The organism is Peribacillus sp. NPDC097197 (assembly GCF_050278025.1).
Classification (GTDB): domain Bacteria; phylum Bacillota; class Bacilli; order Bacillales; family DSM-1321; genus Peribacillus.
Window position 1 is genome coordinate 1 of record NZ_JBNNST010000002.1, and the last position, 57,671, is coordinate 57,671.

53 protein-coding genes and 2 pseudogenes (1 of these 55 running past the window's edge) are annotated in these 57,671 nt (G+C 38.7%); 12 read left to right on the plus strand and 43 right to left on the minus strand.

Translation table 11 applies throughout. The features are described 5' to 3' along the window. Positions 1 to 107 precede the first annotated feature (107 nt). The 3 genes from ssuE to pdxS form a co-directional block, all read right to left on the minus strand. The gene (gene ssuE / locus ACQKL6_RS02415) at positions 108 to 644 is read right to left on the minus strand and encodes an NADPH-dependent FMN reductase (RefSeq protein ID WP_427650504.1); all 537 of its coding nucleotides are present in this window, start codon (positions 642 to 644) and stop codon (positions 108 to 110) included. A 189-nt stretch (positions 645 to 833) separates the two neighbouring features. Continuing rightward, the gene (pdxT, locus tag ACQKL6_RS02420; protein ID WP_427650506.1) at positions 834 to 1,427 is read right to left on the minus strand and encodes a pyridoxal 5'-phosphate synthase glutaminase subunit PdxT; all 594 of its coding nucleotides are present in this window, start codon (positions 1,425 to 1,427) and stop codon (positions 834 to 836) included. 2 nt (positions 1,428 to 1,429) lie between these two features. After that, entirely contained in the window at positions 1,430 to 2,317 is an 888-nt protein-coding gene (gene pdxS, locus ACQKL6_RS02425; protein ID WP_402958802.1) for a pyridoxal 5'-phosphate synthase lyase subunit PdxS, read from the minus strand. A gap of 131 nt (positions 2,318 to 2,448) precedes the next feature. Between pdxS and ACQKL6_RS02430 the strand changes: the two genes are divergently transcribed. After that, positions 2,449 to 3,876 carry a PLP-dependent aminotransferase family protein gene (locus ACQKL6_RS02430; RefSeq protein WP_427650668.1) on the plus strand — a complete coding sequence of 476 codons (1,428 nt, stop codon included), beginning with the start codon at positions 2,449 to 2,451 and terminating at the stop codon, positions 3,874 to 3,876. A 13-nt stretch (positions 3,877 to 3,889) separates the two neighbouring features. On the opposite strand, the gene ACQKL6_RS02435 is transcribed toward ACQKL6_RS02430, so the two are convergent. The 7 genes from ACQKL6_RS02435 to ACQKL6_RS02465 all read right to left on the minus strand — a co-directional run bounded on the left by ACQKL6_RS02435 (position 3,890) and on the right by ACQKL6_RS02465 (position 14,642). Next, positions 3,890 to 5,224 (minus strand): D-serine ammonia-lyase, encoded by a 1,335-nt coding sequence (locus ACQKL6_RS02435; RefSeq protein ID WP_427650508.1) that lies wholly within the window; start codon positions 5,222 to 5,224, stop codon positions 3,890 to 3,892. A gap of 34 nt (positions 5,225 to 5,258) precedes the next feature. After that, positions 5,259 to 7,007, minus strand: coding sequence for an aminodeoxychorismate synthase component I (gene pabB / locus ACQKL6_RS02440; protein ID WP_402958791.1), 1,749 nt, complete (start codon positions 7,005 to 7,007; stop codon positions 5,259 to 5,261). A gap of 89 nt (positions 7,008 to 7,096) precedes the next feature. After that, on the minus strand, positions 7,097 to 8,119 hold the full coding sequence (locus ACQKL6_RS02445) for an LLM class flavin-dependent oxidoreductase (RefSeq protein ID WP_402958789.1): 1,023 nt from the start codon (positions 8,117 to 8,119) through the stop codon (positions 7,097 to 7,099). An 88-nt stretch (positions 8,120 to 8,207) separates the two neighbouring features. Further along, positions 8,208 to 9,206 carry an LLM class flavin-dependent oxidoreductase gene (locus tag ACQKL6_RS02450; RefSeq protein ID WP_402988565.1) on the minus strand — a complete coding sequence of 333 codons (999 nt, stop codon included), beginning with the start codon at positions 9,204 to 9,206 and terminating at the stop codon, positions 8,208 to 8,210. 271 nt (positions 9,207 to 9,477) lie between these two features. After that, positions 9,478 to 11,724 (minus strand): AAA domain-containing protein, encoded by a 2,247-nt coding sequence (locus ACQKL6_RS02455; protein ID WP_402868610.1) that lies wholly within the window; start codon positions 11,722 to 11,724, stop codon positions 9,478 to 9,480. A gap of 216 nt (positions 11,725 to 11,940) precedes the next feature. Then, the gene (pepF, locus tag ACQKL6_RS02460; protein ID WP_427650511.1) at positions 11,941 to 13,737 is read right to left on the minus strand and encodes an oligoendopeptidase F; all 1,797 of its coding nucleotides are present in this window, start codon (positions 13,735 to 13,737) and stop codon (positions 11,941 to 11,943) included. A 170-nt stretch (positions 13,738 to 13,907) separates the two neighbouring features. Next, positions 13,908 to 14,642 carry a YqcI/YcgG family protein gene (locus ACQKL6_RS02465; RefSeq protein WP_402868614.1) on the minus strand — a complete coding sequence of 245 codons (735 nt, stop codon included), beginning with the start codon at positions 14,640 to 14,642 and terminating at the stop codon, positions 13,908 to 13,910. A gap of 240 nt (positions 14,643 to 14,882) precedes the next feature. On the opposite strand from ACQKL6_RS02465, the gene ACQKL6_RS02470 reads away from it, so the two are divergent. Then, complete coding sequence (locus tag ACQKL6_RS02470) at positions 14,883 to 15,137, plus strand: small, acid-soluble spore protein, alpha/beta type (RefSeq protein ID WP_402868617.1); 255 nt, start codon at positions 14,883 to 14,885, stop codon at positions 15,135 to 15,137. A 196-nt stretch (positions 15,138 to 15,333) separates the two neighbouring features. Here the strand turns inward: ACQKL6_RS02470 and ACQKL6_RS02475 are convergent, their stop codons facing one another. Next, the gene (locus ACQKL6_RS02475) at positions 15,334 to 16,422 is read right to left on the minus strand and encodes a branched-chain amino acid aminotransferase (RefSeq protein WP_427650512.1); all 1,089 of its coding nucleotides are present in this window, start codon (positions 16,420 to 16,422) and stop codon (positions 15,334 to 15,336) included. 551 nt (positions 16,423 to 16,973) lie between these two features. Between ACQKL6_RS02475 and ACQKL6_RS02480 the strand changes: the two genes are divergently transcribed. Both ACQKL6_RS02480 and ACQKL6_RS02485 read left to right on the plus strand, forming a co-directional pair. Beyond that, on the plus strand, positions 16,974 to 18,245 hold the full coding sequence (locus tag ACQKL6_RS02480) for an L-lactate MFS transporter (RefSeq protein ID WP_402958780.1): 1,272 nt from the start codon (positions 16,974 to 16,976) through the stop codon (positions 18,243 to 18,245). Positions 18,246 to 18,618: 373 nt separating this feature from the next. Continuing rightward, positions 18,619 to 19,431: a formate/nitrite transporter family protein gene (locus tag ACQKL6_RS02485; RefSeq protein WP_427650513.1), complete on the plus strand. Its 813-nt coding sequence runs from the start codon at positions 18,619 to 18,621 to the stop codon at positions 19,429 to 19,431. 119 nt (positions 19,432 to 19,550) lie between these two features. Here the strand turns inward: ACQKL6_RS02485 and ACQKL6_RS02490 are convergent. After that, positions 19,551 to 19,865: pseudogene (locus ACQKL6_RS02490) on the minus strand (hypothetical protein). Between the two features lie 68 nt (positions 19,866 to 19,933). After that, positions 19,934 to 20,143, minus strand: a pseudogene (locus ACQKL6_RS02495) (IS1595 family transposase); the annotation flags it as partial. Positions 20,144 to 20,426: 283 nt separating this feature from the next. Between ACQKL6_RS02495 and ACQKL6_RS02500 the strand changes: the two are divergent. Then, a complete protein-coding gene (locus ACQKL6_RS02500; RefSeq protein ID WP_402988541.1) occupies positions 20,427 to 21,503 on the plus strand; it encodes an AI-2E family transporter in 1,077 nt (358 codons plus the stop codon). Positions 21,504 to 21,596: 93 nt separating this feature from the next. Here ACQKL6_RS02500 and ACQKL6_RS02505 read toward each other — a convergent pair whose 3' ends face one another. From ACQKL6_RS02505 to ACQKL6_RS02570, 14 genes are all read right to left on the minus strand, one after another. Beyond that, entirely contained in the window at positions 21,597 to 22,055 is a 459-nt protein-coding gene (locus ACQKL6_RS02505) for a YueI family protein (protein ID WP_402988534.1), read from the minus strand. Between the two features lie 563 nt (positions 22,056 to 22,618). Continuing rightward, complete coding sequence (locus ACQKL6_RS02510; RefSeq protein WP_402868629.1) at positions 22,619 to 22,741, minus strand: hypothetical protein; 123 nt, start codon at positions 22,739 to 22,741, stop codon at positions 22,619 to 22,621. A 114-nt stretch (positions 22,742 to 22,855) separates the two neighbouring features. Then, positions 22,856 to 23,278, minus strand: coding sequence for a nucleoside 2-deoxyribosyltransferase (locus ACQKL6_RS02515; protein ID WP_402988525.1), 423 nt, complete (start codon positions 23,276 to 23,278; stop codon positions 22,856 to 22,858). Between the two features lie 472 nt (positions 23,279 to 23,750). Beyond that, positions 23,751 to 24,101: a hypothetical protein gene (locus ACQKL6_RS02520; RefSeq protein ID WP_402988520.1), complete on the minus strand. Its 351-nt coding sequence runs from the start codon at positions 24,099 to 24,101 to the stop codon at positions 23,751 to 23,753. A 123-nt stretch (positions 24,102 to 24,224) separates the two neighbouring features. Continuing rightward, on the minus strand, positions 24,225 to 24,491 hold the full coding sequence (locus ACQKL6_RS02525) for a DUF4190 domain-containing protein (protein WP_427591245.1): 267 nt from the start codon (positions 24,489 to 24,491) through the stop codon (positions 24,225 to 24,227). Between the two features lie 141 nt (positions 24,492 to 24,632). Further along, the gene (locus tag ACQKL6_RS02530) at positions 24,633 to 25,283 is read right to left on the minus strand and encodes an amino acid ABC transporter permease (protein WP_402868637.1); all 651 of its coding nucleotides are present in this window, start codon (positions 25,281 to 25,283) and stop codon (positions 24,633 to 24,635) included. A 14-nt stretch (positions 25,284 to 25,297) separates the two neighbouring features. Beyond that, entirely contained in the window at positions 25,298 to 25,936 is a 639-nt protein-coding gene (locus tag ACQKL6_RS02535; RefSeq protein ID WP_402958753.1) for an amino acid ABC transporter permease, read from the minus strand. A gap of 122 nt (positions 25,937 to 26,058) precedes the next feature. Beyond that, entirely contained in the window at positions 26,059 to 26,886 is an 828-nt protein-coding gene (locus ACQKL6_RS02540; RefSeq protein WP_402868641.1) for a transporter substrate-binding domain-containing protein, read from the minus strand. Positions 26,887 to 26,908: 22 nt separating this feature from the next. After that, positions 26,909 to 27,637 carry an amino acid ABC transporter ATP-binding protein gene (locus ACQKL6_RS02545; RefSeq protein ID WP_402868643.1) on the minus strand — a complete coding sequence of 243 codons (729 nt, stop codon included), beginning with the start codon at positions 27,635 to 27,637 and terminating at the stop codon, positions 26,909 to 26,911. Positions 27,638 to 28,094: 457 nt separating this feature from the next. Then, on the minus strand, positions 28,095 to 28,505 hold the full coding sequence (locus tag ACQKL6_RS02550; protein ID WP_402869851.1) for a hypothetical protein: 411 nt from the start codon (positions 28,503 to 28,505) through the stop codon (positions 28,095 to 28,097). Between the two features lie 240 nt (positions 28,506 to 28,745). Next, complete coding sequence (locus ACQKL6_RS02555) at positions 28,746 to 29,939, minus strand: ABC transporter permease (RefSeq protein ID WP_402868645.1); 1,194 nt, start codon at positions 29,937 to 29,939, stop codon at positions 28,746 to 28,748. After that, positions 29,939 to 30,628 carry an ABC transporter ATP-binding protein gene (locus tag ACQKL6_RS02560; RefSeq protein WP_427591244.1) on the minus strand — a complete coding sequence of 230 codons (690 nt, stop codon included), beginning with the start codon at positions 30,626 to 30,628 and terminating at the stop codon, positions 29,939 to 29,941. Before ACQKL6_RS02560 ends, ACQKL6_RS02555 begins: the two co-directional genes overlap by 1 nt. Then, positions 30,625 to 31,746: an efflux RND transporter periplasmic adaptor subunit gene (locus ACQKL6_RS02565; RefSeq protein ID WP_427591242.1), complete on the minus strand. Its 1,122-nt coding sequence runs from the start codon at positions 31,744 to 31,746 to the stop codon at positions 30,625 to 30,627. Before ACQKL6_RS02565 ends, ACQKL6_RS02560 begins: the two co-directional genes overlap by 4 nt. Next, a complete protein-coding gene (locus tag ACQKL6_RS02570; RefSeq protein WP_427650515.1) occupies positions 31,746 to 32,420 on the minus strand; it encodes a Yip1 family protein in 675 nt (224 codons plus the stop codon). Before ACQKL6_RS02570 ends, ACQKL6_RS02565 begins: the two co-directional genes overlap by 1 nt. A gap of 361 nt (positions 32,421 to 32,781) precedes the next feature. On the opposite strand from ACQKL6_RS02570, the gene ACQKL6_RS02575 reads away from it, so the two are divergent. The 3 genes from ACQKL6_RS02575 (at position 32,782) to ACQKL6_RS02585 (ending at position 36,225) form a co-directional block, all read left to right on the plus strand. Beyond that, positions 32,782 to 33,228: a nucleoside deaminase gene (locus tag ACQKL6_RS02575; protein ID WP_402868651.1), complete on the plus strand. Its 447-nt coding sequence runs from the start codon at positions 32,782 to 32,784 to the stop codon at positions 33,226 to 33,228. A gap of 35 nt (positions 33,229 to 33,263) precedes the next feature. Next, positions 33,264 to 35,027 (plus strand): adenine deaminase, encoded by a 1,764-nt coding sequence (ade, locus tag ACQKL6_RS02580; protein WP_427650516.1) that lies wholly within the window; start codon positions 33,264 to 33,266, stop codon positions 35,025 to 35,027. 136 nt (positions 35,028 to 35,163) lie between these two features. Then, positions 35,164 to 36,225, plus strand: coding sequence for a lactonase family protein (locus ACQKL6_RS02585; protein WP_402988815.1), 1,062 nt, complete (start codon positions 35,164 to 35,166; stop codon positions 36,223 to 36,225). Positions 36,226 to 36,384: 159 nt separating this feature from the next. Here the strand turns inward: ACQKL6_RS02585 and ACQKL6_RS02590 are convergent, their stop codons facing one another. From ACQKL6_RS02590 to ACQKL6_RS02600, 3 genes are all read right to left on the minus strand, one after another. After that, positions 36,385 to 37,182 carry an endonuclease I family protein gene (locus ACQKL6_RS02590; RefSeq protein ID WP_402988500.1) on the minus strand — a complete coding sequence of 266 codons (798 nt, stop codon included), beginning with the start codon at positions 37,180 to 37,182 and terminating at the stop codon, positions 36,385 to 36,387. Between the two features lie 90 nt (positions 37,183 to 37,272). After that, a complete protein-coding gene (locus ACQKL6_RS02595; RefSeq protein WP_402868655.1) occupies positions 37,273 to 37,887 on the minus strand; it encodes an NUDIX hydrolase in 615 nt (204 codons plus the stop codon). Positions 37,888 to 38,199: 312 nt separating this feature from the next. Further along, on the minus strand, positions 38,200 to 39,540 hold the full coding sequence (locus tag ACQKL6_RS02600) for an aspartate aminotransferase family protein (RefSeq protein ID WP_402868657.1): 1,341 nt from the start codon (positions 39,538 to 39,540) through the stop codon (positions 38,200 to 38,202). A gap of 393 nt (positions 39,541 to 39,933) precedes the next feature. On the opposite strand from ACQKL6_RS02600, the gene ACQKL6_RS02605 reads away from it, so the two are divergent. Then, complete coding sequence (locus ACQKL6_RS02605) at positions 39,934 to 40,899, plus strand: D-2-hydroxyacid dehydrogenase (protein ID WP_427650518.1); 966 nt, start codon at positions 39,934 to 39,936, stop codon at positions 40,897 to 40,899. Between the two features lie 180 nt (positions 40,900 to 41,079). After that, entirely contained in the window at positions 41,080 to 41,280 is a 201-nt protein-coding gene (locus tag ACQKL6_RS02610; RefSeq protein WP_071349777.1) for a cold-shock protein, read from the plus strand. Positions 41,281 to 41,498: 218 nt separating this feature from the next. On the opposite strand, the gene ACQKL6_RS02615 is transcribed toward ACQKL6_RS02610, so the two are convergent. The 9 genes from ACQKL6_RS02615 to ACQKL6_RS02655 all read right to left on the minus strand — a co-directional run bounded on the left by ACQKL6_RS02615 (position 41,499) and on the right by ACQKL6_RS02655 (position 50,864). Next, entirely contained in the window at positions 41,499 to 42,329 is an 831-nt protein-coding gene (locus ACQKL6_RS02615) for an enoyl-CoA hydratase-related protein (protein WP_427591238.1), read from the minus strand. A gap of 199 nt (positions 42,330 to 42,528) precedes the next feature. After that, complete coding sequence (locus ACQKL6_RS02620; RefSeq protein ID WP_402868663.1) at positions 42,529 to 43,521, minus strand: ABC transporter ATP-binding protein; 993 nt, start codon at positions 43,519 to 43,521, stop codon at positions 42,529 to 42,531. A gap of 12 nt (positions 43,522 to 43,533) precedes the next feature. Continuing rightward, positions 43,534 to 44,544, minus strand: a complete 1,011-nt coding sequence (locus ACQKL6_RS02625) for an ABC transporter ATP-binding protein (protein WP_402868665.1) — start codon at positions 44,542 to 44,544, stop codon at positions 43,534 to 43,536. 48 nt (positions 44,545 to 44,592) lie between these two features. Then, positions 44,593 to 45,522 carry an ABC transporter permease gene (locus tag ACQKL6_RS02630; protein ID WP_402868667.1) on the minus strand — a complete coding sequence of 310 codons (930 nt, stop codon included), beginning with the start codon at positions 45,520 to 45,522 and terminating at the stop codon, positions 44,593 to 44,595. Continuing rightward, positions 45,522 to 46,451, minus strand: a complete 930-nt coding sequence (locus ACQKL6_RS02635) for an ABC transporter permease (protein WP_402869855.1) — start codon at positions 46,449 to 46,451, stop codon at positions 45,522 to 45,524. Before ACQKL6_RS02635 ends, ACQKL6_RS02630 begins: the two co-directional genes overlap by 1 nt. Before the next feature lie 119 nt (positions 46,452 to 46,570). After that, positions 46,571 to 48,205, minus strand: coding sequence for a peptide ABC transporter substrate-binding protein (locus ACQKL6_RS02640; protein ID WP_427650520.1), 1,635 nt, complete (start codon positions 48,203 to 48,205; stop codon positions 46,571 to 46,573). Positions 48,206 to 48,743: 538 nt separating this feature from the next. Next, positions 48,744 to 49,319, minus strand: coding sequence for a GNAT family N-acetyltransferase (locus ACQKL6_RS02645; RefSeq protein WP_427591235.1), 576 nt, complete (start codon positions 49,317 to 49,319; stop codon positions 48,744 to 48,746). Positions 49,320 to 49,382: 63 nt separating this feature from the next. After that, positions 49,383 to 50,618 (minus strand): NAD(P)/FAD-dependent oxidoreductase, encoded by a 1,236-nt coding sequence (locus ACQKL6_RS02650; protein WP_427591233.1) that lies wholly within the window; start codon positions 50,616 to 50,618, stop codon positions 49,383 to 49,385. A 96-nt stretch (positions 50,619 to 50,714) separates the two neighbouring features. After that, entirely contained in the window at positions 50,715 to 50,864 is a 150-nt protein-coding gene (locus ACQKL6_RS02655; protein WP_427650522.1) for a hypothetical protein, read from the minus strand. 102 nt (positions 50,865 to 50,966) lie between these two features. Here ACQKL6_RS02655 and ACQKL6_RS02660 point away from each other — a divergent pair, with 102 nt between their 5' ends. Continuing rightward, the gene (locus tag ACQKL6_RS02660) at positions 50,967 to 51,593 is read left to right on the plus strand and encodes a CAP domain-containing protein (protein WP_427650524.1); all 627 of its coding nucleotides are present in this window, start codon (positions 50,967 to 50,969) and stop codon (positions 51,591 to 51,593) included. Positions 51,594 to 51,794: 201 nt separating this feature from the next. Continuing rightward, positions 51,795 to 52,394 (plus strand): exonuclease domain-containing protein, encoded by a 600-nt coding sequence (locus ACQKL6_RS02665; RefSeq protein WP_427650526.1) that lies wholly within the window; start codon positions 51,795 to 51,797, stop codon positions 52,392 to 52,394. A gap of 286 nt (positions 52,395 to 52,680) precedes the next feature. On the opposite strand, the gene ACQKL6_RS02670 is transcribed toward ACQKL6_RS02665, so the two are convergent. The 4 genes from ACQKL6_RS02670 to ACQKL6_RS02685 form a co-directional block, all read right to left on the minus strand. Then, positions 52,681 to 55,071, minus strand: a complete 2,391-nt coding sequence (locus ACQKL6_RS02670) for a YhgE/Pip family protein (protein WP_427650527.1) — start codon at positions 55,069 to 55,071, stop codon at positions 52,681 to 52,683. Between the two features lie 320 nt (positions 55,072 to 55,391). After that, a complete protein-coding gene (locus ACQKL6_RS02675; RefSeq protein WP_427650529.1) occupies positions 55,392 to 56,390 on the minus strand; it encodes an NAD(P)H-dependent flavin oxidoreductase in 999 nt (332 codons plus the stop codon). 158 nt (positions 56,391 to 56,548) lie between these two features. Next, complete coding sequence (locus tag ACQKL6_RS02680) at positions 56,549 to 57,289, minus strand: Cof-type HAD-IIB family hydrolase (RefSeq protein WP_427650531.1); 741 nt, start codon at positions 57,287 to 57,289, stop codon at positions 56,549 to 56,551. A 119-nt stretch (positions 57,290 to 57,408) separates the two neighbouring features. Beyond that, positions 57,409 to 57,671, minus strand: the 3' end of a protein-coding gene (locus ACQKL6_RS02685) for a cation diffusion facilitator family transporter (RefSeq protein ID WP_427650533.1). Its footprint extends 733 nt past the window's final position; 263 of the gene's 996 nt are visible here — the last part of the coding sequence; the start codon falls outside the window, past its right edge — the gene reads right to left on this strand; it ends in the stop codon at positions 57,409 to 57,411.

The following is a 57,671-nucleotide window of genomic DNA, read 5'->3' on the forward strand; positions in this document are numbered from 1 at the left end:
AGACCTATATTCTAAATTTTGAGCGAAATTTCAAGAAAATATCAAAAAGGGGTCCGGAATGAAATCATTCCGGACCCCTTTTGTCGACAAACTGAAAGAAGAAATCATCAATTTCTTCTTTTTTGTATGGCTTCTACAAATTCCTTTACTTGACTCTTTGTACGATCAAGTAATTCCACTTCCTTAATCGGATGTTTTGGATTCTGCTTATCGATTTCTTTATCCACAAAGTATAACCCCTGCATCGGTTCCCCTTTTAATATTGATATAAGAGGTTTCAGCGCATAATCTATAGCCAATAAATGCCTGTTGCTTCCCCCAACCATTATGGGCAAAACTGGCTTATCCTTAAACGCGCCCTCGGGTAATAAATCAATTAGAGCTTTCAACACTCCTGTATAAGATGCCTTATAGACAGGTGAACCAATAATGATACCAGTAGCTTGCTTAATCTTTTCTGAAAGTCTTAGAATATCCTCGCTATCATAACGACCTTGGAATAAGTCGTTTGCAGAAAACTCGGTAATAGAATGATAGTCCGTTGTAAATCCTTCTTTTTCCACCAACGTTTGGATATATTTTAATGAAATATCTGTTCTTGATGGTATAGCAGGGCTGCCTGATAAAATTATAATTTCGCTCATATATATTCCTCCTGTATGTAAAATCTGCAAAGGATCTGGGTCCTTTCCAGTTAAGCAACTTCAATTAATTATCTTAATTATCAGAAAAATAAAAGTCAAGTAACTTGATTGGAATTTATATTTTTGAAACACTAATAAGAATTGTATTATGCCATTGACTAAAAATCCTGCCCCGTTAGGGCAGGATTTTTAAAGCTTTTCAACTCTATTGATTGAGTCTTTCACCATTTTTAAAAAAAGTTGTATAAATCGTTGATCACCGGTCAGTTCTGGATGAAACGAACTGACAAGAACCTGTTCTTGTCTAGCCGCCACTACTTTCCCGTCATAACTTGCTAATATCTCCACATCTTCACCTACGCCAACGGCAAAAGGTGCTCTGATAAAGACACCCATGAAAGGTTCTTCCATTCCTTTAACTATAAGGGGTGCTTGAAAACTTTCCCTCTGACGACCAAAACCATTTCTATTCACTGTAATATTGATAAAACCAAGATGGGGATGTTCCAAACAAACCATTTCCTTTGCCACTAATACCATTCCTGCGCAAGTACCGAAAATCGGTTTTTTTTGTTCGAAAAATGCCGTAATCGGCTCCATGAAACCATAATGGTCCATTAGTTTTCTCATAGTGGTGCTTTCTCCACCCGGAATGATTAGGCCATCGATATCCTTTAACTGTTCTGGGTTCTTAACTAATATCGCATGCTCACCGGCTTCCTTGATTTGGTTCATATGTTCATCTACAGCACCCTGCAAACCTAAAACACCTATGGTTACCATGTTTACCATCCACGCTCCTGCATTCTCTCAGCTGGGGCCAACTTAGAAATATCAATTCCTTTCATCGCGCTTCCCAATTCTTTAGACAACTTGCCTATTAAATCATAATCGGTGAAGTATGTAGTTGCTTGTACGATGGCAGCAGCGAATTTATCGGGATTTTCCGATTTGAAGATTCCTGAGCCCACAAATACACCGTCTGCCCCAAGTTCCATCATCAGGGCGGCATCTGCAGGAGTCGCAATTCCACCTGCTGCAAAGTTTACTACAGGTAATTTCCCTGTGCGCCGGATTTCCTTCAGAACTTCATAAGAAGCACCAATATTTTTTGCTTCAGTCATTAATTCATCCTCGCTCAGCATGCATACTTTACGAATTTGAGATTGAACTTTTCTCATATGCCGTACAGCTTCCACAATGTTCCCTGTCCCAGGTTCTCCCTTCGTCCGAAGCATCGAGGCCCCTTCGCCGATACGTCGGGAGGCTTCCCCTAAATCCCGGCAACCACATACAAAAGGTACTATATAATCGCTTTTCAAAATATGATATTCTTCATCGGCCGGAGTCAGTACTTCACTTTCATCAATGTAATCCACTCCCATGGATTCCAAGATTCTCGCTTCCACAATATGACCGATCCTTGCTTTAGCCATCACTGGGATTGAAACAGCTTTCATCACTTCCTCCACGATCCTTGGGTCGGCCATCCTTGCCACACCGCCTGCAGCACGAATATCTGATGGTACCCTCTCAAGGGCCATGACAGCCACCGCCCCCGCCGCTTCAGCAATTCTTGCTTGCTCTGCATTTATGACATCCATGATTACGCCACCCTTTTGCATCTGCGCCATTCCTCTTTTAACTGTATCGGTTCCTACAAGCTTTTCCATTCTTCTTCCCCCTAATATTTGCATAATTAAGATTTGTTCATTAGTATAAGAAATAGTTGACCACATTGAAAGTGTCAGTTTTAATGAAAATGATAGGGTCAGATAGAAACCACGAAAAGGGCGGTAAAAAAATGGATATGCTAGCATGTAATTTAAACCGTATGGATGAAGTGCCATTATATGAACAGTTATATTCACACATAAAAACGGAAATTGTAAATGGGCGGCTCCCTTTTGGTACAAAGTTGCCTTCAAAACGGAAACTAGCGGAATTTCTCCACATCAGTCAAAATACTGTCGAGACAGCATATGAGCAATTATGTGCTGAAGGCTATGTTGAAGTCATCCCAAGAAAAGGGTATTACATTCAAACTTCCGAGGATTTGGAATACACACAACCTGTGAATGCTCCAGTCGAAAAGACGGTCAATAAAAAGAATGATTTCCTGTTTCATTTTCACCCCAGCCAGATAGATACAGAAAACTTTCCTTTTGAAAAATGGCGTAAATATACAAAAAACACTATAGACATATCAAATCAAGAACTCCTTTTACTAGGAGACCCTCAAGGCGAATATGAGTTACGTTGTGAAATTGCCCATTACCTGTACCATTCTCGCGGAGTCCAGTGTGTGCCCGAGCAAATCATTATCGGTGCAGGGCTGGAGATTATACTGCAACAGCTGATACTACTGTTTGATAAAAAAACAGTATATGGTGTCGAAGACCCCGGATACCATTTAATTTTACGGCTTCTGAAAGGCTATCCAAATGATGTGTATCCACTAGAAGTGGATGAAGAAGGCGTGAAGGTGGATAGAATCGATCAATCCAATATTGACGTCCTTTATATAACCCCTTCTCATCACTTTCCCTATGGAACGGTTTTGTCCGTTAACCGACGTACTCGCTTGTTGAACTGGGCTCAAGAGACGGAAAACCGCTATATCATTGAAGACGATTATGATAGTGAATTTCGTTATAGTGGAAAAACGATTCCCTCTCTACAAAGTTTGGATGCTGGTGATAAAGTGATTTATTTAGGATCATTTTCTAAATCATTGATTCCTTCTATTAGGGTCAGCTATATGGTTTTGCCTCTCGCTTTACTAGAAAAACATAAAGAGGAATTATCTTTTTACCATTCAACTGTCTCCCGAATCGATCAACATATTTTGACACAGTTTATGAGAGAAGGAGATTTCGAGAAACATTTAAACCGAATGAGAAAAGTTTATCGTAGAAAGTTGGAAAAGGTTTTGGAACTATTTAAACCCCTTCATCAGCAGATAACGATAATTGGCGAGCGATCAGGACTTCACGTCGTCCTCATCGTTAAAAATGGTATGAATGAAGAGGATCTTATCCTAAGAGCTTCAAATGCCCATATTAAGATTTACGGACTATCTACCTATAGCATTCAACATAAGAAAGAAAGTCCACCCAAAATCATTCTTGGTTTTGCAGGAATTCCTGAGAAGGAACTGGAAAAAGCCATTCAACTATTGCTGGTTTCATGGGGATTCGACACAAAAAAAGAAGTTCAGAATGGTTACTGAACCTCTTTTTTTGTTACATTCTTGTTAAGTATCTTTCCATCATTTCTTTCGGGACCATGCTTCCCCCTGTAGCCCATATGATGTGCGTGGACTGATTTAACCTTCCTGTCAATCCTTCCTTCATGATATACTTTTCTCCTTCTTCCCTACTGAATATTTGAACCGGTCCATATGCTCCTGCCAGGGCTGATGGCTCTAAATAATAAGCTTCCGTTTTAGCCATCATTCGAAGGAAGTCAAATAATCTTTCGTCCCCAATCGTGAAACTTCCACTCAACATAGAGTCCATCATATTCGAAACCAACTTGGAGGGTCTACCGACTGCCAGGCCATCTGCTTCCGTTTTATTATCCACCCCAAAGTCCTGCACGGAAACTTTTTCATGAAGTCCTGTTGCCAACCCGAGCGTCATACATGGTGAATGGGTTGGCTCTGCGAAAAAACAATGAACATTTTTTTGAAAGGCCAGTTTAAGCCCATACGTTATCCCTCCTGGCCCTCCACCCACACCACAAGGTAAGTACACGAACAGAGGATGTTCTTCGTCAACTATAATCGACTTTTCATTCAATTGCTCTTTTAGCCGTGTTGCGGCCGTTGCATAACCAAAAAGTAGATCGACTGAATTTTCATCATCTATAAAATGACAACTGAGATTGAGAGATGCCTGTCTGCGCCCCTCCTCAACGGCTTTACTGTAGTCCTCTTCATATTCCTTTACGATGACACCGAGCGACCTGAGTTTATCCTTTTTCCACCGCTTGGCATCAGCTGACATATGAACGGTTACCTTAAACCCAAGGTGGGCACTTATTATCCCAATGCTTAAACCTAGATTCCCTGTCGACCCGACAGCAATGGAATAGTGTGAAAATAACTCTTTATATTCATCACTGGCCAATAATTCATAGTTATCGGTTTCTTTAAACCCCCGATCTTTCATCGCTATTTCTTCCGCCCGTTTTAATACCTCATATATGCCACCTCGAGCCTTGATGGAACCCGAGATCGGTAAATGACTGTCACACTTAAGCAGTAGTTTACCTGGGATGGCAATTTCATAGATTTTTTCCATTCGACTCTTCATGGAAGCTATTTCGACTAATGGAGATTCAATGATTCCATTCATGGGTTTTGTTTCCGGAAAGGCTATGGCAATATACGGAGCAAACCTATTCAATCTTTCTTCTGCCTCTTTCACCTTTGCTGCTTGAACAATTGGATGATCAAACATGCTTGTGTAGTTCGGATTTAACCAGAAAGTTTCTTCAGTGTCAATTAGTTGTTTAAGTAATGGATTTTCCATCCATTCTTTTTTTGTCAGTCCCGCAACTGTATGTTCTTTCATGACACCCCTCCAAATAATGAATGTTATAGAGTTTTTATTGATTGGTAAGCTGAACCTTAATCCTTCCTCTTACACTATTAATAAACCAAATTTCCTCAGCAGTAACCAATTCTTCTTTTTTTATGACCCTTTCCTGGATTTCTTTCCTCTTTAATAGTTCTCGACGAAAAGTTCCTGCAAGCAAGCCTGATTCCAAAGGGGGAGTGATGAGTTCCCCATTGATTTTCACGACAATGTTTCCGTTCGTGAACTCCGTGACATCCCCTTTTTCATTCCAGAGCAATACGTCATGAAAGTCAGGATACCTTCTTTTAAATTCATCATAAACGCCTCGATTCGTAGTTTTATGATGAAGAAAAGGATTTTCACTATGAATCGGACTTTCGGCTACGATAACTGATATTTCCGGATTTACCCCATCAATTATTTGCCCAGAGACACTAATTTCCCCATTTTCCGAAACTAGCACACGAATCTTTTCTAACGTGTCGGTATGTATGGAGGAGTATTCTATTAGTTGATTTCTAAGCGTCTTTTCAGGAAGCCTGAAGCCAAAATAATCTGCAGATTGCATCACTCTTTCAATATGTTCCTCCAATAAAGAATATTCGCCATTCTCAAGCCTGATTGACTCTAAAAGCTGGTAAGCCGGGTGCTCTTCCGTCAATAGTTTTGCTTTCAAGAAGGCTTCCTCGTATTCTTCCAAAGAAGCCGAGTCCCAAGTGATTCCCCCTCCGACTCCATATGCAGCCTGACCAGTTTCCTTATCAATTACTACTGTCCGTATCGGTACATTGAAAACTGCTTCCCGATTAGGAGTGATGTAGCCAATGGCGCCACAATATATTTCACGCGGTGAATTCTCAAGTTCAGCGATGATTTCCATTGTTTTAATTTTCGGTGCACCCGTTATCGATCCACATGGGAAAAGTGCCTTGAATAAATCAATAATAGTCGTTTCCGGCTTCGTACTTGCAGTGATTGTCGATGTCATTTGCCAAACTGTCGGATATTTTTCGATTTCCTTAAGCTTAGATACCTTAACAGTCCCTTTTTCCGATACCATCCCCATGTCATTTCTAAGCAAATCGACAATCATTAAATTTTCGGCTTGATTTTTTTCGGAATTGGCTAACCATTTGGCATTCTCCAAATCTCTCTCTCTATTTCCAGCCCGCTTTACTGTCCCCTTCATGGGACGGGTGATTAATTGTCCATCTTCCCATCGAAAGAATAGCTCTGGAGAAGCGGAAAGAATCCGATATGTTCCCAGATTTAAATAAGCACTATAGTTGGAACGTTGAGCTCTTACAAGGCGATTATAAAATGCATAGTCATCCCCTTCAAACTTCGATCGTAAACGCATTGTGTAATTCACCTGATAGCTGTTACCTCTCTCTATCTCTTCTTTAATCCTTTGAAATCCAGCATGATAGGATTTAGAATCGGTTTCGGAATCCCAATCGGCCATATGAAAGGCACCCAACGTTTCTTCTATGAATTCTCCCGGACTTTCAAAAATCCCAAACCATAATAAAGGCATGTTTCCACCCTCTTTTACTTTCAAACAGTTATTAAAGGCTGGGGCGGCTTCATAAGAAACATAACCTGCTACATAATATCCTTCATCAATCGCTTTCTGTACTTCATCGAATTTGATTACCACTTCTTCAATCGAATGGGCAATCAGAATCTTTTTCGGCTTATTAAAATACATGGGCTTTTTATGTCCATATTTATCTGTAAAATGAAACAATAATGATATTGGAACTTCCTGGGTCATGTTTTGCTCCTTCAGTTTTAGTGAATAAAGATATCCCGTTTCCAGTTTTAAAAAAGAGCTTGCAGTGTTTCTGCAAGCTCTTTTAACCCTCATTTCATTCCAGTGATCTCGGCAACGATTTCATAAGAACGAAGTCGGGCTCCGTGATCATAAATCGCCGAGTTTATAATCATTTCATCCGCCTGTGTTTCATCAAGGAAAGCCTGTAATTGTTCCTTGACTTGTTCCGGATTCCCGATGATTGATGCGTTCAATTGCTTCATGACGATCGCTTTTTCGTATTCGGTCCAGAGCCCCTCCATCGAATCGACCGGCGGCGCCATTTGGCCAGGGGTATTCCGAATTAAATTTAAGAATTGTTGTTGATAAGAGGTCGCAATTTTGTGTGCCTCTTCAGTAGTGTCTGCCGCAAATACATTGATGCCTACCATCGCATGTGGTTTATCAAGTACATCGGAAGGGTGGAAATTATTCCGATATCGCGCTAATGCCGGTTTAGTGTTTTCGGGTGAAAAGTGACTGGCAAATGAGAAAGGCAGACCAAGTTTTGCCGATAGCGCTGCACTGAATCCGCTTGAACCGAGTAACCAAATAGGGATATCCTGTCCTTCCCCAGGTATAGCCCGGACCCGATTATGTTTGGAATCGGCACTTAGATAGCTGCGAAGCTGTTCCAACTGTTCCGGAAAATCCTGTCCATTATTACGGACATCACCGCGAAGAGCCATAGCAGTATACTGATCGCTTCCTGGAGCTCTTCCTAGACCCAAATCTATTCTGCCCGGATACATCGCCTCAAGTGTACCAAACTGTTCCGCAATAACAAGAGGAGCATGGTTCGGAAGCATGATCCCCCCTGAACCGACCCGGATTCTCTCCGTCTTGCCAGCGACATGGCCGATTAGCACGGAAGTCGCAGAGCTTGCGATGCCGGGCATGCTATGATGCTCAGCCACCCAGAAGCGGCGATATCCCCATTCTTCTGCGTGCTGGGCTAAGTTTACGGTATTATGAAATGCTGCAGATACTGTACCGCCTTCAATAATGGAGGCTAAGTCCAATACGGAAAAAGAAATATCACTCAGTTTTTTTGTTGATGTGTCATAATTCATATATTCAACTTCTTTCTCTTTTTAAAATGAATGGTCGCAAAGCCATCATATAGAAAATGCAGGGAAATTGCACATGAATTGCTTATACTTACTTTCCAAAAAGCTCCTTGGCAATCAAACGGAACGAGTTCAAGCGGTCTTCCAATAGATGTGTGATCGTGATAATCATGATTTCATCCGCTTGATATTGCTCCTTTAGGTCCAAAAGGCGACGCTTGACTTGTGATGGAGAACCAACAATCATCTTTTCATCTATTTTCCTCTTCCATTCTTTTTCCCTATCCGTCCATACATATTCGCTAGCCTCTTCTATACTAGGAACCATACTACTTTCCCCTTTATCGCTTTGAATTCTCCATAAAGTATTGCTCAATGCAATTTCTTTTGCTTTTTGTTCATCTTCTGCACAAATTACAGATACCGTTAAGATCGTTTTCGGGGACAAAAGGTTCCCTTTTGGTTGAAAGTGGCTGCGATAATGCTGTAAACTTTTCACACCATCATTTTGGCTCATGAACTCGCCGAATGCGTACGCAACACCATTCTCCGCAGCAAGCTTCGCACTTTTTTCACTTGTGCCAAGAATCCATGGTTCCGGTAAAGTCTCTGGGACAGGTGCAGCCGCAACATTAGAAAACTGGTGATTCTCCGGAAAATCCCCTCTCAGAAAATGTAGCAATTCCTGTACTAGCTCTGGCATTTTGTAGACATTTTGCAAATAATTATCTGACAGTGCCATCGTTGCTTCTGCAGAACCACCTGGGGCACGTCCAATCCCAAGATCGACCCTCCCTGGAAAAAGTGTGGCCAGCATGTTGAATGTTTCAGCCACTCGATATGGCTTATAATGTGGCAGTAAAACAGCACCTGCCCCAATTCTAATGTTCTTCGTTTGAGTACCAATGTAACTAAGCATCACCTCGGGTGTAGCACAGGCCAAACCTGGTAAATCGTGATGTTCCGTCAACCAAATTCTGTTGTATCCCAGTCTATCACCTTCTTGCGCTAGAAGTAGTGAATCATGTAAAGCTTGTTGTGCCGTTTGGCCAGATGAAATGGGCGATTGATCTAAAATACTAAGCTTCATTTCTTCCTTCCTTTCATGTTCTCTTTATACTTCATCGTAAATCATTGGTAGAAAATTGTCGCCTAATTGGCTTATACGTTGAATTCCTTAACTAAGACGATAAGGATTGGAACAAATTTCAGGATGAAAGGGTGATAATGATATTCTAGCGAGGTTATCTATTGGATAATGAATGATTTTTGGTCAAAAATAATTACTTATTCATATATTTTAACGAGTTGAACTATAAAATATTCACAAAAAAAGACCCAATCAGGGTCTTTTCGTCAAATTATTCATTTCTTTTAAATTGAGAGGAAAGTTCCATGGCGATGATTGACGAATCCAGTCGAGCGGATATGAACGGTGGCTGAATTCGATTATTTGTCTCAATAGGGACTCCCAGCCAGACAAAGCGTTTATCGAAGATGATAAACGAGAAGGAAACCGGCAAACTTATAAAGGAATGTAAAGGGATATCCGAATTTCTCTTTCCGGATATGATTGTCAACTTCACCTTGGGGTTTCTTTTCAACAAAATCTGCTTCCAATCATCTGACAGCAAGTTTGCATCAGGGATTGCCATAATCATCTCATGGTTGGTATTACCCAAATCCTCCAAGACTTTTTCCAGTTTTCGTGCATGCATCCACTGCAATCTGGAATGTTGGTGTTTCACCCATTTCCCAATGTCTTTCCTTGGAATCACCTGACCGTTATGCGTTTGATGGTCCACAAGTTGTCGAAGCGTTTTACTACGATATACATGTTTATTTATAAAAGAAGTATCGCACACATGCAGAAATTTACCTTTTGTCCGCGTTATTGCCACATTAATGAGCCGTTCACTTTCTCTTCCTGTCAATAACATCCCAGCTCGATCCTGTGGATAGCTATCTACCGTATCAAAAACCATTACATCACGTTCACTGCCCTGAAAACGATGGACAGTTGCGGCAATAATATCAGTGGTTTGCCGTTCGTTCCGGTACAGATCATCCAATAGCTTTTCCATCCATTCAGCCTGTGCCCGATATGGTGCCACATAACCAATCGATTTAGCACCATCAACATATGCTTCATGAATCAGCTGAAATGATAATAATAATTGCCAAAGATTCATCCTTGAGTGGGAAGTACGCTCCGTCATGCAATATTCACCAGAACAGCTCGTATCAAGAAGAACAGAAGCCTTGTTGGCAAACGGTTCCGCAGCCCTGATACTTTCTCTGCTTATCGAAACACTTTCATGATCTCCCACAAAATTGTTGTAGACAACACGGTTTGTAAAGGCCGAAATCTCTGGATGCATACGGCGCTGTTCTTTTAAAAGGAATAAATGTGGATGAAGCGTCCCTTCTTCAACTGATTGCGCAACTCCAGCCCTATGGAATATATCCTCTTTCAACCAAAGTTTCACTAAGGAATCACGGGCTGCTGCGATAGGTGGAAGCTGTTTGAAATCACCTGAAACTAAAATGTGTTTAGATAAAGCCGCAGCAAATGCTACTTGCGGTACGTATGCCATGCTGGCTTCATCCAAAATGATCAAGTCATATTCCCTTGTGTATAACGTTTCATCTTTAGCGGCTTTTGCCAGGGTCGTCCCGATTATTTTGGCTTCTTTTAGGAATTCTATCTCTTTTTGACGGATTTTCTCCAAAACCCGCGCCAATTTCTTTTCTAATTCAAGCAATTCGTCGGTGTCCCTTTTACTGAATGAACCTGCTAAATCCTGTTTCAATAAACGTTTTTCTCCTACAAGTTTCTCTTTATCCGCTAATAAGTCCGGTTCATGCTTCCCTAGTAATTGCCCCGTTACAATATCTTCATGAATTGCTAAGGATTCACCGATTTGTGACCCATATCGAAGGACGTCCCCTTCGTGAAAACGTTCTTTCCTTTTTATGAATGAAGAAATTTCGGCCATCAAAACATCAACAGCTTGATTACTATGAGACAGGACGAGTATCTTTTTACCTTGAAAATAATGGTTGGCAGCCGTACGAGCCAATGTGTAGGTCTTTCCAGTCCCGGGTGGACCCCAGACAAATGTGACTGGATTGAACTTTGAGCGTGCATACAATTCCCTCACACTACTTTGTTTCTCGCTGGAAGGATGTTTTTGTGGCATGGAAGGATCCATAAGACGCTTAATCCTCAGCCTCTTTTTCTTACTTCTCTTAACTTCATCTAACCTTGTGATTAGTTGCTCTAAAAGTTCCCAAGGATCGTGGTATAGAAATGCTTCCCCTATTAAATCACCCAATGACCGTTCAAAGGAAAGGATGATGCTTTTTCCTTCTGACGATAAAACTCTCCCATCCTGTTTAATTCCTCCCCATTCCAGCCGTACAATTGACCCGACCGGAATTTTCACTGAAGAGCCCGTTTCGAAGAAATAGGTGAAAGAGCCATCACTTGAAAGGAGATGGCCATTTGAAACTAAATATTTTGTACTTCCGTATTTCTTTAGATGCAGAATTTCAAGCTGAAGGGCCTGTTGCCATTCTTTTATATAATTTACCGTTGAATTCATTGTTCACGTTCCCTCACAATTTATGCTAATGAATGAAAAAGAAAGCTATACTAAAATACTTTTTTAAGTGAAATTTGACCACGAAAAAGTGTATACTCTCTCAACATACGGAATAAGACCCAATCAATGAAGATTGGGCCTCTCTTTTGCCAATAATCTTACTATAGCATCTTTTCATTCATCGTACCATGGGCTGTTTTGGAAGAAATGGGTACATTAGCCCTCGTTCAGCTCGGCAAATTGGTCAACCAAATCACTGAAAATTTTCATCGCATTTTCAATCGGTTCCGGTTTGGTTAAATCCACTCCGGTTTTCTTAAGCAATTCTAAAGGAAAATCCGAGCTGCCGCTTTTCAAGAACGTTAAATAGCTTTCAAGGGTCTCTTTGTCTCCAGAAAGGATTTTATCCGCTATGATGATGGCAGATACATAGCCCGTAGCATACTTGTAGACGTAAAATGGACGATAGAAATGAGGGATGCGTGACCAACCATATTTCACTTCCTCATTAAAGATGATCTCCGGACCATTATACGTGCGAAAAATCTCTTCATAAGCTGTATTCAAAACCTCTACATTAAGAGGTTCATCATTTTCCGCCTTTTCATGGACGATCTTTTCAAATTCAGCAAACATGACTTGCGTGAAGAAGGTTCCTTTAAAGCTATCAATAAAATGATTGAGCAAATGCTTCTTCTTTTGAAGGTCCTCGGTCGTTTTAAGTAAATGACGTATCAGTAAAATCTCATTTACGGTTGAAGCTACCTCCGCAACAAAAATGGAATAACCAGCTGTGATTTTTGGTTGATATTTTGAGCTGAAGTACGAATGCATGCCATGACCGGACTCATGAGCTAGTGTAAACACACTGTCAAGATCGTCACGGTGATTCAGCAATATGAATGGATGCACACCGTAAAGTCCCAAGTTATAGGCTCCAGACCGTTTTCCCGGTGTTTCCCTTACATCATAATAGCGGTTTTCCTTAAAGCTTTTTAGGATTTCCACATATTCCTCACCTAATGGCTTCAACGCATCGATCATTAATGCAAATCCATCATCATAGGTAATGTCTTCTTTAGCGCCTTCAACAAGTGGCACGCTTAAGTCATATGCACGCAATTCATCCACACCCAATACCTTTTTGCGCAAAGCGATATATTTATGCATGGGTTCGATATTTTCTTTTGTGGACGTGATCAGATTATCGTACACTTCTTTTGGCACTTTGTCCCCGAATAGGGATTTCTCTAAAGCGGATGGATAGTTCCGAAGCTTCGATAAGTTGACATTATTTCTTATTGCCGTTGAAAGAGTGGAAGCTATTGTATTTTTTAATTGTAGATAAGGTTGGTAATAAGCCAAATAGGCCTCTTTCCGCTTTTCTCTGTCATCATCTTCTATTAATTTTGAATACATTCCGCGGGTCAACTCTACTTTTTGACCTTTTTCATCTGTCACTTCACCGAATTTAATATCCGCATTGTTAATCATCCCGAAAGTTTTTTGCGGAGCTGAAAATGCATCACCTATTTGGGAAAGTACTTCTTCCTGTTCCTTCGATAACACATGGGCTTTATAACGGTATGAATCAAGTAAATCTTCCTCAAAGTATTTTAATCCCTCTACTTCTGCTATGTATCTTTTAAGTGTTTTTTCATCTAAGCCTAGTAAGAACGGCATAAAGAAGGCAGATGCACTGCTAATCTTTCTACCTAACTGACCTGCTCGGTCAAGTAGTGCCTGAGATGAGGTGACACGGGTATCCAAATCCGCTTGGAGCATGGCAAATACATAGAGTTTATTATAGGTATATCCGATTTCTTCACTTAAATGTAAGTAATCAAACAACTCTTGAGCTGTATGAATATGACCGTCAAAAGCCTTTAATGTATCAGTTACAGTAAGGACTTCTTGAAAATCCTTCTCCCAATCATCTTGGTTTTTATAAATATCAGTAAGATTCCACGTTTCTTCCTGTTTTACTTCTTCACGTGTCTTGAATGTTTTCATGATAACACTCCCTTTCATATCCCTTATCCTCTTATTATAAGCGACTTTCCGGAAAACCTGCACAGAAATGCATGGTTGAGGATTTTTATTTTTTTATTGTTAATTGGATTAAATCTTACTATCTATTTCAAGAAGCAGATAATGAAAAAACGAGAGCATCTTGCCCTCGTTTACTTGGAATCTTTATGATGAAACGGACATTTCCCAAGGATTGGTTCGCTATCATCACCTATGAAGAATTGTTTCCATTCATTGTGGTTGACATCTCCATAATGACTGATGTCTGGATGCGTGGGCAGGTTATCCCACTTTTCGACTCGTTCCCTTACCTTTTCACGTGACATGATTCCTCCCTTTTCCGTTCCTTCTAACCCTTCAAATATCATTCGAGGTTGAAATCCTAGGACGAGGCTATTACCTAAATCACGCGTTTTACGCTGTTTATATGCCGGTGCATTTCCAAAAATAAAGATGGGTTCCCCTGCAAAATGAAAGTCCCACAGATAATGTTCAGGATCCTTTGGCTTCTCTATCGGCCAAGGTGTATGATCATGGGCATGTAAATATTGAAGGATATCCCAAAATCGCTTACGATATAATTCCAAGTCACCTTCTTCTTTTTCCGGCTCCATGAAAACAAAAAGACCATGCCTAATATATGGAGGCTCCTGAAATAATTGCAGAAATTTTTCTACAGCCTTTGGGAGATTGGACCAATCTTCCTGAGTGATATATGCATAACGCAGTTCACCTTTATTTTCTGCCTTCATGCCAAAATAACAAGGAAAAGTCTTGTCTGTTACCGTATCATGGAAAGTTTGATATTCTTTAATCACCCATTGTGGTACTCTTTTTGGGTTCGTCATGTCTTCTTTCGTTAATAAACAAGAATTCGCAGTCAGCATTTCACTACTCCTCACAAATATTATTTATATTTATGTACCCGTTGCCTAAAAAGTAAAACGTCCGAGGTGACTGCAATTATTGACATTCCACGTTAAAATTTCCCTTTACCTTTCCTTTTGTTCGTTATTTGAAATGACAAATAGAAGAGTTCATATGAAAATTTTTCAATCGATCATTAGCATGAGCATATGATGTTTTTTTTACCTTTTGGACAGCCTAAAATAAAGGGGTGATAATCGGTGTCAAGAAGAAATAAAATCCTAGTAGAAGAAGCCCGAGCAGACCTTAATCAACTAAAAGCCAAAGTTGCTGGATCAAGAACCCATGAGGAGGCGAAATTTGAAGCTGCCAATGAAGTCGGCATTCCTTTAAAAAAAGGGTATAATGGCCAAATGACAGCAAAGCAAGCTGGTAAAATTGGCGGTCATTTGGGAGGTAATATGGTTAAGTCACTTGTTGAAATGGCCAAAGAAAACCTAAAAGTCCAAAAGTAATGTTATATAAAGTGTGGCTCCTCATTCCAGAATAAACATATCTTCCCCATTCTTAACTAAACTATATTGAACATGGTATCCTGTTATTCCAAAATTTTAAAAAGGGGTCTGGAAATAAATCATTCCAAACCCCTTTTGATGAAGGCAAAATGTTTTTTCCTAACATTCCGACTCATTTCTGTATAACTTCAAAATCTTAGAAAGTAACTTTTTCTTCAACTTTCGTAGTCCAACCCAATTCATCTTGAATTTTACCTGTTTGAATTCCAGTTAGCGTTTCATATAGTTTTTTGGATAGTTCACCCGTTTCACCATTTTGAACGACCATTTCTTCACCATTCCATAGGAATTCACCTATAGGAGAAATGACGGCTGCAGTTCCAGTACCGAATGCTTCTTCTAATTGACCTGATTTATAGGAATCATAGACATCCTGCATGGAAATTCGCTTTTCACTCACTGGAAGGTTCCAATGTTTTAACAATTCAATGATGGAATCGCGAGTGATGCCCGGAAGAATGCTACCATTTAAAGCTGGAGTAATAATTTCTCCATTGATTTTAAAGAAAACATTCATGCTTCCCACTTCTTCGATATATTTCTTCTCCACTCCATCAAGCCATAGAACTTGCGAATAACCAAGCTTTTCGGAAACCTCCTGAGCTTTAAGGCTTGAAGCATAGTTTCCTCCGGTTTTAGCTTCTCCAGTACCTCCATTCACTGCACGCGTAAAGGATGACTCAACCGCTATTTTCACTGGGTGAATACCTTCTTTATAATAAGAACCTACCGGCGACATAATGATGATGAATTTGTAACGGTCTGATGGAGAAACTCCTAAATAAGGTTCCGTCGCAATAATGAAAGGACGTATATATAATGATGTACCCTCTGCTCTAGGAATCCAGTCGTTATCAATACTAATTAACGTTTTTAACGCCTTCAATGCATAGTCGACATCTACATGAGGGATACATAAACGATCATTTGAACTATTTAAGCGTTGGAAATTCTTTTCCGGACGGAATAAGATAACTTCGTCTTCATCTGTTACATATGCTTTTAATCCTTCGAATACAGATTGTCCATAATGAAATATCATTGATGAAGGCTCTAATTCGAGCGGTTGATAAGGAACAATTCTTGGATCATGCCACCCTTGCCCTTGTGTATAGTCCATAATAAACATATGATCGGTAAATGTTTTACCGAACTCCAGCTGTTCAGCCTTTGGCTTTTCTTTCTTCGTTGTACTAAGCGTGATTTGCATGTCTTGTTCCTTCATTACCAAAACCCCTTGTTGAATATTTTTACAAGATTTCACTTCCATAAAACCTATCTTAATTAGTTTACTCCTATAAGGTTTCATAGTTCAAGCCCTTATAACTAAATTTTCCGAATTTTTTAAATAAAATTTCGTTTTCATCTAATTTTTTCGTCATTTAGAGGAAAATCCATTCTATTATGTAAGTTATTTGGTCATATCATTCCCTCCCATGCTATCGTTTATTGAATATTTATATGTTTTCAGCTAGCAAATTATCCAGTTTAATTGATTATTATCTCCTATCCCTACATATTAATTTAAAAAATTCTTTTCTCTCAAAATTTAATGGTGTGTATGTTTCTTCTATAAACTCTTTTACAAAAACACTCCCTTAATTAAGGCTTACTGTCATTTAATCTCATTTTTATTAAAAAAATTTAATTTAGTAGTTTACTAGTAAATAATAATCTTATATACTAAGGCAACGAGATAGATAAAATGCATATAACTTAACGAACCATAGATAAAACGCATGAATCTTTCTCATAACTGTGAAAAGGGGTACCAACATGACAAAAAACAGATGGTTAATCGCTTTATCAGCTATCGCTATCCACCTTTCTATAGGAGGGGCATATGCTTATAGTGTTTACAAAAAGCCCATAGTAGAAGCAATGGGCTGGTCAGAGACTGAAGTTACTTTAGCGTTTACTATAATGATGGCACTTGCAGGGACCTCTGCAGCTTTCTTTGGAAAGTTCGTAGAAAAAAATGGGCCAAGGAAGTCAGCCATGGTTGCCGCGGTACTATTTGGTTTAGGTCAAGCCGGATCTGGCGTGGCGATTATGATTGATTCGCTTCCACTTTACCTCCTTACCTATGGGTTTTTAAGCGGATTAGGAATGGGTATCGGTTACATATCACCAGTTTCGACCCTTGTTAAATGGTTCCCTGACAGAAGAGGACTTGCAACTGGGATGGCAGTGCTCGGTTTCGGTGCAGGTGCACTTATTACGGCGCCTGTTGCAGCTAGCCTTATGCAGTCTGTAGGAATATCTACTACCTATTATATTTTAGGCGCTGGATACTTCATCCTAATGTTTTTAGGTGCTTCTTATATTGCACCGCCCAAAGCAGGTTGGATTCCAGAAGGCATGAAACAAGACATCGAATCAGGAAAAAAGGAATTGAAAAAAGATTTAAGACAATCTACCGCGAAGGAAGCGGTTAGAACAAAACACTTTTGGATGTTATGGTTCATGAAATTGATCAACACTAGTGCAGGAATCATGATGATATCAGTAGCTTCTCCCATGGCTCAGGATGTAGTCGGGCTTTCAGTTGCTGGGGCGGCTACCCTAGTTGGTATCATGGGGATTTTCAATGGTGGTGGAAGACTTGGCTGGGCAGCCGCTTCCGATTATATCGGTCGTCCTAATGTTTTCGTCATTTTCTTCATCATCCAAATTGCGGCATTCCTATTACTTCCGACCACTACCAACTCCTTATTATTCCAAGGTCTGATTTTACTCGTTGTTAGTTGTTATGGAGGAGGGTTCTCTAACCTCCCTGCATTTGCCGGTGATTTATTCGGAACTAAAGAAATCGGTGCAATCCATGGTTACCTATTAACAACTTGGTCTCTTGGTGGAGTTTGTGGACCTATGTTGGTAACTTATATCAGAGAAAGTACAAATAGCTACATTCCTGTGTTTTACGTTTTCGCAGTCTTGATCACGATTGCATTCGTCATCTCAATAATGCTTCGTTTAGATATCAAGAAAATGAGAAACGCACAGGAACAACAAGGATTCAAGGCTCCAGTGGAAAAAATCTCCTGACATGAGCCTTGATTCATCAACTGAATAAGCTAAAAAAGGCATTATCGAAGCAGGCCCTTTGGGCAACATGCTTTTGATAATGCCTTTTTAGCTGCCTGAGGATTACATCCTTTACCAAGGCACACTATGCATCTGGTTATTTTTTCATTATTTTATTTTTTCAATATATTTATTAATTTTTCTCAAAACCCCCAAAACCCCATTAAAATCTATCTTTTTTTAAAAAAAAAATAAAAAAATGTTATTTTGTTATAGAAAAATCTAAATAGAAGTGTATAATAACTGATGGTATTGTTTATATGGTAAGTAAGTCCTTGCCTCTTAACTACTAAAAAATAAAAAATAGAGAAAGTATTTTTCAAGGGGGAGCAAAATGAGTTATAACAACCCGCAACAAATGGCGCAAATTGCAATCAATGCAGGGAAAAAGAAAGCCACGTTGCCACTAAGAAGCATTTTAATTTTAGGATTCCTTGGAGGCGCGTTTATTGCCTTAGGTTTTCTATTTTACATCCGCGTTACGGCCGGATTACCGCCAGAATGGGGTACACTGAATAATCTTATAGGCGGATTAGTTTTCCCGCTAGGATTAATCCTTACGGTCGTTGCAGGCGCAGAATTGCTAACAGGAAACATGATGGCAGTCTCCATGGCAGCACTAGCTAAAAAGGTCACTGTTAAACAATTGACGATTAACTGGATTTTAATTGCCGTTACAAACCTAATAGGCTCCGTCTTTGTAGCATACGTATTCGGACACCTTCTTGGTTTGACCGAAACAGGGGTTTTCCTGGATAAAACCATTGCAGCTGCCAACTCAAAGGTTGATGCAAGTTTTATTGAATCTTTCATTTCTGCAATAGGATGTAACTGGCTTGTAGCATTGGCTATTTGGATGAGCTATAGCGCAGAAGACACTACTGGTAAAATTGTTGGTTTGTTCTTACCAATTACAGCCTTCATCGCTATTGGATTCCAACACGTTGTAGCCAATATGTTCATCATTCCAGCTGGTATTTTCGCAGGTGCACTTACTTGGGGAGATTATATCATGAATTTCATTCCGGTATTTCTAGGTAACGCTGTCGGTGGGGGAATATTGGTAGGATGTCTTTACTTCGGTGCTTTTGGACGTTCTGAAAAACAACCCGCAAAAGAAGTACAAAGTTTGAAAAAGTCATCATAAGGTTCGGATTAGATCTCCATTTTACATGGAGGTCTTTTTTTATATAGGCTTTGTTATAGTTTAAGTTAAATTTTGATTTTAAAAAAGTAGAACTTCTTAAAAACGGAAGTTCTATTAAATTATTTATTTAGTTCTTCGGTAAGAATGTTGATGGCTTCCAGAACTTCTTCAACATTTTCCTTGTCATTCATTTCATTTTTAGCGTGAAGTAATACTGGTCGAACTGACTCAACTGAACGCCCGAATATACATCCATTCATATCTTGGAACCATCCAAGTATGAAAATGATGGGATATGCGACATCTTGATGGGCGTGAAAGAGCTCTGTTTCAATGACCACGCCGCCATCTGGTTCAACTACTCCACTTGTTAATGCACAACTAAGACACTCAACTTCTACCGTTCCTCCATTAGATAAGGTGATTTTCCTCAAGTGTTTTCCCCCGAGCGAAAAATATTTTACTTATTCCAGATATAACTCCATTTGGTTAAATATATAGTTTATATCTCGAACTCAGATAACCCAATTGTACTATATATATTTCTTTATTTGGAATTAAATTCCCCTTAACTAGTATATCTTTCATTGTGACTTCTTCTTTGAGGATGGATACTTTCTAACAGGTGTAACCAAGCGAGGTAATTATTTAGACATTTGGTTGCTACACCGTTAAATCGCTGTATCCATCCTTTAAGTCTGCGGTGGTAGTCGCAACCGATGCTTTTCTGCTGGATTACGTTTTTGGATGACTTTGAGGATTTCAATTGCTCTCATAGTTGTCACCCGTTCATATTTGATAATCCCATCACAGAACATTCGTTCCTTTAAAGTGAATATCAGACCTTTAACAGAGCCTTTATATAAAATATTCAAGAATTTGTCCATTCATTTCTACTCTATCGAAAACCACTGAAAATGGCATAAAAGTTTAGTATAGCGTCATTCAAGGGAAATAGTGATAGTAAAAGTAGATGTAGAAGGGGGAATTCAATTGTGTGGATAAACAAACCTTTTTTTAAATATGCAACAGGGATTATTTTAACCATACTTATCATTGTATTACTTGGTAAGATAGAATATGTTTTTAGACCCATTCAAAATATCATTGCGGCCGTATTTTTCCCCATCCTATTAGCTGGATTGTTATATTACATATTAAGGCCGGTTGTTCAATTTCTAAGCAAGTTCATTCCTAAAACTTTGAGTATTTCCTTAGTTTTTCTGATAATATTTAGTGCAATTGGTTATGGCAGTTACTTTGGAAGCCCAGTTCTCGTTGATCAATTCCAAAAATTATCGGATCAATTCCCAGGTAAAGTCAAGGAACTTTCTGAACAATCCGAAGATGTCGAACATGTGATAGAGAAAAATGATTTTGGCATGGTAAATATAAAAACCCTTAAAGAGAACTCCGTAACCTATTTTAAGAATTTTTCAGATAAGATCATGGTAAATATCAACACCATTTTCACTACAGTAACAAGTGTTCTAACTGTTATAGTCATAACCCCGTTCATTTTATTTTATTTTCTGAAAGATGGCGAAAAATTAAGGCCGTTCTTATTAAAGTTTATTCCAAAAGAAGTGGAGGCAGAGGGAAACACTATATTAAAAGACGTCGATAAGACTCTATCGACCTATATTATCGGCCAATTCATCGTATCAATCGTAATTGGGGTCTTATTATATATCGGATACCTCATCATTGGACTCGATTATGCATTAGTATTTGCCCTTATAGCTATGGTATTTACGATTGTACCCTTCCTAGGCCCACTGATAAGTGTACTTCCAGCTATTTTCATCGCTTTGCAAACAGATGTTGGTTTGGCGATAAAAGTCACCGTTGTCTTTATAGTGGTTCAGCAAATCGAAGGTCACCTGATTACTCCAAACATTATGGGAAAGAGACTTAACATTCACCCATTAACGATTATCTTGCTGCTCCTCGTTGCCAGTTCAATATATGGATTCATAGGTATGTTAATTGCAATTCCTGTTTACTCAGTCCTAAAAACGACCATCGGTAACTTTAGGAAGTTTTATAGATTGAGAAAGAAACGAACATAAATATATATGTTCTAAGAAGTGAGGGCCCATTATTGTTCCCTCTTTCTGAGGTTTTTTTCCATAGACTATTCCCATACCTTCGCTAGATTGCTCTTATCGTGGTTTCTTTAGTACTTTTTTTACATATCTCTTAATCCTTGCTTTTAAACTATTCTTCTTAACAGTTTTAGGTTTACTCTTTTCTTTCTCTTTCTCAATATAAATATTCCCTTTATCAATAGCATTTTTTTCGGCCAATACCAGACCTAAATCGGAATTGTATTCCTGATTTAAAACAACCTTGTACGGAATCTTATATTGATTAGATAATTTAATGTATTTCCCTAAGTACTGATAATCCATTTGACCATTCAGAAGTAAATTAGCCCGTGGATATTGTTTCATCCTATTTTCTATTTCTGGATATAGATTGTTTTCAAAGACTTGTGATTTTGTTAATACGATAATGACTCTTTCCCGTAACGTCCCAAGAAACTCCCTACGTTCACCCGGCTTGATTTCTTTTGTTCCATAAATTCCTTGTTCAAGGTAATCCTCCACTTTGCGAGACAAGTATTTTTCACCTCCTACATTCCTTCTTCATTATATGTCATTTTCCCTCTTATGGTGCCCAATTTCCTGTATGCTTCTAAATAAGTATGTATAAAAAACATGAAATTTAACCTCCATTCTTAAAGAGGCGTTAGTACTATGTAGAACTTTAAGAACAAAAAACTGTGAGGGATAAAAACTCTTAGCAGTGATAAACTAAAAATCCAATGACAAGTAGAATGATACAATTTTATACATTTAGACATTTTTCCCCAACTAAATTTATGAATTTCATGTTATAATTTACAAATAAACAGATGTTGATTTAAGCATGATCACACACTACATATAAGGAGGAAATACAGATGTATGATGGACTTCTCTTAACGATTATTGAATCAGTTTTTGTTGTCGGAACTATTTCCATGTTTGTTATTTTAGGATTTGTAAAGGGCCGCGTTTTTTAATTTCCACTACTATTCATTCTATTCTCACATGCCTGATTACTTACTCTTGTAATATTGGTAATCAGGTTAAACTTATTTACAAAAGAAAAAAGCATATCCATTGCGGCATGCTTTTCTTTACCAATTATCCGTCTTATCTAATAACTTATCAATGTCAAATGTATAGAGATGAACTGGAATTGATTCTTCGGCCATTTCTTCAGTAGCTAGTAATAACTTATCAATGTCTATAGTAGCCAAATAAACTTCCTCCCTTTTTTAGTAACCTATACCCGATATTTTTATATACTAAACATTACGTTTTGATTTTTATTTTTTTGGGGGTATATTCAACTGTTTATACAAAAGACATTATTAAGAATTCATAGGACTTGGATCATCTTGTTCTGCTGGGGCAAGTGATTGAATTAATTTCACCAACTTATATAAAGTCCCGCTGCAGATGATGGCACCAGGGATATTATGGAATATTGATTTTTTGTTAATATGATAATTCTCTTTTTCAGGCGAATACACAACTATTTTTTTATTTGAAGAAAGGGCATGTCCTAGTTCATAAAGGTTTCCCTTTCCCGCAGTAAGAAAGATTAACATAAAATCCGCTTCGTCTATTCCTTCCTTTTCATAATCCCCTAAACTATTAGTGGTTTCTTTATTACCATTCTTGTCAAAAAGATTCCACTCATTTACACATGAGAACCCCTTTGCATTCAATTTCTTTATTAATGATTTAACTTGCTTTATATTTTTTTCATCCGATGCTATATAATACTTCACTAATACACCTCCATATTATTGATACTTTTTACCTATATTATCTACACTATACATATTCGTTATAAAGAACTCAATATCCTTTCAAAAATAAAAATAATTGTTTCTATTCTCTATATAAATCGGCTAGTATCAATAACACCATTGATGCATCAAGTTAATATGACAAAACTAAGCTATAATTTCTTGGTCTCCCAGTGGATATGAATACTTTTCTACCTAAGAATGATTAAACGAAGTAATTACCATTTTTCAATAAATTCGAAGAAAGACAGGCATGATAGCCTATTTAAATAACCCCTCATACATCTTATTCCTAAATGCTCGCCATTTGAAACCGTTAAAGTGCGAAGCTCTACTACCCTTTCGGAGGTACGTTCAAAAAGAACCTCTGCCATTCAAAATGAATTGTCATTATACTTTCCATAACCGTAGATTAAATACAGAAATCCCTTTTTCACACAGAAAAAAAGCCTTATCCTCTCCGTAGGGTAAGACTTTGTCTTTCTTTTTCATAAGTAATATGTTCAATTTCAATGCGAAATGGGTCAGCCTCGCAAATATTAATTCCTCGATCTACATTCACTTTTTCCATTTTAGTTGCATCAGGGATTAGTTTCTTTGAATGGATAAAATGTTCGACCATCGAACACAATAGTTCTTGAGCACAAGCTAGAGCGTCGCCCCTATCTCTTCCGCTAACGGAAGATGTGAAACCCTTTCTCTTAAAATCAGGAAAACACACTTGAATTGAAAATGAATCCATGATTAAAGGGTGCTTTTCATAATAAAAAACAGCAGGATACTTAAATATCTGATTGGACAAAAACAACATCCCCCCTTAATATTTAGTTCATGTAAATCATAACATATTTTCCCAAAATAATCCTAATGAAGTATTTCCTTTATCTTCATATTTTCAAATTAGATAAGTAGAATTATCGCTATTTTATGACGGAATAGAAAATAAGAGGATAATAAGGACTATGATCATATTAAAAATGATCCCAATAATACTGCATACTTTTCCTGCTGTCGCCAAATTGATACCAGGCTCTCCCGAATGTACAATTTCTTTTGTACCATTTGAAGCAAAAATCAGACCTAATATCCCTAATATAACTCCGATAAAGGGAATGAGAAGGGATAGAATTCCTAGGATTAAAGAGGCTAGTGCTTTGCTATTGGTACGCTTAATTTCAGACAGCTTTTTCACCTTCTTTCCTCTTCATATGTATACGATTTTGAAATGCATATGATTCACATTATCGCTCATTACGAGTCCCCTCCTATGGAATAGAAAGAAAAAATAGCTGAGATATGATAAAAACTCCGACTCAAATATGAGTCGGGGGATTTAAGTACGTTTTAATTCTAGTCTCCTGGCCACTAAAGATAAGCTAAAATTAACGGCAAAATACATTAGGGCTACTAAGATTAAAATTGGAATCAAGAAATTTTGACCTTGCCCATAGATGATTTGCCCTTGATGGGTCAATTCTGGCAATGAAATCACTACCGCTAATGAGGTGTCTTTCAATAGAGAGATGAATTGGCTCACTAGAGGTGGGACCATTCGGCGTAGTGCCTGCGGAAGTATGATATGTATCAAGGCTTGCACATAACTTAAACCAGATGAACGAGCTGCCTCCATTTGTCCTTTATCAACTGATTTCAACCCACTTCGTATTACTTCGGATATCATGGCTGATTCAAAAACGGTCAAAGCAACAATCGCAGCTGGAATAATTTCCAACTTAATTCCTACTTCAGGCAACGCTAAATATGTAAAAAGAATGATTAACAACAATGGTAAATTACGAATGGTTTCAACGCCGACAGCTAAAATTTGTGATACAACTGGTATCTTTGCATAACGTAAAATGCCGACTAGTCCCCCGATGATAAAACTTAAAATGATAGATACAAAAGCCACCTGAATCGTTACCCAAAAACCTTCTAATAAAAACTTTAAATGATCTGGTGTGTATGCTCCTAAAAAATCCATGTCTTATACCTCCCTCAATTACTCTTAGCCAGACGTTTTTCTAAATAACCAACGCCAAGGCTTAAAGGAATGGTAAGAATTAAATAAAACGCTGCTACGAAAATGTAAACATCGAACACTACAAAGGTTCTTGAGGATATTAAATCACCGTGATACATAAGATCTAATCCAGCAACGACTGCTAAAATGGAAGAATTTTTAACGAGATTGATGAATTGGTTCCCAAGAGGGGGAATGACAATTTTCACGGCTTGTGGCAAGATGATGAATCTCATCGCCTGTCCATATGTCAGTCCTGAAGAACGGGCTGCTTCCATTTGTCCTTTCGATACCGAAAGAATGCCGGCTCTAATGGCTTCCGCAATAAATGATGATGTGTATATAGTCAAGGCTAACGTACCTGCATATAACCCACTTAATTTCAGGCCGAGGAAAAAGAAAAATGTGATGATCAATAAGGGTATATTCCGTATGAACTCCACATATGCGGTCCCAAGCCAATTCAGAGGCTTAATCGGAGCAATTCTCATGATAGCAATAAGCACACCAAGGATTAAGCTTGATACTAAAGCAATTAAACTAGATATGATTGTATTTTTAAAACCCATTAAATACATATCTAAATTCTCTGTCAAAATGGAGAAATCAAGCAAGACATCCACTCTCCTCTAACTAATCAGGATGAGCAAATTGCTCATCCTGACAGATCCAAATATTATTCTTTTAGTAGGTAAGTAAAAATCCTATTTCTTCTTACCACATGTAAATGAATACGTTATTGCTTAATCCACTTATCATGAATTTCATCATATTTCCCGGAGTCTTTAATTGATTTAAGAGCTTTGTTCAATTCATCTACAAATTTTTCATTTCCTTTTTTAACTGCAATTCCATATGGCTCATCCGTAAATGTGCCGCCAACAAGTTCGTAATTTGGATCTTCATCAGCCATACCATAAAGTATGGAATCATCTGTCGTCAATGCATCACCTTGACCTGATTTAAGTGCTGCGAATGCTTCCGAATAATTTTCGAATTCCAAAACATTTGCTTCGGGAGCTTTTTCGCGGATATTTATGGCTGAGGTAGAGCCTTTTACAGCCAATACCTTTTTACCTTTTAAATTATCAATACCTTTAATGTCACTTCCTTTTTTAACAAGTAATGATTGTCCAGCATCGAAATAGACATCAGTGAAGTCAACTTCTTTTTTACGTTCTTCCGTAATGGTCATAGTCGCAACAATCGCATCGATATCCCCATTGTTCAATAAAGGCATTCTTGTTTTAGACGTTACTTCTTTGAATAATACTTTTTCTTCATCACCAAGGATCTCCGCTGCAAGTGCTTTCGCAATGTCGATGTCAAATCCTTCTACCTCTTTTGTATTTGGGTTTTTCAATCCAAACAGACGCGTATCATTCTTTACCCCGAATACGATTTTATCGTTATCCTTAATTTGAGTTAGAATATCTTTATCTTTGTTCCCGCTTCCACCATCTTTACCTTCATCAGAATCCTTTTCCCCGCCACAACCCGCTAATAGTATGACAGCCAGTACTGAAAGCAATGATAATTGTAACCATCTCTTTTTCTTCAACATGTAAATCCCCCCTATTTTTTATTTAATGATTTAATATACGGCTGAGAAATAGACGCGCCCTCTCTTCGTGAGGGTTTTCGTAAAAATCAGCCGGTATTGCCTCCTCCAAAATCCTGCCCTCATCCATGAATACGATTCGGTCCGCCACTTCACGGGCAAATCCCATTTCGTGTGTGACCACGACCATCGTCATTCCTTCTAGAGCAAGCTTTTTCATCACATCAAGTACCTCGCCGATCATTTCTGGATCCAAGGCTGAGGTAGGTTCATCAAACAACATGATTTCCGGTCCCATTGCCAGTCCTCTGGCAATGGCAACACGTTGCTGCTGTCCACCGGAAAGCTGTGAAGGATAAGAATTCGCCTTATCCGAGATCCCGACTTTTTCCAAATACTTTTGGGCAATTTTTTCCGCTTGCGCATTCGTTTGTCCTAAAACCTTCTTAGGTGCCAACATAATATTTTCCAATACGGTTTTATGAGGGTAAAGATGAAAATGTTGGAAAACCATACCGATGTTTTGGCGCAACTTATTAATGTCTGTTTTTTTATCCGCAACATTCATCTCATTGATGGACAGCGAACCTTCCGATATCGTTTCTAAGCGATTAATACAACGAAGAAGCGTACTTTTTCCTGATCCAGATGGACCGATTACTACGACCACTTCTCCCTTATTAATTGTTAGATTAATATCTTTCAATACATGAAAATCACCAAAATACTTATTAACCTGATCAAAAACTATCATAACTAATCCTCCCTAGCCTGCAACATTTTTCAAAAAACAAAAATAGTCCAAATAATCTGAATTAAAATGCGAAAAATGCAATAATTTTGATACCGGCCATCTTAGTTTACTTCATTCTATACCTATGTATAATTTTCTTAAGAGAGAACTCTTCTGAAAGTTATATCAAACTATTAATTCTAAAAAAATTCATTTACTATAACACTTTTTATTATATCCAATTCTTCATATAATTTCCATAAAAACTTATATTTGTTATTTTTTCTACCTTATTCATTTTTAATAAAGTCGAATTTTATCATATTTCGTACAGAACAACACGTTTTTAGACTAAATGAAGGAGTGCTGCTCTAAATAGATCTTTTTCTAGTAAAGTAATGGAAAAAGAAGAGGCAGAAATAATAAATCGTTTCTGCCTCTCCTTTTTATACCCCTTCAGATTCCTTGTTCTCACCATTTATTCCTTTATAATAGAATCCTCAAATGGTGCTGAAAATAAACCCTTTGGACCTAGCATATCTGTTTCAGACTCTCGCTCATCACCTTTGACTTCATAAGAACCCGCAGGAAAGAAATCAAATAATTCACTATCCTTATGTAATTCCAGAAAGTACTCAGAAAGCTCATCCATAAGTTGCTGATATTCTTCGTGTTCGATGATTTCACCGGACTCATCAATTCGAAAATTCATATTAATCGCATCCTGTAGCCGTGCATGGTTCGAAGCTGCAATATATAAATCTACGTCTCCACATTCCATACATAACAATTCTCCTTCTTCCCTTGCCTCTTCATAAGAATTTCGAACCATTTGCTTAAGAATACTATCTATTTCATTAAGGTTATCTAGTTGTCGTATAGTCTTCATCACACAATCGCCCCCAAAATCTTAAAAATATTTTTTCGATTTATTACGTTTTATCTACTGCAAAGAAAATAGAACTAAAAACTATGTTACTACCTTCAATTACAAACGTTTTGTTGTTTTTTCAATTCATGTGCAACACGGAGGTTAGCCTACCGGTATAATTGTATACCATAATAATAGCATGATAGGAGAAAAGAAGAAAAAAAACCTGTACTCAAGTACGTACAAGTTTCGAGATGCTTATTCATATCGCAAGGATTCAATCGGATTCATTTTGGAAGCCTTATTCGCCGGTAAAATTCCGAAAACAATGCCTATTGTCATGGAAAAGGCTACACCTCCAAGGACAACCTGCCAAGAAATTAGAGAGGGAAGCCCCGCAAAAAGAGAAATTAGCGTGACAACGATCCACCCTAAAACGATGCCCAACAATCCACCAATCAGTGTTAAGATGATCGATTCAATTAAAAATTGAGTTAGTATCTGTCTCCTTGTGGCTCCTAGCGCCAAACGAATGCCAATCTCTCTAGTCCGTTCCGTAACGGATACAAGCATGATATTCATTACACCAATCCCCCCCACGACGAGCGAAATGCCTGCAACAGAACCGATTATCAAAGTCATGATCCTGGTAATTTGACCAATTGCCGAAGCGATTTCTTCCATATTTATGACTTGATATGATTCCCCTGCATTGTGAATAGAATTAAGTTTGGCAGAGGCTTTTTTACCGATAGTGTTCAATTGATCAGTATTTTCTGCCTGCAACAGAATAGAGGTCACATCATTTTTACTGAAGACCGTTTTCCATGTATTAGATGGCATATACAATTGCACTGTATCAAAAGCAAGGAGCCCTGTTGATTTTTCCATTACTCCAATAATTTCAACGGGTTGCGTTCCAATCCGAATGACTTGTCCAATTGGTGATTTCCCATCAAATAAATCCTCTTGCATCGTATGGCTTGCAATGGCAACTCGTGCTCCACCCAAAAAGTCAGCAGAAGTGAAATTTCTTCCACTGGCCACATTAAGTCTATTTAAATCCAGAAAGGCATCATTTATGCCTACCACAGAACTATCGATGGATTCCTGTTTGTGGCTAACTTTTGTAAACTCTGAACTTGAAGCAACCACCCGTTTAACACCGTTAAGATTTTCAAGTATTCGGATATCTTCCTGATTAAAAGCAGCTTCATAGATAATATTCGGATTCGACTGCATTTCTTCCTCTGAGGGCTGATAAAATAATTCAACCGTATTACCCGGACCTACAATTTCCGATTTCAGCATCGCTTCCCCACCTTGCCCTATTGCAACTACGATAATGACAGCGGCTACGCCAATTATGATGCCCAACATCGTTAACATAGAACGCAATTTATGAGCTTTTAGAGAACTCAAAGCCATCGTGACATTTTCGAATACACTCATTAATCCTCCCCTCTTTCTATGAGGGTAGCAGGAAGAATTTCACCGTCGCGTACAAATATGGTCCTAGAAGCGTATTCGGCAATTTCGGCTTCATGTGTTACCACAACAATTGTGACTCCCTCTTCATTCAACTTCCTGAATTGTTCCATTATCGCCACACTTGTGATTGAATCTAGTGCACCAGTTGGTTCATCCGCTAAAATTAATTGGGGTTGTGTGACAATGGAGCGTGCAATAGCAACACGCTGTTTTTGCCCTCCAGAAAGAGCATTCGGTAGATGACTCATTCGGTCTTCAAGTCCCACCTTCTTTAATGCTTCTTCTGAACGGAATTGACGTTCTTTTTTTGAAACGCCGGCATAAATCATCGGTAACTCAACATTCTTCCAAGCAACTAGTCTTGGTAATAATTGAAATTGTTGAAAAACGAATCCTATGGATGTATTTCGGACCCTAGCCAATTCGTCTTCTGAATAACCAGAGATATTTTGGCCCGAAAGCCAATACTCTCCAGTTGTTGCTTGATCTAAACATCCGATTATATTCATCAATGTGGACTTTCCCGAGCCTGAAGGTCCCATAATCGCAACGAACTCTCCATTTTCAATGGAGAAATTCACGTTTTTCAACACATGTACATCCTCTTTACCTAATTGATACGTTTTTGTTATTCCTTTTAACTCGATCATTCAACCGTCACTTCCATTCCTTCTTCAATCTTATCCGAAGGATCGATAACAACTCGGTCGTTTTTGTTTAGGCCTTTGATTACTTCGATTTTTTCACTGGAAATGATACCAGGCTTTATTTCTTTCTTTTTTACGGATTTCCCGTCCACCATATAGACGAACATCCGTTCACCCTCATCGATAATCGCATCCATTGGAAGCACAAGTGCCTTCTTTTTATCTGTTTCAATTTCCATGAAAAGCTGAAAACCAGGCTTTAAAACATCCGTTTCACTTATTAGTTTAGCCGTTACTGGATATTGGACAGCCTGGGAATTCCCTTGACTGAGATCTGTTTTCTGAGGAATGGAATGTATATTCACAATTTCTCCTTTCCACTTCTCATCCTCAACGGCATCAGAACTAAAACTCACACTTTGCCCTTTCTTTATTTTCAATGTGTCGTATTCAGAAAGAACTCCTGAAACTAGCAAGTTACCAAGATTGCCGATTTGGATAAGAGGTTCAGCCGTACCTGTTACAGCTAAGGACTCTCCCTGTTTACTTACGGTGAGCACGACACCATCCACCTTACTCTCCACTTTCAGATCCCGTATCTGTTCATTCAACTGTTTTTCCTTCAAAAGCACCTGTTTCAACTCAATATCTGCTAATTTTGTATCCGTATCAATTTGATCGAATTCTGGATTTAATTGTTCTTCTGCTCTATCATCCCCAACTTGTTTACTTAGTTGTTTTTCCTTTTCTTCAAGTTGTTCCTTCTGCCTTTTTAACTGATTGATTTTCAAATAAGCAGATTCTTTTGATAGGTTGTTTTGTTCTAATTCAGATTCTAACTGAGGATTTTCATAAGTCAGCAGAAGATCACCTTTTTTCACTTTCTGACCTTCTTTGACTTCAACCTTTTTAAGTTCTCCCTTTTCTGTGGAGAAATAAACCGTCTGTTGATTTTCCATCGCTACACTACCTGGAATCATGATGGTGGAAGAAATATCCTCCATTTTGGGAACTATCACCGAGACCGATGGTCCTTTAGCCAAAACCTGCCGGTAAACGCTAACAGTGACCATTATTACAATAAGTAGACTGACTCCTATAATGATCCATTTCTTTTTCATTACATGCCACTAATTCCCGAGAATAAACTACCGATGAACGCCATACCTATTTGAAATAGGAAAAAAATAATAGCTATCGTCACAGCTACTCCCTTAGAGAGGTTCGCCACTTTATTTAGACCAATGGCAATCAAAACAGTGGCCCAGATGGTAAAGACCTCAAAGACTCCCAAAATCTTAGAATCCGAGTTCAGTAAACCTGCCAAACTCGTAACATACACTTCAGGATTTCCACCAATCAGCAAACGTATAAGTCCGTTTAAAAAAAGTCCTATAGCTGTGATTAAATAAATAAACGTCTTCATTGAAAATATTTGTTTAAAACTCACTTCTGAATTTGCGATTTTAGCCACTGCTAGCAAAACAGCACTGGAAATTAGAACCGATACCACTGGTGAAAGAACACCGGTAATAACCATGGTAACCAAAGTAACCATCTTAACAATTTCAACTTGCCCTGAAGGAACTTCTTCCCCAATTAATTCATTGATATCTAATGATAGACTTAAAAAATATGTACCAATTAAAAAAAGTAAAGTGATCAATAGCATTGGAACCCAAATCTTTGGCTTGCTTTTGATTCTTTCGAATTGTTCCACAGGACTTGTAATCATTCCAAACAAAGAAGGACCCTTTATCTGCTCCTGATTTAAATCTCCCAACCTTTTTCCCATATAAAAACACCTCTTCCTTGAATTTACTTACATTTATTCTACGAACAAATTTTCATTAAGTTTCAAAAAAAGTATAAATGTAAACGGGGATGGACAACTTTTTAAAAAACTAAAATGGAGAAGTTGATGATTTCACGATTTTACCGAGATGACTCGCAATACATAATCCTTTTTACCTCCCTTATTATTTCTTCCATAATAAATTTCTCAAGAATGAATGATTTAAAAAATTATTTTCAAAAATGCGTTCAACGATTTCCTAAATATGTTATATTATATATAAATTTCATGTTATGTAATATAACACAGCTTTTAAATATAAGTCGGAGGGGTGTTTTAGATGAATATAAAATTCATGGAAATGGCAGTGCAACTGGCTACTGAAAATGTGAAGAAACAAAACGGTGGTCCTTTCGGAGCCGTGATCGTAAAAGATGGGGTCATTATAGGAAGAGGCTGCAATAATGTCACTACGGCGCTTGACCCCACTGCACATGCTGAAATCCAAGCTATTCGCGATGCTTGTAAAAACCTGAACAGCTTTCAGCTTACAGATTGTGAAATCTATACTAGTTGTGAGCCGTGCCCGATGTGTATTGGTGCTCTTTATTGGGCACGACCTAAAGCAATCTATTATTCTTGTACAAAACAAGATGCAGCTCAAATCGGGTTTGATGACGATTTTATTTATCAAGAGCTTGCGATCCCAATGGAAAACCGCTCCATCGCCATGCATCGTATAGATTTCACCGACCATGATTTACCATTCCGCACATGGGAATCTCAAGCAGTTAAAGTGGAATACTGACAATAAGCCTAAGTCCAGATGAGGAGGAGGTCTCTTTGAAATCACACTTAATGAAAAAGAGAATGGACGTTGCAGCAGGTAGAATACCTGCTGATTACGTCATTAAAAATGGGAAAATCATTGATGTATTCAATGGGGAAATTTATACTGGCGACGTTGCTATAGTAGATGGTTATATTGCAGGTATTGGGAATTACGAGGGAATCTCTGAAATAAATGCCGCAGGTAAATACGTATCACCTACATTTATCGACGGACATGTTCATATTGAATCATCCATGGTACGGCCTTCTGAACTGGCCAAAGTTCTACTTTTACATGGAGTAACTTGCGTCGTGGCGGACCCACACGAGATCGCCAATGTATCAGGAAGGAAAGGGATACAATATATGATTGAACAATCGGATCACCTCCCTTTCGACTTTTACTTTATGATGCCATCTTGTGTTCCGGCAACTGACTTCGAGGATGCGGGCGCTGTTTTAAAAAGTGAAGACTTATATTCTTTTTACAAAAATCCGCGGGTGCTTGGTTTAGCTGAAGTGATGAACTTCCCAGCCGTATCCAATGCAGATGATGATATGATTCAAAAAATCATCGATGCATACAAGAATGAAAAAAAGATTGATGGTCACGCTGCCGGACTTACTGAACAGCAACTCAATGTATATATGGCTGCCGGTATCCAAACCGATCACGAATGCACCACCGCAAAGGAAGCAAGAGACCGACTACGGAAAGGAATGTATCTTATGATTCGGGAGGGAACTGTAGCAAAAGACTTACGAAATCTGCTCCCTGCCGTTACTGAACAAAATTCCCGCCGTTGTTTATTCGTCACCGATGATCGCCACCTAGATGATCTTGTAACTGAAGGTAGCATTGACCACAATGTCAGAATTGCCATAGAAGAAGGAATCCCCGCTCTGACCGCGATTCAAATGGCAACAATAAATGCCGCCGAATGCTTCGGGTTAAGAGAACATGGTGCCATTGCACCTGGATATAAAGCCGACTTTCTATTATTCGAAGATCTCCAATCCATCCAAATTCAATCCGTTTTTAAAGATGGCAAACTAGTTTCTAAAGATGGCCAGTTAGTGAACTTCCCTGAAGCCCCGAAACACAAGTTGGAGGAAAAATTAACACAGACGGTACACCTTCAAGATTTGTCAGATATAGATTTTCATATAACCTTACACAATGCCCTTGCCAACCTTATTGAAATCATACCGAACAGTCTAGTTACAAAACATATAATCGAACCGGTCGCTCTCAATCAAAATGGCCTATTTCAATTTTCCCCCTCCATGGATCACGTAAAGCTTGCTGTTATAGAACGGCATCAAAAGACAAAAAAAATCGGCCTTGGAATCGTCAAGGGTCTTGGCCTACAATCAGGTGCAATCGCCACAACGGTTTCCCATGACTCGCACAACTTAATTATCGCTGGTACGAATGACCAGGATATGCTGGTAGCTGCTGAGGAAATAAAAAAAATGCAGGGAGGATTAGTCATTATCCAAGATGGTAAAACTCTTGCCTCCCTACCTCTTCCGATTGCTGGACTAATGAGTACAGGGACGTATGCGGAAGTTTTACACAACTTAAAGGAAATGAATCACGGGTTATTGAAGATTGGTGCCAACAGACACTTTAATCCATTCCTGACGCTTGCTTTTTTAGCGCTTCCCGTTATACCTGAAATTAAATTAACAACACAAGGCTTATTTTTAGTTTCATCATTTCAACATATATCAAACCAAGCCAGTACATCTAAAAAAATCGAAACCATATAAAATCTTCACTAAACGAGTACCTTTTTCTGTTTCAGCAAAATTTTATTGTTAATTAAGATTCAACTCCATTAAATTCGGGGAAAGATATATGAGTTCATCGTATGTTAAAATAAACTCATTATCTTTCTAGGAGGGAATCAATATGGAAAATCCGAAACAAACCTTTACCGGATACATCGGTACTTATACGAAAGGAGACAGTAAAGGCATTTATCGTTTCACACTTGATAGTAACGAAGGGAAGATTACAACGCCCGTCCTTGCTGCTGAATTAAAGGATCCTACTTATGTAACGATTAGTGAAGACAAAAAACATTTGTACGCCATCTTAAAAGAGGCCGGTAGCGGCGGTGTTGCTGCATACTCTATTGATGAAGGATCAGGTGATCTTACTTACTTAGGTAAGGAGCTAACTCCTAATGGATCCTATTGCCACATTAGTATCGATAGCAAAAAAAATGTTTTGGTCACAGCCAATTACGGAGATGGGATTATCGAAGCTTACAAACTTAACCCCGACGCAACACCTGCTTCAGTATCATCCACGATACGCCATACCGGAATGGGACCTAACAAAGAGCGTCAGGAAAAGGCACATGCACATTATGCAGGCTTTTCACCTGATGAAAAATACATTGCCGTCGTTGATCTTGGAATCGATCAAATAAACACATATGGAATACATAATGGAGTATTGGAAAAAGTTAATAGTTTGGCAGTCACTCCTGGAAGCGGGCCAAGACACCTAACCTTCCACCCTAATGGAAAAATCGCTTATGTTATGACAGAACTTGCACCTGAAGTCATTGTATTGGCGTACGATTCCCAAAATGGAAGTTTTTCAGAATTGCAAACCATCCGGACAGTCCCAGAAAATTTCCGTGAAAACAATCAAGGAAGTGCGATCCACATATCTGCGGATGGGGAGTTCGTTTATGCAGCAAATCGTGGGCATGATAGCATCGCTGTCTTCCAAACCGATAAAAAAACCGGAAAACTAACCTTGGTTGAATTAGTTTCAACAGAAGGACACTGGCCACGTGACTTCGCCCTTGATCCTAGTGGGAAGTTCCTTGTTGCCTCTAATGAGGAATCAGGGACCTTGACGTTGTTTTCTCGAAATGATATAAATGGTAAATTAACGTTACTTCAAAAAGATATCCAAGTGCCATTCCCAGTTTGCGTGAAGTTTCTTTAAACCCTTTTCATACCATATAAAAAATAAAAGGATTGAAGCAGTGGAAGCTGCTCAATCCTTTTTGAGTTCATTATCCTGTAGGCTTCTTTCAATATAACATTCAAGAGAAACCCTAACCTCATGTCCATACATATTTTAGTTCGTAAAACAAACGTCTTTTTAAGTCCACTCACCTGCCATTTCGGGGAAATCGATAAATGGGTTGCGATTCCCTTGTACTTCGAATATGGCCTGATTACGATGTTTTTCATATAAGTTAACCGGAAAACGATGATGCCAGTCCAATAATAGATTGATATCGATATTCTCTTGATCAATAATCCCTTCATATCGCAGTAAAAAATACAAAGTGGCCCTCGCTACGATTCCTTTTCCATATTCAGGCTCAAATTTTCCTTTTTCAGCTTTGCCACATCCGGCTTTTATCCCTCGTACTTGAGGTTCTGGGGAATAGTCCACAAAGTCATGATAAGGGGAATTCCCGCGGCTACTATTACAAGTTGGCTCACAGGCAAATAAATGATGTAAGTCCCCTCTCATCGGTTCTTTTTTACTAAACCATGATTGAGGAACGACATGTTCACAATTAAGAGACATACTATTAACCTCAAAGGATTGACTTCCTTTCGTTAACAGTTCAAGAACTCGAATATCTGCTTCTATGACTTCGACAGGATCCATACCTTTACCGGAATACAAGCTTTTCAGCTTTCCATCTTCCTGAAGATCAACCCATGGATATAAAAAACGATGGGGTGAGTAACTCGGCTGGTTTACATGAGTACTTCTTAACAAGGAGTTTAAGTGTTCCCTAGTCCAGGGACCGCCAAGATAATAAATTTCCCGACTTTTCAAATCTTTTATTTCATCATAGTACTCATGGCTCACTTTATATTTTTTAAGCTCTGCTATAGATTGTTCTCGTTCAATTTCCAATCGTCTCAGCGTGTATCTCATCCCTCATCCCCCTCTTCATCAAAAACCGTTTTTTACCATATATATAGTTTATTTGGATTTACTGATAAAGAAAAGGTGCTTTAGAAGGGTCTAACGTAGAATTTTAATAAAGTGGGTAAGTATGGTTGCCGTCATTCCCCAAATGACACGGCCTTCATATTGGTAGAAATATTCTTTCGTCTGTCTTGGTTGCCATTTATAATTCTCTCCACCAACAACTAAATCGTGTGGAAAGTTTTCTAATGGCTCGACTTTAAAATTCACATGATATATCTCTGGGGGCTTTTCCATGAAAAACGAAAGTGGAACAGTAAAGACCGTTTCGACTTCAGATGGGTTGGGTGCCAATGGTTGATCACCTCGGATAAATCCCACATATGGGTACACAATCATCCCAAAAGGGGATACAAGATAATCGATTGGAAATACATTATATATATCCTCTTTTGCCACACCTAGTTCTTCGTACGTTTCACGAAGGGCAGCCGTCTGCTCATCCATATCAAGATGATCAATTCTTCCACCAGGAAAACAAATATCCCCCGGTTGCCTTCTCAATTGATGTGAGCGCTCTTCAAACAGGACGTGTATGCCATCCTCCTTTTCGATAAGCGGTACTAAAACTGCATATTTTGCAAAGTCCCCACTGCCTAAAATAACAGGCGTATGTAAAGTTAATTTTTTCGTTATTTCTTCATTGTTCATGAACCACACCTCTTCTGAGAGTTAATCATTTTTCTAGTTCTTGTCTACATACTTTTATTATGTACCAAAAAGACCATTTTTTTAAACCAAAAAAGTTGATAGCCCCTTCCATTCAAATGAAGTGCTATCAAACTATCAATTTAATAAAGAAAAATGGCCTGTATCTCTTTACTTTACAAGAGAGCTAACTTAACGCTAAGCACCCTTAAACAAAATATTTTTTATTATATCATTTCCAATGGCTAATAAACAAAAAGAAAGAACAGAATGAGATATCTTCTGTTCCGCCTTAATACATTTCCGTTTCTATCTTTAAAACTCAGCTAAAGTTCGCTTTAAGGTTGTTACGATGAAAGAATAATCCTCTTCGGTGATACTTAACGGGGGTGCTAGTGTCAATACATTATTAAAACCTGCTACCGTATCGCCATTTTTTCCGATGATCAATCCATTTTCCTTGCAAGAAGCAATAATTTTATTGATTTTGGATAATTCAATCGGTTTTTTCGTTTGCTTATCTTCTACAAGTTCAATTCCGACTAACAAGCCTTTACCACGTACGTCACCAACATTAGGGTGGGATTTCATTTCATCTAAATCCTGCAAAAGGCGAAGGCCTAGTTCTTTCGAGCGTTCAATCAAATTTTCTTTTTCATAGATTTCCATATTTTTTAAGGCGAGTGCGCAAGAAGCAGGGTTACCACCGAATGTATTTACATGCCGAAAACGGTCATAATCTTCTGTACCTACATATGCCTCATATATTTCCCGTTTGACAGCCGTTGCGGATAAAGGAAGATAGGCACTTGTAATCCCTTTTGCCATCGTAATGATATCCGGCTGTACATCATAATTCATAAAACCGAACTTCTTACCCGTACGACCAAAACCACAAATCACCTCATCTGAAATCAGCAAAACGCCATTTTTATCGCAAATATCTTTAACCTTCTTCATATACCCCTCTGGAGGCATAAGAATACCTCCACCTGTAATGATTGGTTCCATAATAACTGCAGCAACAGTTTCACTCAATTCCCATGTGATGGCACGTTCAATTTCAGAGGCACTTTTCTCTCCACTTTCGTCCTCTGGATTTCGATATGAATCAGGAGGCGTCACATGAAGAAAACCTGGAGCAAGCGGTTCGTATTTATATTTTCTCTGTGCCTGACCTGTTGCTGCCAACGCCCCCATTGTATTCCCATGATAGGACCTGTAACGAGAAATGAATTTATAACGGCCATGTTCCCCTTTTTGCTGATGATACTGCCTTGCAATCTTAAATGCTGCTTCATTCGCTTCTGAACCGCTGTTGGAAAAGAAAATTACATAATCACCGCCGAGCCAATCATTCAATTTTTCTGCCAGTTTAATAGCTGGAATATGACTATTCGTTAAAGGAGAATAGGGAAGTTCCTTTAACTGTTCATAAGCTGCTTCAGCAAGTTCTTCCCTTCCATATCCTACATTGACACACCATAAACCAGACATTCCATCCAGATAACGATTTCCATCAATATCAGTAATCCAAGCCCCTTTACCTTTTTCAACTACCATCGTTCCTGGATTTGGTCCAGCACCTTTCATATTATGCCAAATATACTTTTCGTCCATTTGTTGTAAATCCTTCAATTCTTTTTTAACTTGCATAATCCTCTGCACCCCTTTCTATTCTATAAAGAAAGGTCGAACCTGATATGTTTCGACCCCTATTTCGTATGAGTATTTAGCCATAAATCGCTTTTTTCTTTACGGTTGCTGGATCCCACCTTTTCATTCTTGACCTCTGATTCCATCCGAAAGATATTTCTTGTTTTCATTATATTTTTTAAACGGATTTTTTACATTAGACGTTTTGTATAGTAAACGATTGAATATTTAAACATTTTGTTCGCCGTGATAAACCATCATGGTGAATATCAAAGTTTTTATCTCCTCTTCAAATTTCCCTCACATATAAATAGCCTATAAAAGGCACTATCATTGTATTCCCAAAGAAGTTTACGTATAATTCAGAAAAGTGAATTAGATGGGAGGATTTAAATGAATAAGCGGAAAATCATTATAAGCCAGGACTTGAATGAACAGTTGCTGAATCAAATTAAAGAGTTGATTCCGGAGTGGAATATTATAATAGGGAGAAATCCAGCGATATGGAAGAATCATATTCATGAAGCTGAAATAATTGCAGGTTGGAAAGCAGAAATGAAGCAACCCATTATACAAGGGGAAGGAAAAAATTTAAAATGGGTACAGACATGGAGTGCAGGAGTAAATGCTTTGCCACTGGATATCCTTGAAAAAGATCATGTTCAGATTACGACGGCAAATGGAGTTCATGCCTACCCTATTTCTGAAACTATTTTCGGCTTACTCCTTGCTTTCACTAGAAAAATTGATACGTATGTTAAACAACAACAGAAAAAAAACTGGCATCACGCTCATATGAAACAGGAAATTCACAATAAGACTATCGGAATCATAGGGGTTGGGAAAATTGGTAAAGAAACGGCGAAGATTGCCAAAGCCTTCGGGATGACGGTCATCGGAGTTCGCCAGTCAGGTATGCCAGAAGAATTCGTGGATGAAATGTTCAAACAGGACCAATTACAAGATGTTCTTCCTAAATGTGATTACGTAATCGTCACTTTACCTCTAACCTCTAAAACAAGGAATATGTTCGGCACAGATGAGTTCAACTCGATGAAGTCCTCTGCTTTCTTCATTAATGTTGGTCGTGGCCCAATCGTAATTGAAACCGACTTGATACAAGCCCTTGACGCTCATCAGATTGCCGGTGCGGGGCTTGATGTATTTGAAACTGAACCACTTCCAGAAACTAGCCGATTATGGGAGATGGATAATGTCATCATGACTCCACACACTTCAGGAAATACTGAATTTTACGATCAACGTCTAATTGAAGAAATCTTTATACCGAATTTAAAGAACTACCTTTCTGGTGAAAGCCCTGAAATCAATTTATTAAATTATAAAAAAGGTTATTGACGGGATTTACCATGTAAATAAAAGGATCAATACTATATCCATTGCAAAATCCGACAGTATCTGTTATTCTTAAAAAGAATTATTTTTGTTCTTGAAGATTGATAAGTGAAACACTTTCCTTCTGAAAATTGAGCAAGGGTAGTAACACAATGTGTGGATTCACACTAGGAGGCAACAAAAATGGAACAAGGTAAAGTAAAATGGTTTAACGCAGAAAAAGGATTCGGCTTCATCGAACGCGAAAACGGAGACGATGTATTCGTACATTTCTCAGCTATTCAAAGCGAAGGCTTCAAATCATTAGACGAAGGTCAATCAGTTACTTTTGAAGTTGAGCAAGGTCAACGTGGACCCCAAGCTACTAACGTTCAAAAAGCATAATAATATCCATCATATATAATGGACTCTACTCGTAGAGTCCATTTTTGTTGTTGTTTTTTATAGAAATCAAAAAAAACCCATCAAATTGATGGGGTACACGAAACAAGTTTAGTAAATGGTAACCAAAGTATAACACACTAAGAACGGAAACCCTAATTATTCCGAAAAGTACAATAACAAGCCTGTTTACTTCATTAAATTATCGAAATTGCTCCTATTCATTCGACACCCCAGGGATAGAACGGTGGCATATCCGTACTGCTCTTCATCGTAAATTTTGCCTTCCGATTTTCCAGATAAGCTCCAATCCCTTCTTGTGCATCCGCTTGTTTCCCAGTCCAATGGAGCATTTTAGATTCAATTTTATGTGATTCATGGGGATGATTGGCCCCCAGCATCGTCCACATTAGTTGCCTAGATAATGTAACAGAAATAGAAGAGGTATTTACCGCTATCTCATTGGCAATTTTCATGGCTGTAGCCATCAACTGATCAGGCTCGACAACTTCGTTTACTAATCTTGCTTCATACGCTTCTCGTGCGGAAATCATTCTACCGGTAAACACCCATTCAGTCGCCTTACCCATGCCCACGAGTCTTGGTAGGAACCATCCACTGCAGGCCTCCATCGTAATCCCCCGCTTTGCAAAATCAAAGCTCACTTCCGCATCAGATGAAGCAAGCCGGATATCCATCGGTAAAGTCATAGTGATTCCAATCCCGATAGCAGAACCATTAATTGCGGCAATAATTGGTTTTTTCATATCAAATATTCGTAATGATAAGACCCCACCAGCATCTCGATATTCCACTAAAGGAGTATGGTCCATAAATGTTTCCACGCCTTTTTCCAAATCCATACCAGAACAATACCCTTTTCCGGCACCGGTCATTATAATCGCCCGTACTTCATCATTTTCATCCGCTTTATCAAAGACTTGAATCAGCTCTTGACACATTTTTTCATTAAAGGCATTCATTCTTTCAGGGCGATTGAGTGTAATTATCATAACATGATCAACAATTTCAGCTTTTATTGTAGAATACACTTTTATTCCTCCTTATCTCACAGAGCATAAAGACACCGAATAATATTTTTACATATAATAACATTTTATATGTTTGATTTCCCAAAAGATAGAATTAAGTATAAGAGTCCTTAATTTTTTCTGTCTATTTAGTTGAGATTCCTCCCTTGGATGTAAAAAAGACCAGTTGCACAAAGGCCAACCGGTCTTACTATTTGATTTACCAGTATAAATGGCAAGCAACGAAGTGCCCTGGCTTTTGTTCTTTCCATTCTGGTATGGCACTGGAACACACTTCCATGGCTTTTGGGCAACGTGTACGGAATACACAACCGCTCGGCGGATTGATTGGACTAGGTACATCACCTTTCAAAACAATCCGCTCCCTTTTAACTGTAGGATCCGGAATAGGTACAGCAGATAGTAGCGCTTGTGTATAAGGATGTAGCGGGTCTTTAGTAAGAGAATCACTATCCGAAAGTTCCATCATCCTACCTAAGTACATAACTAAAATACGGTCTGAGATATACTTTACCATTGATAAATCGTGAGCGATGAATAAATAGGTCAACCCCATCTCCTTCTGCAATTCTTTGAGTAAATTTACTACTTGGGCTTGGATGGATACATCAAGAGCTGATATGGGTTCATCACACACAATGAATTTTGGATTTAGCGCTAACGCCCTTGCAATCCCGATTCGCTGACGTTGTCCGCCACTGAATTCATGTGGGAACCGACTGATATGTTCAGGATTTAGTCCAACCAGCTTTAGCAAATCTTCTACTCTCTTCTTTTTTTCTTTTCCTTTTAAAATCCCATGAATGGCAAGAGGTTCTCCTATTAGTTCCTCTACTTTCATACGAGGGTTTAGCGATGCATACGGATCTTGGAAAATCATTTGGATTTCTCGACGGACTTTCGACATTTCCCCCTGTTTATAATCAAAAATATTTTTCCCTTGAAAAAGGACTTCTCCATCTGTCGGCTCATATAGTCGTGTGATTGTACGTCCTGCCGTGGATTTACCACAGCCGCTCTCCCCAACTAGACCAACAGTCTCCCCCTCAAATATCGTAAGGTCCAGTCCATCAACAGCTTTCAACGAATCGGAACCGATAGGAAAATACTTCTTCAAATTTTTTATTTCAACAAGACGAGATCTTTTGCTGAGATCTTTTTCTTTTAATGACTCATTTTTCAGTGAAACCATGATTCTCCTCCTTTATACCGTAGTCGTAGATTGATCTCTTGTTGCTTTTGCCATCGGATGATGAAGCCAGCATGCTGCCGTCTGTCCCACTTCCACTTCTTCAAGTTCCGGGTTATGGTCTTTGCATACTTTCATTGCATATTCACATCTTGGATAAAAGGGGCAGCCCTTTGGTGGATCTAATAAATCGGGAGGAGACCCAATGATTGGAATCAACGGATCCGTTTTTTCCATATCTAGCCTTGGCACGGTTTTGAGAAGACCCTTTGTATAGGGATGCTGTGGATTTGCAAATATCGCTTCTACCGTTCCAGTCTCCACAACCGTGCCCGCATACATTACGATTACGCGATCGCAGGTTTCTGCAACAACACCTAAATCATGTGTTATAAGGATAATAGAAGTATCCATCCTTCGCTGAATATCTTTCATAAGTTCTAAGATTTGTGCTTGAATCGTTACATCCAATGCAGTTGTTGGCTCGTCAGCAATTAATAATTGTGGATCACAGGCCAGGGCTATCGCGATCATTGCCCGCTGACGCATCCCCCCCGAAAACTCATGCGGATATTGTTGCATCCTTTTTTCCGGTTGGGGGATGCCCACCAATTTTAAAGTATCTAAGGCCCTTTCATATGCATCTTTACGAGAGATTTCTTTATGTTTTAAAATAGACTCCATGATTTGAGTGCCTATCTTGGTTGTCGGGTTAAGCGAAGTCATCGGATCTTGAAATATCATACTGATGTCATTGCCTCGAATTTTCTGCATTTCCTTTTCATTGGCTTTAACGAGATCTTTTCCATTAAATAGTATCGATCCTTTTTCATACTGTGCCGGTGGTGTTTCCAACAATTTCATTATGGACTTTGCCGTTACGCTTTTTCCGCACCCAGACTCTCCTACAATCCCAATGGCTTCCCCTTTTTCCACCTGGAAGTCCACACCTCGGACAGCCTGCACTTTACCCGCATACGTATGGAAGGTGATGTGCAGATCATTGACCTCTAACAATTTCCCCATTAACGTCCCTCCTATTCTAGTTTCAATATCTTTATGATTAGGACTCTATTATTTTCTAAGCTTTGGATCCAGTGCATCCTGAAGACCATCACCCACTACATTGAAGGCAAACATCGTCACCGAAATAAGGATGGCTGGGATTAAAAGCTGATAGAAATTACCGACTAAAATACTTCCCAAAGCATCACTTGTAAGGGTACCCCAACTAGCTTGAGGAGCTGGCACACCTAGCCCTAAAAAGCTCAACGTCGCCTCGGCAAAAATTGCAGTAGGAACGGTCAATGTTAAATTTACTAAAATAGGTCCCATTGTATTGGGAATCATATGTTTCCTTAATGTCCAATTCGTATTAGCACCAGAGATAGTGGCTGCATGGACATATTCATTTTCCTTTAGCTGTAATACCTGGCCCCGGACCAATCGAGCCATTGGGATCCAGCCTGTGATCGTCATTGCGATGATAATTGGTAATATACCAGGATCTAAAACTACCATCATTAAAATGACCATCAGTAAATATGGAATGGCATAGATGACTTCGGCAAACCGCATCATTAAATTATCCGTGCGCCCACCACGTATAGCTGAAATCCCACCATAAATGACACCGATTATAAAATCGATAAGAGCAGCCATCAATCCTATAAATAAGGATATCCTCGCCCCATACCAGGCTCTCGTAAATAGATCTCTTCCGGCTGTATCCGTACCGAACCAATGTTCAGCGTTTGGTCTAAGATTCTTTTTTGCAAAATCTTGTTCGTAATATGAATATCCATTCATGTAGGGCCCGAAAATAGCCATAAACACTAATAGGACAATAAGAACAAAACCTGCCATGGCCAGCTTATTTTGCTTAAACCTTCGCCATACATCAGACCAAAATGATATGGTTGGCCTTGATATTTTTTCCGCTTCCTTAAAATTATCTTCTGCGGGCGAGAACATTTCTTCGGTTAAATGCACTTTTTCTGCCATTATTTACTCTCCCCCGTCACTTTAATTCTCGGGTCAATCAACGTATAGGCTACATCCACTATGAAAATCAATATGACAAGCACTGCACTATACACTATTGTGGAACCAAGAATAACCGGGTAATCCCGATTGAAGATTCCTTTTACAAACATCTCTCCCATCCCCGGAATTCCAAAAATGCGCTCAATAATGAAACTTCCCGTTACAATGTTGGCCGTCAGAATGCCAAGAATCGTAATGACAGGTAAGATGGCATTTCGAATCGCATGTTTGATAATAATGCTACTTCTTTTCAAGCCTTTGGCCTTAGCGGTCAATATGTAGTCCTGACCCATGACTTCCAGCATGCTCGTCCGCATTAACCTTGCAATAAAGGCCAGTGGCATCATGGACAGGGCGATAGAAGGTAAAATCGTATGTTTCCAAGTCGCCCATGTAGCAACTGGAAACACTTTGAATTCTATAGCGAGATAATTAATCAGCACTGTAGCTAAGATAAAGTTCGGCACTGATATACCAACAATCGCAATGATCATTGATAGATAATCAGGTATTTTATTTCGATATAAGGAAGCCACTACACCTAGAATCAGACCAAAGAAAACGGCAATGGCCAACGCTTGCGCACCTAAATGTAAAGATACTGGGAACCCGTTCACAATATAGTCATTCACGGAAATGGATGAAGATTTTAAGGAAGGACCAAAATCAAACCGAAGCACTTCCAATAAATAATTTCCATATTGGGCTAATAGTGGTTTGTCCAATCCATAATGGGCTTGTAGATTTTCATATACTGCAGGAGGCATTGTCCCTTCTTTAGCAAAAGGATTTCCTGGTATGGAATGCATAATGATAAAAGTGATTGTAATGACCGCCCATAAAGTTATAATTGCCCATTTTAATCGATTCATCGTATATCTCAACATGGTAATCACCTCAATTCTCGTTTTCATAGAAGTTTAAAGCAGAAATGAATTCATGAAATTTTCAACTGAAAAATGGGGTATGTCCGAATAAGGACATACCTCCCATCACTATCGTGCCTTTATTTTTTGTCTGCGTAAATAAAGTTTGGATATTCGTTGATTGGTGCATAAATTCCTGTAACATTCGATTTAACCATGTATGGTTTAGTATAGAAGTAAATCGGGATAATCGGCATTTCATCAATTAATACTTTTTCAGCCTTGTGTAGAATAGGCATGCGATCTTCCGGTTTCAATGCAGTTTTTGATTCCTTAAGATACTTGTCGTATTCCTTGTTAGACCAATCGGCATCATTATAAGCGCCATCAGTCTCCCAAAGCATGAATGTCATTGGATCGACATAATCACCAACCCAGCCAGCACGTGAAATTTGGAAATCTCCCGCTTTTTCACGGTCTAATTTAACCTGGAATTCAGCATTTTCCAATTTGACTTCAACACCTAAATTTTTACGCCACATTTCTTGAACAGCTTCGGCAATTTTCTTATGGGCATCTAATGTGTTAAATAAAATGGAGAAATCAGGCATTTTTTTCATACCCTCTTCTGCAAGGCCCTCTTTTAATAACTTTTTAGCTTCATCTACATTTTCTTCAAAAAGGTTACCTGTATTTTCCTGGAAATCACCAGTGGCATCAGGAATACCAGGAGGAACGATACCATAGGCTGGCTGTTGGCCACCTTGAGTAACATTATCCGTGATCATTTTACGGTCAATGGCCATGGATAAAGCTTTTCTGACTTTAATATTATTGAATGGTTTCACTTTAGTATTTAAGTTGTAATAGTAAACGGCAAGTTCTGGACCATTTTGGAATTCTTTATCTCCAGAGTTAACCAGCTGGCCTTGTTTGTCCACTGGTAATGGATATGCCAGGTCAAGTTCACCATTCTCATACATTTGCCATGCTGTATTTTCGTCTTCAATTAGAGCGAAATTTACCGCATCCAATTTAACTTGATCCTTATCATAATAATTTTCGTTCTTCTCGATTTTAATGCTCTCTTTATGTTTCCATTCTGTTAATTTGAATGGTCCGTTCGAGACATGCGTCTCTCCTTCTTGAGCCCATTCAGGATTTTCTTCTTGGACTTTTTTATTGATTGGGAAAAATGCATAGAATGATGTTAAGTCCAAGAAATATGGAGTAGGCTCTTCTAATGTAACTTCTAATGTAAGATCATCCGTAGCCTTTACACCAACATCCTCTTCCTTGCCTTTTTTCGCGTTGTACGCTTCTCCCCCTTTAAGGTAATAAAGTTGGTAAGCATAGTCAGCCGCAGTGTCAGGATTCAAAGCATATTTCCATGCATATTCAAAGTCATTGGCGGTAATGGGATCTCCATTCGACCACTTTAAACCATCTTTTAATTTAAATGTCAAAGTTTTACCATCATCACTAGTCTCCCATGATTCTGCAACCGCTGGAACGATTTCGCCTTCCTCGGTCTTCTTAGTCAACCCCTCGAAGGTATGATTTAGAATCCAAGAATCATGAGTTCCTTGTGCTTTAGCAGGGTGTAGTGATCCAGGTTCGGATGAGTTATTCAGATTTAACACCTTTGGTTCAGTGGATTTATTAGTGCCTTCCTCTTTTTCTTTCGAAGTTTCCTTCGATCCTCCATTACACGCGGCCAGTACCAGTATCATGGCTAAAAACAATGATAGTACTGAAAATTTAGACTTTTTCAAATATTTTCCCCCTCTGTACGATTTAATTGTGGAGTCACCCAAGCTCAGGCCCCTCCCATTTCTACTCTATCAACTGCCGGCTTATTTCATTCCGGAAATTTTCTGCGAGGATTAGTTAGAAGTTTAGCGTTCATCATTACACTTAGTCAGCAAACCGATTACACTCGTTTTGCCCTTTTCCTCGGAAAACCCAAAAAACAGCAGTTTAATAGCTTAAAACCACCTTCCTTTCAAACCTCGCAAAAGGATAATATTATTATATTCGACCATAATTTGCTAAACCCTTCAAAATATTACAAAATTAAATAATCTATTTTGTACCCCTTATACTACATTTTTAAATATATACGGCTTTAAAAGTGGACTAAGTTCCCGGATAATCTGGTTTCAAATGGCTGGATGGTTTATGATTCTAACAAAACGATGAATGGATGGAACTTTGGACGTTCATCTATAAATGTTCACATATCAGGCACAAAAAAAGCCCATGATTGGGCATTTTCTCTGATGCACTAAACAAAACTCTCTGTTTCAGTCCCTATAGAAAGCGGGGGGGCAATGAGCCAGAATTCAATGCACTATATTCACTATTCAATAACGAAAAGATCCGGACATCTTGAGATTCTTTATTAAAATATAGATAATTTCTAAGCGTTCCTTCTTCCTGAAATCCAACTTTTTTCAATAAGTTAGTCGAAGGCATGTTATGCGGAAAAGCCATCGCGGCAATGCGATGCAACTCAAGTTCATGAAAAGAGAATCTCAATACTTCTCTGACCGCTTCCCACGTATAGTACTTTCGCCGATAATCAGGGTGAACTTCGTAACCTATTTCTGCCCTTTTATTAGACTTATTCAAATGATTTAAACCTACCGTCCCAATGAACCTTCCTGTATCTTTTAAGACCATTCCCCATTGGATTCCTCTTTCATTAATGTATGAGCTTCTAAAAGAATGAATAATCCTCTGTGACTCTTCTAACCGAAGCAATGTTTCAATGCCCCCATACCGGGTTACCTCTTCCCTTGAAAGGATATCAAACAGACTTTCTGCATGCTGCTTACCTATTTCTATCAAATACAGCCTATCCGTCTCTAATTCAGGAAACTTCATTTCTTTTCCCCCTAGTAATCATCCTTTCCTCTATTATTCTATTCTCTAGGGCGTGTTTCCTGTTTAACCGACAGTTCCTTTCATAAGAGACCTTTCCTTTAAGTATAAGTTTGAATCGGGATGTCTATTCTTTGTTATCAAATCTCTAATGATTTGTGAGAGAATGACACTATAAACTGTACCATTTCCCCCATACCCCATTAAGAAATAGCAGTTAGGGTAATTCGGATAAATCCCAATGGTTGGTAAACCATCATGTGACTCACCAAAGAAAGCACCCCAATAATAATCTGCTTGGACCACGCCCTCCAATTCTGGGAATAAACAGACAAGTTGACTCAACAATTCATCTCGCTTATGTATGATTTTTGAATCTCTCTTCTCGGAATAGGTTATTCTTTCGTCTAATCCACCTATGATGATCCGGTTATCAACCGTTTTCCTTGCATATAAATAAGGCCTTGCCGTTTCCCAAATCATCATTCCTTCATCCCATTTGGCAAGATTTGCAATCTGATTCGTTGCAATGGCATAGGAACTGAGAATCATAGCATTCGGATCATTCACTTCTTCTTGGGCTTCATAGCCTGTGGCAAAAATAACATGATGTGCACGGATAGAATGACCTGTATCGGTGATTAACTCCGTATGATCATCTTTCAAGATTTTTCCATTGATTTTCGTATTGGAAAATATACGCACACCTTGTTGATAAGCCTTTTTCAGTAATAAATGAGCATGCTTATAGGGATTTATTTCGGCGTCATTCCCTGTGACAAGCGCCCCTGCTTTAAAAAAGGAAAAATGTTTTCCTATTTCGTTTTCCGAATAATATTCTACTGGAAAGTTGCGGTTTTGAAGGTTCTGATACTCTTCTTTCAACATAGAAACATCCTCTGGATTAGAAGCATAATACAAACTCTTTCTAATCTTAAAGTCTGAGTCATCAGCTAAGCTTGGGACAACCTTTTTTTCAAGCGTACGTATGGCTTCCAAGCAGAGCTGGACATGTCGAGTACCAGCTTCTTCTCCAAAACTATGAATCAGAGATGTTAAGGATTTATCATTTGAATATTGTAAAAGACCCGTGTTAGCCACCGTACTGCCTGTACTTAAGTCCCTCTTATCTACAAGAACCACATTAAGTCCCGTCTCCGCGAAAAAATAAGCACAATGTGCTCCGGACGAACCAGATCCCACTATGCAAACGTCACACATAATGTCTTCTTCCAATATTGGATATTTCATTTCTTCATGGTAAGTCTCATTCCAATATAACTTTCCGGATTTCAAATCCATCCTTACCTTCACCTTCCTATTAATGTACGATTTGTACTTGTTTTAGTTCTATATCTATACAATAGAGTCTTATAAACTAATCCTTCTTTACCCTTATCATGGTAAGATGCAAACAAAAAAATAATTCTTTCCGAACAAATATTGATGGATATCATACGGAGACAATGGACTAGCTATACCATTAACGCCATCCAAATCAAGATAGTATGTACCTACTTTCTTTTTAGATAGAGCTAATTCTTTCATCCTGGTTTTCCCCTTTTCAAAAATTAACCAGTTTACGTTATCCTAATTTTATAGCATACTAGATTTTCATTACTGAATTTTTTTGTAAAAGGAGGAAGTTCAATGAAGATAATAATTTTACCGTCTGTACTAACTTTATCGCTACTTTTTCCAACTGTGGCTTTAGGGTCCAATTCCTATACAGTGAATAATGGAGATACTTTAACGAAGATTGCTACTGAACATAGTATCAGCCTTTCCGATTTGCTTATGGCGAATACTATTTTAGATGATCCTAATCAAATTAAAATTGGCCAGGCTATCTCCATACCCACCACCAAAAATGAAACAACCCACGAAAGTAACTCTTCAGTTGAACAACAAGTTCTTGACCTAGTAAATTCTGAACGTTCAAAAGCTGGACTGAAAGACTTGGAATTGGATCAAGAGCTCTCAAATGTTGCAAAAACAAAATCAGGGGATATGCGTGACAATCATTACTTCAGCCATACAAGTCCTACCTATGGTTCCCCTTTCGACATGATGAAGTCCTTTGGTATTGGTTATACATATGCAGGGGAAAATATTGCAGCTGGCCAAACAAGTGCATCTGCAGTGATGAAATCATGGATGAATAGTCCCGGACATAAAGCCAACATTTTGAATGGGAATTATACGCATATTGGAGTTGGATATGTTCAAGGCGGAACCTACAGCCGTTATTGGACGCAGCAATTCATCGGAAAATAAGAAAAAATGCAGCTTATTCGCTGCATTTTCTTCTTTACCCTTTGGCTTTAATAAAAATCCCCCTGAATGTATAGATGGCTCCTTTCATTGTTTGCATCTTTTTTTAAACTTTTATATTATACTAGTCTTTAACGGCTGATATTATACTCCGTTCGCTAAATAAAAAATTTCAGATAGTAGTATACATTGGAGGAAAAGTAATTGTCTAATAGAGTAGGTTTAGTTCTGGATGTTGAGACGACAGGATTGCGACCGGGATCGGATGAAATTATCGAACTCGCTTTAATCCTTTTCACCTATAACAGCGAGACTGGAAATATTTTAAGTCTAATTGAACAAGATTCATTTTTAAGAGAACCACTCTCATATCAAGCAAAACGGAATTACGGTCAAGCATACAGAGTTCATGGAATATCCTATAGTTCTGTAGAGGGGAAAAGTTTTCATGATGAAAAAATCAAATCATATATATACCGTGCCGATTCCATTTTCGCCCATAACGCCTCCTTTGACCGCAGTTTTCTCTACCAGATGTATCCGGAAATCAATGATCATAAGTGGTTTTGTACAATGCGAAATGTCCCTTGGAAACAATATGGTTTCCTAAATAGTAAACTATTAACCCTGCTTCAAGCCCATGACATCACTAACTTTCAAACACATCGAGCCATGGATGACATTTCATACTTAATGCAATTGTTGCAAAAATCAAATCCATTAGGCCTTCCTTATTTAAAGGATGTTATCGCTAAAAAACCAATGAGAAAATATTCGCCTTCTTCTCAAAAATCTCATGTATAAAAAAAGCAGGAAAATCCCCAGTGAATTTTCCTGCTTTTCCACGTGTATTCCGTTCTGCAAAAAAAGCCAACACTCTTTAAAATGATATAACGAATGAGACTGGCTCACCATATTGTCGTTGTTATCACCTACAACCATTCAAAAAAATAGGGGCTGTCCCAAAAGGGGTAATTACACCGAAATTGAATAAATGGTAAAAGGCAGAAACGTTGATTTAACAACATTTCTGCCTCTTTATTTTTGTGAAATTCCCTGGAATAAGGACTTATTAGACAGCCCCATTCCCTTATACCGCTAACTCTTCTTCTTTAGCTAACGCATTTTTTTGCTTTTCGAACCTTAAGCTGTAGTAAACGATAGATAGAATCAAAGCCACTACCAAGAAAATCGCCAAAGTGCCAAGATTATGCCACATGAAACCATAATCGCCTGTGGAGATAACCGCTCTAAAAGCATTAATCGAATAAGTCATCGGTAAGAATGGTGTAAAGTGTTGCAAGAAATTAGGCACCAATTCATTCGGGAAAGTCCCTCCGCTACTAGTCAGCTGAAGAATCAAAATAAGCAAGGCTATAAAACGCCCTGGATTATCGAAAGCTGCACCAAGGAACTGGATGATCGCCATAAAAGTGAAGCTAGCCATAATGCTAATCATGAAGAATAGCGGGATGCTTGTAACTTCGATTTCTAAGCCTAATATCAATATCGTATCCACCAAAATGGCTTGACATAGCCCGACTAGAGCCATGACACTATATTTACTGATAAACCAACCGAACCCATTTTTAGGAATGACAACTGGATCCCTCAACGGGAAAATAATCGTCAATACGATTGCTCCAATAAACAAGCTCAATGAAACCAAATATGGTGCAAAACTTGTACCATAATTCGGTACATTATTTATTGGCATTTTATCGACTTTAACCGGACTTGCAAACATATCATAGACATCATCATCCGCTTTGATGTCACTTGCATCCTCCGCTCCATCTTTCAACTCATCATGTAATTCTTTTGATCCATCCGAGAGTTTGACAACGCCATCTTCAAGCTTAATGGCTCCATTGGCCAATTCTCCCATTCCATTGGTCAGGCTTGATGATCCTTCTTTCAATTTATCTGTTCCAGCAACCAGACTTTTCGATCCTTCTGAAAGTTGGGAAGTCCCACTAGATAATTGCTTGGAGCCATCTTCTAATTGGTCAAGTCCCGTGACCAAATTATTGCTGCCTTCCGTTAATTGACCAAGTCCATTCTGAGCCGTATCTATGCTTTCACCGAATGTCGTTAAACCGGCTACCAATTGTCCCTGTCCACTTTCTAGTTCACCTGCTCCACTAGCCAGTTTTCCTTGTGCTTCGGACAATTGGCTGAAACCATCACTAAGCGCGTCCGTTCCTTTTCCCAATTGACTTGCACCATCACTAAGACTTGTACCGCCTTTGGAAATTTCAGAAGCACTAGCTGAAAGTTTTCCTACTCCCTCGGAAACTCCCTTGCTTCCCTCATTAATTTTAGTCAATGATGTAATAAGACCTTCCAAACGCGCTTTTTCAGCTGGGTCTTCCGAAGCCTGAGATTGTTGCTTCAATCCGGAAATAACTTCATCGAGCCCCGCAGAAACTTGAGCCGCACCTGTTTTTGCTTCACTGGCAGCAGCACTCCAATCGTTCAATGAAGATGAAAGTTGACTTGCACCCGCCGCTACACCATTAGCTCCTTCAGACAGAGTTGGGAGTTTTCCTTCAATCTGATTGAAACCTTCCAAGGATTGTTGCAAACCTGTTGCTAACGTACCCGTTCCTGCTTCAGATTTCTTTGCTCCCTCTAAAAGTTCCGTTTGTCCTGCTTTCATTTGCCCGAAACCAGAACTGAATTGTTGTAATCCTTGGTTTAGCTCTTTTGAGCCACTCGCTGCTGAACCGACACCATTCGAGAAGGTCACCGATTTTTCGGCCAACTTTTCAAGGTTATTTTGGATTTCAACCGATCCTGACTGAACAGAACTAATTCCTTCATCCACTTTCTCTGCGCCTTCTTTGGCAGAGTTAATTCCGGTACCTAGCTCTTTTGTTCCGTCTTTCACACTATCCGTACCATCCTTCAGCTCACCTGCTCCATCGCTAGCATCTTTAAGGCCGCTCGCAACATCTTGCAAACTATCGAACATCGACTCCGCATAAGTTTTCGTAACTGCTGAAGAAACCTCTGCCTTGATTTTTTCGGATGCGGCATCACCAATCTTAGTGGAAATGTAGTTATAGCCTTCATTAGATGTGTAAATCAAATCCAATTTTTCCGGTTCATCATCTTGCAAAGTGGTTGCATTCTTAGAGAAATCCTCTGGAATTTCTATTTTCATATAATAGTCCAGATTTTTCAGTCCTTGATCCGCTTCTTTTTGACTAACAAAATGCCAATCAAAGTCTTTCTTTTCCTTCAACTCTCCCACTAAATCTTTTCCAATGGTGAGTTCCTCTTCATTAAATTCAGCCCCAACGTCATTATTGACAATGGCAACCGGCAGTTGGTCAACCTTTCCGTATGGATCCCAAAATGCCCACAAAAACGTTCCGCTATAAAGAAGGGGAATACTGATGATCCCTATGATTGAGATTAGTATTATAGGATTCTTTATAATCGCCAAAAATTCACCCTTTAACGATTTAAACATGATTTTCAAATCCTCCTCCAAGAAGTACTGACCAATTCATTCATTCAGTCATTATCTGCGAGTAATATACCATTTCTTATGTTATTTTTCAACCTTTTAATCGTTAGAATTCAAAATGATAACGATTTTCCTGAATGTGGTCATGGATAGGATTTTGGGCTTTGCGTTATTCAGCTATCATCAGAATTGTATATAATGCTCGGAAATTATCCATTCCAAATCACTTACCAAATTCATGCAATAGGATTATGTCCAATTAAAATAGAGGGCCCAGTATGGACCCTCTACAACTTTCACAAATCAGCTAAAGCGCTTTCAATTCATCTAGATATGATTCCTTTTATTTTACCGGCCTGTTCGGTTAATCTTCTAAGGGAATCACGATACTCATTTTCGAGTTGCTTGATAATACCAGCTGTTGTATCAATCTGCTTTATGGCGCCGACACCATGACCTGCAGACCAGATATCACGCCATGCTTTAGATTCCGATGATTTTGACATGCTATCAAAATCGACTTTTTCTTTTTTGGCTAATTGCTCTGGATCCAATCCTTCTTTTCTAATACTTGGTTTAAGCATATTGCAGTTAACACCTGAAAATGCATCAGTCAAAATAATATCATCTTGATTAGACTCTACAAGCATTTGACGGTATTGGTCATTCGCCATGCTCTCTTTTGCCACGATAAAACGGGTGCCCATGTAAGCCAAGTCAGCTCCTGCAGCCTGGGCCGCCAATATACTATGACCCGTACTAATTGATCCGGCGAGTAGAATGATTCCATCCCAGAATGTCCTGACACTGTCCACGAAAGCAAAGCTATTTATTTCACCTGCATGTCCTCCTGCACCTGATGCTACAAGGATTAAACCATCCACGCCGGATTCAGCGGCTTTTTTTGCAAAATCCACACTGCTGACATCAGAAAAAACCAGGCCTCCATAGCTATGTACAACATCCACAACATGTCTTGGCGATCCGAGTGAAGTTATGATAATGGGAGGCTGATGCTTTTTGACCAATTCCAACTCTTCCTCTAGGCGACTATAGGATTTATGGACTATCATGTTCATCGCCCACGGCGCGATTTTGCTGTTTGGATCCTTGTCCCTTGCCGAAATGAGTGTATCATTAATATCACCCATCCATTGGTCCAAGACTTCGATAGGCCTTGCATTCGGAGCTGGAAACGAGCCTATTACCCCATTCAAACAACACTCTTTTACTAAATCCGGACCAGAAATTAAAAACATGGGTGCAGATATGACCGGTAAAGAAAGTTGACTCCACCAGTGCTCAGGAATAGATTTGCTCATCAATATAACCTCCCAATGTTAATATATTACCAAAATATTACACTACAAGAGTATCATACTTCTAAAATACAAAATTTTCAAGAAATAATTGTCCATTTTAACGTGTAGAAAAAAACTGCATATGGAAGGCGATTCCACATACAGCATCGTTTTCATTATTAAGAAAGTACCCATTTACGTATCGCTTTTGCCACTCCATCTTCCTGATTGGTCGAGGTGACCCAATCGGATTCTTCCTTAACGATTTGTTGGGCATTCCCCATAGCTACTCCTATTTTTGCTTCTCGAATCATGGCAAGGTCATTTAGACTATCCCCTACTGCCATGACTTGGTCCATAGTAAGATCAAGCATTGAACAAACACGTTCAATTGCCTTTGCCTTATTTACGCCATGAGCATTCACTTCAATATTCGTTGGGCTGGAATTACTGATTTCAAGATTCTCTTTTGTCCTAAGCTCTTCCATAATCAGTTGACGGATGGCATCGTCCTTGGTATCGAATCCAAATTTAAGCCATTGTGATTCATTAATTTTTCCGGGCATCTCAGCCCGGTAGACACGATCACAGCTGGTTGCCCAGAAATGGGTTCCATGCTTTTGGCTTAATTCCCACATCCATTGTACATATTCGCTATCGACAATATGCCTTTCCACCAATTCACCATCGTTATTGTATATTTCACTGCCATTGACCGTTATTAAGTATGATTGAAGTTCCATGGACTTCGCAAAGTCATTACATGTAGCAAAGGATCTTCCCGTACTCAAAATCACATGAACTCCCCGCTGTTCTGCTTCTTTAATCGTACGTCGATTTTCTTCTGAAATCTCCCCTTTTTCATTTAAAAGCGTCCCATCCATATCGAGTGCAACTAATCGTATGTCTATGTTATCCATGAATAAACACCCTTTCTCTTTTCTATGTAGATACCTATAGCATACTGTATCTTGCTGTTCCAAGGAAGAAATCTGATTGTATAGGTAAAAGATCTCTTCTTACTTACTCAAAAATTTGCTCATCTCTTCTTTTTCTCTTCCTTCACTTTGGAATGAATCTTTTCCTGCCAATTTGCAACACCGTCATTTTCATCGAACTCTATAATGACATCCGTGACTCCTCTTTCTTTGAAGATTTCTGCAATCAATCTGTCCTTTATCATATCCGCTTCAGCAATCGTTATATGCGCATCCAGCTCAACCTCAAGTTCCACATGAAAGTTTTCCCCTTCTTTAATAACGGCAAGTTTCTGAATATCACGAACTTCTGGATCTTTCATGA

Bases quoted from the DNA above. Each gene is read 5' to 3' on its own strand.
- ssuE (WP_427650504.1), bottom strand. From the start codon at position 644: ATGAGCGAAATTATAATTTTATCAGGCAGCCCTGCTATACCATCAAGA.
- pdxT (WP_427650506.1), bottom strand. From the start codon at position 1,427: ATGGTAACCATAGGTGTTTTAGGTTTGCAGGGTGCTGTAGATGAACAT.
- pdxS (WP_402958802.1), bottom strand. From the start codon at position 2,317: ATGGAAAAGCTTGTAGGAACCGATACAGTTAAAAGAGGAATGGCGCAG.
- ACQKL6_RS02430 (WP_427650668.1), top strand. From the start codon at position 2,449: ATGGATATGCTAGCATGTAATTTAAACCGTATGGATGAAGTGCCATTA.
- ACQKL6_RS02435 (WP_427650508.1), bottom strand. From the start codon at position 5,224: ATGAAAGAACATACAGTTGCGGGACTGACAAAAAAAGAATGGATGGAA.
- pabB (WP_402958791.1), bottom strand. From the start codon at position 7,007: ATGACCCAGGAAGTTCCAATATCATTATTGTTTCATTTTACAGATAAA.
- ACQKL6_RS02445 (WP_402958789.1), bottom strand. From the start codon at position 8,119: ATGAATTATGACACATCAACAAAAAAACTGAGTGATATTTCTTTTTCC.
- ACQKL6_RS02450 (WP_402988565.1), bottom strand. From the start codon at position 9,206: ATGAAGCTTAGTATTTTAGATCAATCGCCCATTTCATCTGGCCAAACG.
- ACQKL6_RS02455 (WP_402868610.1), bottom strand. From the start codon at position 11,724: ATGAATTCAACGGTAAATTATATAAAAGAATGGCAACAGGCCCTTCAG.
- pepF (WP_427650511.1), bottom strand. From the start codon at position 13,737: ATGAAAACATTCAAGACACGTGAAGAAGTAAAACAGGAAGAAACGTGG.
- ACQKL6_RS02465 (WP_402868614.1), bottom strand. From the start codon at position 14,642: ATGCTGACTGCGAATTCTTGTTTATTAACGAAAGAAGACATGACGAAC.
- ACQKL6_RS02475 (WP_427650512.1), bottom strand. From the start codon at position 16,422: ATGAAGGAACAAGACATGCAAATCACGCTTAGTACAACGAAGAAAGAA.
- ACQKL6_RS02480 (WP_402958780.1), top strand. From the start codon at position 16,974: ATGACAAAAAACAGATGGTTAATCGCTTTATCAGCTATCGCTATCCAC.
- ACQKL6_RS02485 (WP_427650513.1), top strand. From the start codon at position 18,619: ATGAGTTATAACAACCCGCAACAAATGGCGCAAATTGCAATCAATGCA.
- ACQKL6_RS02530 (WP_402868637.1), bottom strand. From the start codon at position 25,283: ATGGATTTTTTAGGAGCATACACACCAGATCATTTAAAGTTTTTATTA.
- ACQKL6_RS02540 (WP_402868641.1), bottom strand. From the start codon at position 26,886: ATGTTGAAGAAAAAGAGATGGTTACAATTATCATTGCTTTCAGTACTG.
- ACQKL6_RS02545 (WP_402868643.1), bottom strand. From the start codon at position 27,637: ATGATAGTTTTTGATCAGGTTAATAAGTATTTTGGTGATTTTCATGTA.
- ACQKL6_RS02550 (WP_402869851.1), bottom strand. From the start codon at position 28,505: ATGAAGACTATACGACAACTAGATAACCTTAATGAAATAGATAGTATT.
- ACQKL6_RS02555 (WP_402868645.1), bottom strand. From the start codon at position 29,939: ATGAGTGTATTCGAAAATGTCACGATGGCTTTGAGTTCTCTAAAAGCT.
- ACQKL6_RS02560 (WP_427591244.1), bottom strand. From the start codon at position 30,628: ATGATCGAGTTAAAAGGAATAACAAAAACGTATCAATTAGGTAAAGAG.
- ACQKL6_RS02565 (WP_427591242.1), bottom strand. From the start codon at position 31,746: ATGAAAAAGAAATGGATCATTATAGGAGTCAGTCTACTTATTGTAATA.
- ACQKL6_RS02570 (WP_427650515.1), bottom strand. From the start codon at position 32,420: ATGGGAAAAAGGTTGGGAGATTTAAATCAGGAGCAGATAAAGGGTCCT.
- ACQKL6_RS02575 (WP_402868651.1), top strand. From the start codon at position 32,782: ATGGCAGTGCAACTGGCTACTGAAAATGTGAAGAAACAAAACGGTGGT.
- ACQKL6_RS02590 (WP_402988500.1), bottom strand. From the start codon at position 37,182: ATGAGATACACGCTGAGACGATTGGAAATTGAACGAGAACAATCTATA.
- ACQKL6_RS02595 (WP_402868655.1), bottom strand. From the start codon at position 37,887: ATGAACAATGAAGAAATAACGAAAAAATTAACTTTACATACGCCTGTT.
- ACQKL6_RS02600 (WP_402868657.1), bottom strand. From the start codon at position 39,540: ATGCAAGTTAAAAAAGAATTGAAGGATTTACAACAAATGGACGAAAAG.
- ACQKL6_RS02605 (WP_427650518.1), top strand. From the start codon at position 39,934: ATGAATAAGCGGAAAATCATTATAAGCCAGGACTTGAATGAACAGTTG.
- ACQKL6_RS02610 (WP_071349777.1), top strand. From the start codon at position 41,080: ATGGAACAAGGTAAAGTAAAATGGTTTAACGCAGAAAAAGGATTCGGC.
- ACQKL6_RS02620 (WP_402868663.1), bottom strand. From the start codon at position 43,521: ATGGTTTCACTGAAAAATGAGTCATTAAAAGAAAAAGATCTCAGCAAA.
- ACQKL6_RS02625 (WP_402868665.1), bottom strand. From the start codon at position 44,544: ATGGGGAAATTGTTAGAGGTCAATGATCTGCACATCACCTTCCATACG.
- ACQKL6_RS02630 (WP_402868667.1), bottom strand. From the start codon at position 45,522: ATGGCAGAAAAAGTGCATTTAACCGAAGAAATGTTCTCGCCCGCAGAA.
- ACQKL6_RS02635 (WP_402869855.1), bottom strand. From the start codon at position 46,451: ATGTTGAGATATACGATGAATCGATTAAAATGGGCAATTATAACTTTA.
- ACQKL6_RS02645 (WP_427591235.1), bottom strand. From the start codon at position 49,319: ATGAAGTTTCCTGAATTAGAGACGGATAGGCTGTATTTGATAGAAATA.
- ACQKL6_RS02650 (WP_427591233.1), bottom strand. From the start codon at position 50,618: ATGGATTTGAAATCCGGAAAGTTATATTGGAATGAGACTTACCATGAA.
- ACQKL6_RS02655 (WP_427650522.1), bottom strand. From the start codon at position 50,864: ATGAAAGAATTAGCTCTATCTAAAAAGAAAGTAGGTACATACTATCTT.
- ACQKL6_RS02660 (WP_427650524.1), top strand. From the start codon at position 50,967: ATGAAGATAATAATTTTACCGTCTGTACTAACTTTATCGCTACTTTTT.
- ACQKL6_RS02670 (WP_427650527.1), bottom strand. From the start codon at position 55,071: ATGTTTAAATCGTTAAAGGGTGAATTTTTGGCGATTATAAAGAATCCT.
- ACQKL6_RS02675 (WP_427650529.1), bottom strand. From the start codon at position 56,390: ATGAGCAAATCTATTCCTGAGCACTGGTGGAGTCAACTTTCTTTACCG.
- ACQKL6_RS02680 (WP_427650531.1), bottom strand. From the start codon at position 57,289: ATGGATAACATAGACATACGATTAGTTGCACTCGATATGGATGGGACG.